The sequence below is a fragment of the Sphingobacterium sp. GVS05A genome, assembly GCF_019969845.1.
Lineage (GTDB): Bacteria > Bacteroidota > Bacteroidia > Sphingobacteriales > Sphingobacteriaceae > Sphingobacterium.
This window is the reverse complement of the sequence record NZ_JAHXYR010000001.1, coordinates 980412-1038082: the sequence shown is the minus strand read 5'-3', so window position 1 is coordinate 1038082 and position 57671 is coordinate 980412. Positions and strand designations below refer to the sequence as shown.

The following is a 57671-nucleotide window of genomic DNA, read 5'->3' as shown; positions in this document are numbered from 1 at the left end:
GGTCAACCTTTCTCCATGCGTGTGTGGTTAGATGCCAACAAATTGGCTAATCTAAGCATGACACCTGCAGATGTTTCCGCAGCTATTGCCGAACAAAACACCCGTATACCAGGAGGTAGTGTCGGAGCACGCCCACAAGAGTCTTCGACCGTATTTGAATATCCTATTATTACGGATAGTGACCTTTCTAATCCCGAGGACTTTGAAAATATTGTCGTCAAAACCAATAAAGATGGATCCATTGTACTTTTAAAGAATGTCGCACGTGTAGAACTGGGACAATTTAGTTATGGAACTTCTTCCAAAGTAAATGGAATGACCTCATCTGCCATGATGATCAACCAGACACCGGGTGGAAACGCCGTTGAATCCGCAGAAGGTATTGTTGCTGCCCTGGAAAAATTAAAGCAATCCTTTCCAACTGACGTTGATTACACCATCAGTTACGAGACCGTTTCTGTAGTAAATGCATCCATTTCTTCGGTAATCCATACCTTGGTAGAAGCATTACTTTTGGTAACCTTTGTGGTATTCTTCTTCCTACAAAGCTGGAGAGCAACATTGATTCCTGTACTGGCAATTCCAGTATCCATAGTTGGTACATTCATCTTTTTCTTGATGTTTGGCTTTTCGGTCAACAACTTGACGATGCTTGCCTTTGTACTGGCTATCGGTATTGTAGTGGATGACGCCATCGTTGTGGTGGAAGCGGTTCAGCACTATATTGACCACTATAAACTGGATGCAAAAGAAGCGACCCGTCGCGCAATGGGTGATATTACTGCGCCGGTTATCGCAATTGCCTTGATCTTGGCCGCGGTATTCGTTCCGGTAGGATTTATTCCGGGGATGGTGGGTAAACTGTATCAACAATTTGCGATTACCATTGCTGTATCGGTTATGTTGTCCGCATTTATTGCCCTTTCCCTGACACCTGCGCTATGTTCAATTTTATTGAAACCAACGGCTGTACACGAAGGTGCAAAAGGCTTGAACAAGTTCTTCTACAAATTCAACGTTTGGTTTGAAAAAGTGACGATCAAGTACTCACGCGGTGTAAAACAAGCCATCAAAAAGGCGCCGCTTGTGTTGATTATCCTTTTATGTATCTTTATCGGTACAGGTTATATGTTTACCACCAAGCCAACAGGATTTATTCCTTCGGAAGACGGTGGTGCATTCTTCGCTGGGGTCACTTTACCTGAGGGTTCATCCTCTGCCCGTACCAATGAAGTATTAAAAGAGATCGAGGACGATTTACACAAGACCTTCCCTGAAATCAAATACGTTACAGCCATCTCGGGTATCAATATTTTGAACCGTGCCTTCAAATCAAATGGTGCAACGCTATTCGTCTCCCTAAAACCTTGGGAAACACGTACACGTACCGCCAACGATATCGCTGGTATGATCATGGGTAAATATATGGGCTATACCAAAGCAAGGGTATTGGCCGTAACGCCACCGGCAATCCCGGGTTTAGGTACTTCCGGCGGTTTCTCCCTACAAATTCAAGATTTACAAACAGTAAATATCAAAGATTTTGAAGCCACTGTAGGTAAATTCCTTATGGCGGCCAACCAACGTCCTGAAATTGGAATGGCCTATACCATGTTTAACACCAATTCGCCAAACTACAAATTGGAAGTCAACCGTGAACAAGCAAAACGTATGGGCGTACCGATCTCAAGTATCTATTCGACAATATCGGCCTATTTAGGAAGTAGCTATGTCAATGACTTTACGAAATATGGCCGTAGCTACCGTGTCGTTACACAAGCCGATATCCCCTACCGGATGAACATTGAAGACATCAACAAGCTGTATGTCAACAATACGATGGGTAATCCAGTGCCAATGGGTACATTGGTGAAGTATGAGCTAATAACGATGCCTTCAATCATCAACCACTACAATATCTTTAGAAGTATTGAGATCAATGGTAGTTCTGCCCCAGGCTATTCTTCTGGAGATGCGTTGAAAGCTTTGCAAGAAGTTGCGGCGCAGACTTTGCCTGAAGGATTTGACTATCAGTTCTCTGGTCTTTCACTACAAGAGATGCAGTCCGGATCAAAGACCGTTCAGATCTTTGCGCTATGTATCTTATTTGTATTCTTGCTTTTGGCAGCGTTGTATGAAAGCTGGTCTGTTCCATTCTCTATCCTCCTATCGGTTCCTTTAGGTGTATTTGGAGCGATCTTGACCCTGACGTTGATACCAACATTGGATAATAATATCTATGCACAAATCGGTCTGGTGACCATCATTGGTCTTGCGGCCAAGAATGCGATCCTGATTGTGGAATTCGCCAAAGAGCGGGTTGATATCGGAATGAATCTCTATGAAGCAACGTTAGACGCTGTAAAATTGCGTTTACGCCCGATTATCATGACCTCTTTTGCCTTCATCCTAGGTATTATTCCATTGATGTTGTCACATGGTGCCGGTGCCATATCCCGCCAAACAATAGGCTGGACGGTATTCGGTGGTATGACTGCGGCAACACTTTTGGCAATCTTTATCGTACCAGTTCTATTCGTTGTGATCACACGAATGGCTTACGGTAAGAAAAAATTGGCTGAATTAGAAGCTAATTTTGATGAAGAAAAAGCGAAGAATTTAAGTGCACACTAAGCAGATAAAATTCGCAGTATGTGCTAAGACCATACCGTAAACGCTAAGACGCCTTTCCTTCTGACGAAGGAAAGGCGTCTTGCTTTTTGCTCTTCCAATTATAATTTTTAATTTTACCACACACTATTAAATAGATATGTCACCTGAATCACAACGTAAATTTGAACAGCTAAATCTTCTTGCCGAATCCTATGACGCTCTACTATTTGACGTCGACGGTACTTTGGCCGACAACATGGATGCCCACAAACAAGCATATAAAGCTGCCGCCGAACAATATGGTGTCACTTTGGATGTCAATCTTATTGATGAAACAGCCGGCTGGCCTACGGTTGCTGTTGCAGAGGAAATCAGTAAACGCTATGGCGTAGACTTCGATTATCAGGAATTCTCAACCTTGAAGTCCACCATATTTCGGGATGAATATGTCTTTAAAACAAAGCCTGTGGATTATGTTGTTGAACATTTAAAATATCAAAAGGGTAAAAAACATATTGCCGCTGTCTCGGGTGGCACAAGAACAACCTTGTCGATGACCCTGACAACCATAGGTGTATGGGATGACCTGGAAACATTGGTCTGTGCCGGTGATACAGCAGAAGGTAAACCCTCACCTCAACCGTTCTTACTTGCTGCTTCACAATTGAATATTGCTCCTGAAAAATGTTTAGTCTATGAAGATGGAGTCCCCGGTGTAGAAGGCGCAAAAGCTGCCGGAATGGGCTGGGTACGTATAGATGAGCTATAATTAATCAATAAAGATGCTACAAAAAGCCCCCGAATTTTCTATTCGAGGGCTTTTCTTTTATTCCTGCACTCCTTCCTTTCAGACTGCTCAATTCTGGGAGGGATTCGCTTCTACTTTCGTATGACTTCTTTCTATACTAGAAGCTGGTGATAATTTTCACACCACCATTACTATAATTCAGATCAGACGATCTTAAGCCGCCGACCGGTATTTTATAATAGGGTTCCACAGAAATGGAAAGTTTTCCTACTTTCTGTTTTCTTCCAACCGAGAAATTAACAAAACCATTCACACCTTTATCATCCACATTCTTTTCGGTGGATTTTTGCTTATATTCCGTATTATTGGTTTCATAAATGGTCGCGCGTTCCTGATCCAGTACACCAACATAAGAAACCCCTACAGAGGTATAAAAATTCTTAGTGATTGCATAACGAACATCAACCGGAATATCCACTGTGAGAATTTTACCAGAGACACGTTCGTTGCTTTTGGCATCTTTCGCATCGGCTAAACCCTTTGCAAAAGCATTACTCAAACCATTGGGTTGCGAAAGATAACTTGGTGCGTTCATTTCAAAAGAATTGGAAGCCATCGCCGGTGTGATGGGCGTATTTCCCGAAACAGCGCCATAGTGTTGGATCGAAGCACCTGAACGAATGCTGATCTTACTTGAAACATTATAGGCCAGGGCAACTCCCCCGCCAAGTGTGATACTTTCAGAAGTGGAAGCCGGAGACACAAATGCACCCATTTCCCATTTTCTATCGAGGTCATTGTTGGATTTCAACATCACACTACCCCTCCGGTTTTCCTGTTGTCCAGCATATAGCGCAGCAAGACGTGCCGCTTCACGCTGGGTCTGTGTAGAAGAAACCACAGTATTTGAGTTCGTTGGTGTCACATTTGATTGCGTTGTTGTGGCAACCTGAGCCCTTGTCGTGATATCCGCCGAAGCAGCAGCAGTAGGATCATCCAAATTGATCTGTGCGGATAATGTACTATTTCGCAGTTGCATGGTCTTCCCTCCCATAGCGGCGAAATTATTTGATACATTGATATTATTTCCACGCACAGCCTTTCCACCAAATAGGACAAACTGTTGTTGCTGACTATTATCCGTAGGCTCACTTTCCACCTTCGAATAGATAAACGGTCTATCCCGCAATAGCTCCTGTGCACTTAGCCCCTGCTCTCCAGTGACAGCAGACAATGAGCGTTGAATAGACTCTTTTAAATCTTTATTATCGGCGAGAACCTCGCTATTTTTATCATTTTGTGTTAAAACTGCAGAAGACGGAGCGACCGAAGAACTATTTTTTAAACCCCAATACCCCACACCAAAACATAAAAGTACAGCGGCTGCCGCACTCCAATATTTCCAAGCGGAAGAAGGCGGTGCTGCTACCCCTTGCTTTGACGCAAACTTTTCCCAGGACCCTTCCCGATACGGGAGCTCATGGTCTTTTAATTGCCCAATGATTTCTTCTATCAATTCTTTTTTCTTATTGCCTTCCATTGTAACAACAATATTTATCTTATTTCTTGAACTACACCTGTATAGTCCAAGTATAATTTTCTCAGTTTTTGTTTTGCCCTTGTCAGATAAGTACGCGAAGTACTATCCGGTATATTTAGCATCTGGGCAATTTCATCATGTGAATACCCTTCTATTTCATAGAGATTAAAAATAGTTTTTTGAATTTCGGGAAGCTGATCCAACAGACTCAGGATTTCATTCACCTCTAACCGGCTGTCCAATTGAACCGACGGCGTGTGCATATCCCCTTCAGCCATATCCTCAACAGAATACATTTGTTTTTTACCCCTCAAAAAATCAATAGAGATATTGGCAGCGATTCGACCGATCCAGGCCCTAAATGACTTTTCGAGGTTCTCCGCATCGATATCCATATTAAAGGATTCCAATTTTCGAAAAATCCGGACAAAGCTCTCATTCACAAGCTCCTCGGCATCCACATCCTGTTTGACATAGCGGATAATGATTGCCATGAGGTAGCCATAATATTTTTTATAGACGAAAGCCTTTCCGTCCTCACGATTTCGCAAGCAACGCTCCAGGGCATCATGTAAAGATGATAGCTTCTTGTTATAAAAATATGACTGAATAATTCCCACTTAAACTATTTAAATATTAAGCTTCAAATAACGAAAATAAAATTATAAAACTTAAAATCAAATAGTCGAATGTCCCCGCTTAATATCACTATTTAACTATTTTTATTCTCCTAACGGTTCCTATTTATATTTCGCTACACTGCTTTCAAAAAAATCAATAAAAAGAATTGAAAAAAATGGCTATTTTTGCATGATTTTCACATTTTAAATATTATTCAGACCGAATGAGTACTGTATTATCCGAACAGGAACAACTTAGAAGACAGGCGATGCAATCGTTGTTGGATATGGGAATCGAGCCTTTTCCAGCAAATGAATTTGTCGTCAACGCACACGCTGCCGATATTTTAGAAAACTACGATAGAGATAAATTGAATTATAAGAACATTACCATTGCCGGACGTATCATGAGTCGTCGTGTCATGGGAAGTGCTTCATTTTTTGAAATTCAAGATTCTACTGGACGTATCCAGGCCTATATCAAGCGTGATGACGTATGTCCTGATGAAAATAAAGATCTCTATAATGTCGTTTTCAAAAAACTATTGGATATTGGCGATATTGTAGGTGTCAAAGGATATGTTTTCACAACACAGACCGAAGCTATCGCAGTCCACGTTGAGGAACTTACCGTACTATCCAAATCTTTGCGCCCACTTCCAATCGTTAAATCTGCCGAAGGCAAAACTTTCGATGCCTTTACAGATCCGGAGCAACGTTACAGAATGCGTTATGTGGACTTGATCGTGAACCCTGCCAATAAAGATATATTTGTAAAACGTACCAAGCTTTTCAATGCCATGCGTCAATTCTTTAATGATGCTGGTTATATGGAAGTGGAGACACCTGTTTTGCAGTCTATCCCCGGTGGTGCCACAGCACGTCCATTTATCACACACCATAATGCACTGGATATCCCATTATACCTTCGTATCGCCAATGAGCTTTATCTAAAAAGATTGATCGTGGGTGGTTTTGACGGTGTGTATGAGTTTTCAAAAAACTTCCGTAACGAAGGAATGGACCGGACCCATAATCCCGAATTTACGGCAATGGAAATCTATGTAGCCTACAAAGACTACAACTGGATGATGAATTTTACAGAGCGCCTGTTGGAATATTGTGCTGTAGCGGTCAATGGTACCACTGAAGCAACTTTTGGTGAGCACAAAATTGATTTCAGAGCGCCATATAAGCGTATTTCCATGACCGATTCCATTAAAGAATTTACTGGATTTGATATCACGGGCAAAACTGAAGACGAAATACGTGTTGCTGCAAAAGGCATGGGAATCGATGTCAACGAGACAATGGGTAAAGGCAAGCTGATCGACGAGATTTTCGGCGCTAAATGTGAAGGAAACTATATCCAACCAACCTTCATCACGGATTATCCAAAAGAAATGTCACCATTGACAAAGAAACATAGAGACAATCCAGATTTAACAGAACGTTTCGAGTTAATGGTCTGTGGAAAAGAGATTGCCAATGCTTACTCGGAATTGAATGACCCTATTGATCAACGCGAACGCTTTGAGGATCAATTACGTCTTTCAGAAAAAGGTGACGATGAAGCGATGTTTATTGACCAGGATTTCTTGCGTTCTTTGGAATATGGTATGCCTCCTACTTCTGGTTTGGGAATAGGTATGGACCGCCTGATCATGTTCCTGACTAATAATGCTTCTATTCAAGAAGTATTGTTCTTCCCGCAAATGCGTCCAGAGAAAGTGGCAAAAGTTGCTGATGTGAAAGACTATGAAGAGCAAGGCATCCCCGCGGAATGGGTCCCAGCTCTCCAAAAAATGGGTTTTACAACCATTGAAGCATTGAAAGAAGCCAATCCGAATAAAGTTTTCAATGACCTGGGTGGTATGCGTAAAAAGCTAAAACTAGAGGTAGCGATGCCGAGCAAAGAAGATGTACTTGCTTGGTTTAACTAACCGACTACAAGTATATAAAAGGCGTGTCTGAAAAAATTGGACACGCTTTTTTTGTTAGTACAATTAGGAATGAGTGGCTATTGCAGTTTAATCCAACCTATTGCCTATACTTTTATTACAAAAACCTTACCTAAGAAAGGGTACGCTAAATTGTAAACATTTTCTATATTTACGTATCTTGAAATAAAAATTGCTTTAGCGTATGAAGAGCATACTTGCCCTTGATGGCGGTGGTATTCGGGGAATTATTCCGGCTATGATACTTGTGGCTTTGGAGGAGAAATTACAAAAAAAAACAATGGATCCCAATGCGCGCATCGCCTCCTATTTTGATTTTATTGCCGGTACAAGCAGTGGTGGGATTCTGACAAGCATTCTACTATTCCCAGAAGAAGGAAATCCCACGCACCCCAAGTTTTCAGCACGCGACGCCCTAAACCTATTTGTCAATCATGGGACAGAAATCTTTCACACCTCTAAATGGCGACGTTTTCTAGGCGGATTTGGTCTGGTCAGTGAATTATATTCCTCAGTTGCCTTATCAAATGTGCTGGACAAATATTTTCAGAATGCACGGTTAAGTCATCTCATCAAGCCTTGTATTATCACGGCCTACAATATCGAGCTCCGTAAAAATCATTTTTTTAGACAGCAAAAAGCCATTACACATGGTGAAGCGCGCGATTTCTATCTAAAGGACGTATGTAAGGCAACCTCAGCGGCTCCAACCTTCTTTCCTGTTGCTGAAATATATTCGATATCAAACACCAGATACCCCCTCATAGATGGTGGTGTATTCGCGCAAAACCCCTCGATCTGTGGTCTGCTGGAAGTTCTAAAAGCTTTCAATAGTACACAGATCAATGATGTATTTATGGTATCCTTGGGTACCGGCGTTTCAAAGACAGCATATAATTACGAACACTTCAAGAAAAAACTTGCGATCCAGATTGGCCCTGCCCTAGTCGATATTATGACAAGTGCTTCTTCTGAAAGTACCGAATTTTTTATTAAACAATTGTTCAGGAACAATGGCAAACAGCAAAATTATATCCGCCTGGAACCGGCAAACCTGTCTAGTATCAATGCTTCCCTAGATGCTGCCTCACCAAATAATATACAGAAACTCATATCCCTATCCGATAAGCTGATCAGCGAACATGAGGATACGCTGGATTATATCATCGAGCACCTCATCAAAGAAAAGAATCAGAATAAGAAGAAAAATCCATGGAGCCAGTTGATGGATAAGTTCTAAAAGGTTACTTTTACGCATATTTAAATCTATTATGGCATTAAACTACGTTTGGGTTGCATTTTTCTTAATCACATTTGCCGTAGCCCTTGTAAAACTTATCTTCTTCGGAGATACCGAAGTCTTCCAACAAATTGTCAACTCCATCTTTGACAGCGCAAAAAACGGAGCCGAAATCTCCTTAGGGCTGATTGGGATGATGAGTTTTGCCTTGGGAATCATGAAAATTGGTGAAAAAGGCGGCATGATCAATATCTTCGCAAAAATCGTAGGCCCTTTTTTCCATAAATTATTTCCCGAAATCCCTAAAAACCACCCTGCTCTTGGATCTATCCTGATGAATTTCTCCGCCAATGCACTTGGTTTGGATAATGCGGCAACGCCTTTGGGGCTTAAAGCGATGAAAGAGCTTCAGGAACTGAATCCCAATAAGGAAACGGCAACGAATGCACAGATTATGTTTATCGTACTCAATGCTTCCAGTTTGACCTTATTACCGATTTCGATCATGGCTTATCGAAAAGAAGCCGGTGCGCCAGATCCTTCCGATGTTTTTCTTCCGATTTTGATTGCAACATTCTTTTCCACTTTGGTCGCTTTAATTCTTGTAGCCATCTATCAGAAAATAAACCTATTCAACCGGGTAGTTTTGGGCTATCTAGGTGCCATGTGTTTATTTATCGGTGGATTGTTGTATTATTTCTCGGGTTTACAGCAAGCTGAAATCGAAATTTTCAGCAAGGTATTTGGTAATGTAATCTTGTTTAGCTTGTTCACTTCGTTTATAGGATTGGCGCTGTTCCGCAAAGTCAACGTTTACGATTCCTTTATCGAGGGTGCCAAAGAAGGTTTTGAAGTTTCTGTCAAGATTATCCCCTATCTAGTAGCTATGTTGGTCGGTATTGCTGTCTTTAGAGCTTCCGGAACGATGGATTATATGGTTGCTGGGATATCCAAAGGTATTGCTCTATGTGGTTTAGATACGTCTTTTGTAGATGCTCTTCCTGTTGCATTTATGAAACCGCTTAGCGGTTCGGGTGCCCGAGGACTAATGGTCGACCTGATGAATGCCAAAGGTCCGATGGATTTTGCTGCTCGCGTTGCCTGTGTGATCCAGGGTTCTACGGAGACAACATTTTATGTACTGGCAGTCTACTTTGGTGCCGTGGGTATAAAACGGACAAGACATGCCCTACCTTGTGCTCTTTTGGCTGAATTGGCTGGTGTAGTAGCGGCGATTATTATCTCTTATATCTTTTTCAAATAGTGTTTATTGTCAGCTATTAGTTGAAAAAACAATAGCTGACAATAAACACTTAAATGAATTAAACCGGGAGACCAGTAAAGTAGATAAATAATGATCTATGTGTATTCAATCAGTTAAGGATCGCTTCAAAGCATTTGAATGCATAGACAAATGAATAAATAATTAGAGACGAATGAAAAAAACAATCGCACTGATCGCCCATGATGGCAAGAAACCAGAAATGGTTGCCTTTGTCAAAGACCATCAAGATTTGTTGGAACATGCTAATATCATCGCAACGGGAACAACGGGTTCCTATGTGCGGCAAACCGGATTACCTGTGGAGCTAAAATTAAGCGGTCCTATGGGCGGTGATGCACAGATCGCTGCATTAGCCGCTGAAGGTAAAGTGGATGGTATTATTTTCTTTCGTGATCCGCTTGGCAAACATGCGCATGAACCTGACATTCAGATGTTAATGCGTGTATGTGACCTGTATAATGTTCCATTGGCAACAAATCCTGCTACTGGAAGCTTAATTATCGAAGGATTATTGGAAGATCTCATTGACTAACGAAAAACTATTTTATTCAAGATGATGGAAAATGAAGTTATTGTCACCATAGGTGAAACTCCCTATACAACTACTGTACAATACGGCAAACACGAGATTATTGTTGATGAGCCGGAAGATTTAGGTGGTCAGGATCAAGGGATAAGCCCCACACCGCTTTTACTTTCTTCTTTAGGCACATGTAAAGCTGTCACGGTAAAAATGTATGCTGACCGAAAAAACTGGCCGCTAGAAGAAGTTATGATCCGTCTTTCACACGAAATCCAGACCAGTGAGCAGCAGCAGACTACCTATATACAATGTCACATTAGCTTCAAGGGCGATTTGGACGACGAACAAAAAAAGAGGTTATTTAAGATTGCTGAAAAATGTCCAGTACATAAAATCTTAACTAATCCTATTGTAATAACTTCAAATCATTTGTAATTGTCTCTTGGGATAACGGACAACACTATTTATATTTGTCCGCACAAAAAATCTTCGTATAAAAATCCATGCTTTTGAGGCAAAAGGATACCGAAGGTTCTAATAGGCCTTTGAATCGAGCGGAAAGCGCTCAGTTTTGAAAGAATAAGCAGGAATCAAGAATACATACACGTTCAATAAAAATAGCAAACCGATGCAATTGGATCCACAAATAGCAATAGACTCTCCTTTTAGATCAATAAAACGGGAAGACTGGAAAAATCTAAATGGAAAAATATTGCACAACTTCAGTACTGAAGATCTTGAAAATCTACATGCACTAAATGAGCCATTGACAAATCAGGAGATCGAAGAAGTTTACGTTCCTTTGAGCCATTTGCTAGAAATCCACATTGACCGTTTCCAAAGCCTTCATCAACGAACAAATCGCTTCTTCAGTAAAGAAGAGAGCAAATTACCCTATATTATCGGCATTGCCGGGTCTGTGGCGGTAGGAAAAAGCACGACAGCAAGAGTATTGCAACGGGTGCTGAGTATGTTGCCCTCCAAACCAAAAGTAGACCTGGTGACAACAGATGGCTTCCTCTACCCCAATCAACAACTGATCGAAAAAGGGATTCTCAACCGCAAAGGTTTTCCTGAAAGCTATGATGCTAAACGGTTAATTCATTTCCTCTCTGCCGTAAAGTCTGGATCCCCTAAGATTACTGTTCCGGTTTATAGCCACTTGGTTTACGATGTCCTGCCAGACGACCAACAGCAAATCATTGAACAACCGGACATCCTGATTGTCGAAGGTATTAACGTATTACAGGTTAACTCACAACGCCCCCGCAAGGGACATAGTGTTTTCGTTTCCGATTTCTTCGATTATTCTATCTATGTACACGCAAGTGAGAAAAACCTCATCGAATGGTATACCAATAGGTTTGAATCCTTGCGCGCGACAGCCTTTCAGAATCCGGCTTCATTTTTCCATAAATATGCGGATATGTCACCTGAGGAGAGTCATGCCATGGCCGTGAACATCTGGAATGAGATCAACAAGCCCAACCTGATCAAGAATATCTTACCGACCCGCTATCGGGCCGATCTTATCCTAGAGAAAGGTAGCCACCACTTTGTCAAGAATGTGAAGGTCAGAAAGATCTAACTGACCCGTCCCTTAAATTGAAGCACTTCATTCAGGATTTTGCTCTGCACCTGCTGGTGAATCCGATTGCTTGAAGATATGGTACTGACTTCGACTTTGTATTTCACATAATCTTTGGCCAGGTCAGCTATTTTCACGGAGAAGCCCTGCCCATGATCCAAATTGGGATTATCCTGAAATAAGGGTTTAAAATACCGCTCCAGCTCCTCCACAGCGACCGCATGATCAACCGGCAACTCGAATTTCACAACTATTTTATTGGATTTCTGTGAGGTCTTGTTGACCAAAGTCGCAGTAAACACCAGGTTATTCGGAATCATTACAGCATCATCATCCTCGTCTCTGACAACCAAGTTGGCCAAGGTAATATCGACAATTTTACCCTGATATTCCCCGATTTTAATGCGGTCACCGACAGAAAACTGATCCGAAAACATAATGATCAGACCCGATATCATATTTGTAATATATTCCCTAAAAATAACGGCAATGGCCATCGCGACGATTGTCATACTGGTGATAAAATCCTTCGGATTGATACCAACAGCAATCATCACACTCACTATAATGAAAAATACATTTCCTACGGTCGCCACACGTGTGATGCCGAGCACGAAATTACCACGCACAACCTGATGTTCATTTCTACTGTTGTACAGTTTGACCAGAATAAAATGACCGATCGAAATCAGTACGCTGGCCGTCAAAAAGGTATTCAGTCCGTATGCAATATTTCGTATGCGATCTTTCTGCTCATAAAAAGCTTCAAACTGCACAAATGAAGCCGTCAGCGCAATAAGTAGTATGATCCGTACAATAAAAGAAATTGAAATAGATTTCGTCATTTTTAAACGTTGATGATTTGCAAATAAAAGCAAATTTATCGTTTTCTCCTCTGTCACCAAAGATTTTTTTGCTGCATGGAGGAACTAAAAATGTTGCATAGCTCTAAACAATTTTACTTTACGTAAAAAGCATTATCAGGAAATACCTATCTTTGCCTAAAGACATTACATGCTATTAAATGAAGGAATCCAATGTGCAAACTGAACTCAACGTCACCGGAATGCATTGTACAAATTGTGCTATTTCAATCCATAAATACCTAGAAGACAACGGTGCTAAGGAGATTTACGTTGATTTCGCTTCAGATGAAGTAAAGTTTTCCGATATCCCTCAGGATCAGGTCCCGCAGCTTGTTAAAGGCATAGAGTCATTGGGATACAAAGTCATCAAGGACAAAGACACCAAAGTAAGCTTCTGGAAATCAGTTGAATTTAAATTTCTGATCTGTCTGCTCTTTACGATTCCACTATGGAGTCACATGTTTGTGGATCTCCCCTTGCTTCATGAGCCCTATATACAACTTGCTTTGTGTACACCTGTCTATCTTGTTGGTTGTCTATACTTTGGCAATAGTGCTTTACGCTCGCTATGGAATAAAATGCCTAACATGGATGTACTTATCTTTGTGGGATCCACTGCAGCATTTGTCTACAGTGCTATTGGCACATACTATATGCTGGGGCACGATTATCAATTTTACGAGACCTGCGCAACCATCATTACCCTGGTTTTTATGGGGAATGTGCTTGAAAAACGTGCTGTTACCAAAACCACATCTGCGATCAAAGATCTGGTTAAATATCAAGACATTAAAGCAATTAAAATCCTCGACGACCAGGAGATTGAAATTACCGCTAAAGAGATTAAATCCGGAGATATCCTCAAAATAAATACGGGAAGCCTGATTCCGGCAGATGGCGACATCCTGGATGGACATGGCTGGATTGACGAATCAATGATCACGGGCGAGAGCATGCCTATCGAAAAAACAAAATATGAGGCTGTCATTGGTGGCACACTGCTGACTGCTGGCAATATCAGAATCACAGCAACCAAAGTAGGTTCAAAAAGCGTGTTGTATCAGATCATTCAGTTGATCAAAGATGCACAGAGCAAAAAACCGCCCATTCAAAAATTTGGTGATAAAGTAGCGGCCTATTTTGTCCCCATTGTTGTCACGATCGCCTTTTTTACCTTTTTTATTGCTTACTTTATCGCCCAATTGCCCTTGCAGCAAGCCTTGATGAATGCCATCGCGACACTTGTCGTGTCCTGTCCCTGTGCAATGGGCCTGGCTACACCAACAGCAGTGATGGTAGGTCTTGGTCGGGCGGCCAAGCAAGGTATCCTCATCAAGGGCGGAAGCACAATTGAAGAGTTATCCGAACTCAAACAGATGGTCTTTGATAAGACAGGGACGTTGACAACGGGCGATTTTAACATCAAGGCTATTCAGACCTTTGGGATCGAGCAGTCTCAGGTTGAATCCATTATCGCACAACTGGAAAGCTACTCCAGTCATCCGATTGCCCAATCTATCCGTAAGCAGTTGAAGGAAATAAAGTCCTATCGTATTATTTTCAAGGAAGTCAATGAAATTAAAGGACAAGGAATATTTGCTACGGACACGAATGGGAACAGCTATTCCATCTGTAATGCCAAAATCGGTAAGAAGGATTATTCCAATCGATACGACCTGACACTGACGATCAATGAAGTCGTCATTGCAGGTATCGTCTTGGAGGATCAGATCAAGCCTTATGCAAAAGAACTTGTTCAATATCTAAAAGATAAAGGGATCAGACCTATTCTATTAAGTGGTGACAGACAGAGTAAATGTGAACGGGCAGCACAAAAGCTTGGCATAGCTGATGTTTACTGGGAAAAATCGCCTGGCGAAAAACTGGCGATCCTATCTGAGCTCAAAAAGGCCGCTCCTACTGCGATGGTTGGTGATGGCATCAACGATGCTCCTGCCCTTACGGCAGCTGATGTCGGTATTTCTCTCGGTGACGCAACACATGTGGCCATTCAATCTGCGAAAGTAATCCTATTAAACAATGATTTAAAATCAATTGAAAAGCTACTGCAGATAGGGCATCACACCCTCCTGACCATCAAACAGAACCTCTTTTGGGCATTTGCGTATAACATCATTGCGATTCCATTAGCAGCTGCGGGGTTTCTGGGCCCCATGCTCGCAGCGTTAAGTATGGCCTTCTCCGATCTTATTGTGATCGGCAACTCGATCCGCCTGCGCTTTAAAAAATTGAAATAAAAACAATACGGCATCAGTACCAAGACAATCCATAAAAGATTGTCTTTTTTATGTATATTAGGCTTCAATTCATTCGCTTTTGAGGTTAAATTTTTGTAACTTCGCATGCGTAGCAAGCCAATTAAAAAGGCTTGCTTACTAGTTTTATTGAAACCAAATTCATATGGCTGAAGAAACAGAAAACGACAACAATCTTGTTCCGGCAAACGACCGGATTATCCCAATCAATATCGAGGATCAGATGAAGTCTGCTTACATTGACTACTCCATGTCTGTCATTGTATCCCGGGCTCTTCCTGATGCACGTGACGGCATGAAGCCTGTACACAGACGTGTACTTTATGGTATGTTGGACTTAGGGGTTACCAGTGGCAAGCCTTATAAAAAGTCTGCCCGTATCGTTGGTGACGTATTAGGTAAATATCACCCACACGGTGATTCTTCCGTTTACGACACCATGGTTCGTATGGCTCAAGATTGGAGTTTACGCTATCCGTTGGTAGACGGTCAAGGTAACTACGGTTCCATTGACGGTGACCCTCCTGCGGCAATGCGTTATACAGAGGCGAGATTAAAAAAGATTGCCGAAGAAATGCTTTCAGATATCAACAAAGATACTGTTGATTTCCAAAATAACTTTGACGACTCCCTACAGGAACCTACTGTATTACCGACCCGTATCCCTAACCTTTTGGTTAATGGAGCTTCGGGTATCGCTGTAGGTATGGCAACGAATATGGCGCCACATAACCTGTCTGAAGTAATTGATGGTACCATTGCTTTCATTGATAACCGCGATATTGAAGTACCTGAATTGATGCAGCATATTAAAGGTCCTGATTTCCCAACTGGGGCATTGATCTATGGTTATGCTGGTGTTCAAGATGCTTGTAATACAGGTCGTGGCCGTATCGTCATGCGTGCAAAAGCAGAAATTGAAACAACCAAGTCTGGAAAAGAACAGATTATTGTAACCGAAATCCCTTATCAGGTGAATAAGGCCAATATGATTGAACGTACTGCTGATTTGGTTAACGAAAAGAAACTGGAAGGTATTTCTGCAATCCGTGACGAGTCTGACCGTACAGGTATGCGTGTCGTTTATGACATTAAACGTGATGCTAACGCCAATGTTGTCTTAAACAACCTGTTTAAATATACAGCGCTACAAACTTCTTTTTCAGTCAATAACATCGCCTTAGTTAAAGGAAGGCCTGTACTGATGAATCTAAAAGATATGATTCGTGAGTTTGTTGAGCATAGACATGATGTCATCGTCAGACGTACACGTTATGAACTGGCAGAAGCTGAAAAACGTGCTCATATCTTAGAAGGATACTTGATCGCGCTGGATCATTTAGATGAAGTCATCAAATTAATCCGTAACTCCGATACACCTGAGGATGCACGTCTTGGATTAATGGAGAAATTTGGTTTATCCGATCTTCAGGCACGTGCGATTCTGGATATGACGTTGCGTCGTCTGACAGGGCTGGAACGTGATAAGATCAAAGAAGAATATGCTGAATTGATGAAAACAATCGACTATTTGAAATCTATATTGGCAGATGAAGATCTCCGTATGAAGATCATCAAAGATGAGTTGATTGAGGTCAAAGAAAAATATGGTGACGAACGTAGATCGCAGATTGTACACTCTGCAGAAGACATGCGTATGGAAGACTTTATTGATGATGAAGAAATCGTGATCACCATCTCCCACAACAGCTATGTAAAACGCACGCCATTATCAGAATATAAACGTCAAGGTCGTGGTGGCCGTGGATCAATCGGAACAAATACACGTGAAGAGGATTTCACAGAGCATATCATTACTGCTTCGGCGCACAACTATATGCTCCTATTTACCGAAGCAGGCCGCTGTTTCTGGTTACGTGCATTTGAGATCCCTGAAGGAAGCCGGACATCAAGAGGTCGTGCACTTCAAAACATCATCAATGTACCGAAGGAAGAGAAAATTAAGGCATTTATCTTAGTGAAGAACCTGAAAGACCAAGAATACTTGGAAAACAACTTCATTATTATGTGTACTAAAAAAGGTACCATCAAGAAAACGTCTTTAGAAGCTTATTCGCGTCCGAGAGCAAATGGTATCAATGCGATCAACATCAACGAAGGTGATCAATTGATCGAAGCTTGTTTAACCACAGGAAGCAGCGAAATTGTGATGGCACTACGCTCAGGAAGAGCAATCCGCTTTAATGAGTCTACCGTTCGTCCAATGGGTCGTACAGCAACAGGAGTTCGCGGTATTACATTGTCTGCCGAAAGTGATGAGGTTATTGGCATGATTAGTGTCAATGATTCAGAAACAACTGTATTGGTGGTTTCGGAGAAAGGCTACGGAAAACGTACCGATATCGAAGACTACCGCGTCACAAATCGTGGTGGTAAGGGAGTCAAAACAATCAATGTAACCGATAAAACAGGTGAATTGGTTGCGATAAAAGGTGTTACAGACGCTGAAGACCTAATGATCATCAATAAGTCTGGTATCGTTATCCGGATTGCTGTAGAAGGATTACGTGTAATGGGCCGTGCAACACAGGGTGTGAGACTCATTAATCTGAAAGACAACGACGAGATTGCTTCCATTACGAAAGTAGATCGTGAAGAAGAATCTGACGAGGAATCTGGGGATATCGAAAATCCAACAGAAGGAGATAACGAAGGATCGGCTTCCGAAGAAAATATAGATTCAAACGAAGAATAAACTGCATGAAAAACTTACTGATATCATTGTTAATATCTGCAAGTAGTTTAACTGTTGCTGCCCAATCAAATTTGAAAGAGGGCAGCAACAGTTTTGCTTTATATACCAAAACTGGTGATTTCAAACATCTCGAAAATGCCAGGAAGTTTGCTGACGCCGCATTTCTAACGAAAAAAGATACATCTGCTGTCAACAATAATCTTTTAAGGGCTTTGGTATATAGCTCATTGGCGGTTGCAGATTCAACTAGAAAACAGCAGTATAAACTAGACCCCATAGATATATCAATCAGATCGCTAAAATTGTTGGATGCAAAAAAGGCGCGTCGGAATTTTCCTGCAGAGATGGACTATGTTCGTCAAAATCTTGCAGGCGCAATCTCCTATCAGGGTGGTATCGCGCTAAAAGACGATAAATTTGATAAAGCATATAAGGCTTACCTTCGAATAGACTCCCTTGGTTTTAAAAATACCGACCTCAAATATAATCTTGCCGTACTTGCCGGAAAAAACAAAGATTATATGAATGCTATTAGTTACTATAACGAGCTTATCAAAGCTGAAAATCCCAAGCCTAACTACTTTTTGGAATTGGCACAAATTTATAGCTTAGGAGGTACTAAACAGGATGTCTTAAACGTTCTAGAGAAAGGACATGCTATATTCCCAGAGAATAAGCAAATCCTTTTTAGATTAATAGACGTGTATTCGGCCAATAATTCGTACGATGCAATATTGAACGTTATTGCTGATGCAATTCGTTTGGAACCTGAAAATGTGGAATTAAATTACATTGCCGGTTATTCTTACGAAAATGCGAATGATCTAAAAAAAGCAAAAGAATACTATAATAATGTGTTACGATTAGATCCAAACAATTATGAATCTAATTTGGCATTGGGCTTAATTAATCTCGAAACGCTATTAAAAGATCCGACAAACCAGGATATCCAGGATTTAACGGTCGAATATCTATTAAAAGCAAACGAAATCAAACCTTACGATGTTAATGCCTTAAAAGCCTTAGCAAAATATTATACGCTTATCGATGATGCGTTACAATTAGACAGGGTGAATTTATTATTGAATCAATTAACAGTTAAATAGATATGAATTTAAAATCTCTATTATTATTAGCGGCAATAGGTACTGTATCTACATCAGTTTCTTTTGCCCAAACGGGTAACGTAAAAAAGGCAAAAACTGGTCTTGCTAAATTTCAGGAATTAAAAGATGCTGGTACTGCACAGTTAGGCTTACCAAATCTTAAATCAGCAAAAGAAGCTATTGACGCTGCTGTGATCAACGAGAAGACAAAAGATAATGCAGAAGCTTGGACAGTATATGCTTTAGTTAACGCAAACTTATCGACTATAGATAAATCCACTGAATTGGCAAAATTAGCAGAAGATGGTATTGCCAAAGCAAAACAATTGGATACAGATGGAGCAAACAAAGCAAACATCACTGTAGCTGAGCAAATCCTTGGACAATACAACTTCAATATTGGTGCTGAAGAATACCAGGCACAAAAATATGCCGATTCCTATAGTTCGTTCACCAAAGCATTGACGTACCTTCCCGGGGATACGCTAGTGACTTACTACAGTGGTGTAGCGGCATTGTCCAACAAGGATTATAAAAATGCGATCGAACGTTACAAAGAATTGATCCCTAGAAAAGACTTCTCTTCACATAAAACAATTATGGTTGATTTACCGAAATTGTATTTATCATTGCAAGACACAACTTCTGCTCTTGAATATGCGAAGAAAGCTGCTGAAGCTTACCCGGATGATAATGCAGCGATGACACAAAATATCGAATTGAATTTGATCACAGGACACGAGAAAGAGACCATTGATGCTATCACGACACAATTGGCTAAAGATCCATCGAATAAAAGCTTAAACTATTATCTAGGTATCGCACAAGCATCAGCAAAAAATGATGAGGCAGCAGTTGCAGCATACAAAAAAGCCTTGGAAATCGATCCTAACTTCTTTGAAGCCAATACAAATTTAGCGATCACGTTGATGAATAAAATTCGTGAAAAACTAAATGTTGTTAACAACAACAGAAAATTGACACAGGCGCAATATAACACAGAGGTGGAAAAGATTAAAGCAGAATTGAAACCTGTATTACCTTACTTGGAGAAGGCTGTTTCTTTGCAACCAAAGAATGTAGATGCTTTAACAAATCTAAAGAACTACTATGTTTTTATGCAAGATGAAGCTAAAACTACTGAAGTCAATGCCAAAATCAAGGAATTAGAATAATTTTAATAAATTTTTCTAAATTAATAAAATAGAAAATCCCCAACAAAAGCTGGGGATTTTCTATTTCCAGTCAGTCTATTATAAAATTGCGATCAGTTCAATCTGAAATACCAAGGTGCACTCCCCTCCTTTTCGAGGCATTAGTTCTTCCTTTCCATAAGCTAAATGCGGTGGAAGGTAAACTTGCCAGATTGATCCAACAGGCATCATACACATGGCCTCCTGCCAACCACGAATAAGTTCATTGATATAAAATGTTTCTGGTCGTTTATGCCTATAGGAACTGTCAAATACCGTTCCGTCCAATAGCTCACCCTTATAATGACAGATTACTTTTGAGGTCTTCACCGGAATTTTACCGGCACCTTCCGTCAATATTTTATATTGTAAACCCGATGGGCAGACTGTTACACCCTCGAGCGTAGCATTCTCTTTTAGAAATGCAATCCCTTCCTCCTTATTCTTTTCCAATAACGCCGTCGCGCTTAGCTTATTCTTCTTTTTCTGTACCAAAGTAATATTCGTTTAAATGCTCTAAAGTGGTGATCAGTGCTGCGCATAGCGCCTTAGTATCTGCGATAGGTTTTATTGCGGAACACAGGGTGCTGACCAAGGTCCAAAGTAACGGCTTTTTATCGTTTTAACGAAAAAATGCAGCTATTTTTAGGGAATCCTAAAACGTCACTGCATTCATCGCGTAGATCTACAGCGATCTACACCAATTTTTATATTCCAAACCGCTATACCAAGGCAGCATGCAATGTTTTTTCAAAGCTAAATGCTTTGCTGACTGGGCAATTCTCCTTTGCTTTCTGAGCAAGCGCTTGAAATTCGGTATCATCAATGGAGGGTACTTTTGCAGTCAATTCGAGCTCAGAACGTACGATTGCACCATTTTCAAATACAATGGTCGATACCGTTTTGAGTTCATCGGGTACAAAACCAGCTTCGGTTAAAAATGCGCTCAGCTGCATCGTAAAACATCCGGCATGGGCCGCGGCCAATAGTTCTTCCGGGTTGGTGCCAATACCATTCTCAAACCGTGTTGAAAACGAATATTGTGCCTGATCCAATACCGTACTATCTGTAGTTAGATTTCCCTTACCTTCTTTTAAACTCCCATTCCATTGGGCTGTTGCTTTTCTTCTCATGATTATTTCTTTGTTGTTATATTTTATTATCCTTCGATACCAGCTTTATTCTCAAAGTTTTGTTGAAAATAACACGCTAGATCCATTTAAGAACGATCTATATATACAACAAACCTGCCTATAAAAAGTTGTATTTAATTGTATAAAATCATGTCGCACTTCTCAAGAAAGTCTCGTTATTTAATACAATAAAACTAAACTCATGAATAAATTAGCGTATCTCCTCATCTTAGTAGCATTCACTTCCTGTAAAACTCGTCAGAACACGCAACAGGCTTTAATTCAAGATTGTCCCGAAGAAAAAATTGTCAATAAGATCCCCGGACCACCAGTAAAAGGAGAATCTGAGAAAATCTACTATATCTATCAGGGCAAAAAAGTATCACCTAAACAATTCGATCAGGAATGGCTTGAAAAAAATTGTGAGATTAAGGAGACAGTCGTCTACTAATTTTATTTCTAAAAACAAGCCTAAACACGTATTTTTGCCTAAAATTTTTTAAAATGACAGTTTCTCTTCGGGAGGTCAATAAAAAGATTTTAGGCTATGTTTCTTTAACTTTCCTCGGTTATTTCACGATTGGCTTATCACTTGCGACCTTACCCATTTTTATTCATCAAATTTTAGGATTTAATACAATTATCGCCGGATTGGTCATCAGTGTCCAATATATTGCAACCTTTTTACTACGGGGTTATGCTGGAAAAATAGTGGATACCAAAGGCCCTAAAGTATCTGTCCTGCGTAGTATGCTCTTTTTTGCACTTTCGGGGATCTTACTTCTATTCGTCTTTTTATTCAAATCGCAGCCCTTCATCAGCCTTGGTTTATTGCTGATCACGAGATTATTCACAGGCATTGGCGAGGGACTGGTCGGCGCCAGCCCGATCAATTGGGCACTATTGGAGCTCGGCGATGAACATGCAGCCAAAGCCATCTCCTTTAATGGTATTGCGAGTTATGGCGCACTTGCCCTCGGAGCACCACTGGGTGTATTGATGGTTGACCATATCAGTTATGAATCATTGGGACTGCTCACCTGTGCCATTGGTATCCTGGGCTATCTTTACAGCAAATCAAAAACTCCCTTTCGGGTGATCGCCAAGAAGACAAGCACCGTGAGTTTCAAGCGTGTGCTTTTGACTGTCGCTCCATTTGGAACCTGTCTGGCCCTGGGCGGCCTTGGTTTTGGAAGTATATCGACCTTTATGACGCTGTATTATGAACATTTTAACTGGCAGAATGGTGCCGCATGTTTGACCATTTTTGGTATTTTCTTTATCCTGACAAGGATTGTGTTCAATAAGGTTATTGATCAATATGGAGGTTTGAAAGTCGCCATGGTCAGTCTTTTTGTAGAATCATTAGGTTTATTGGTTATTGCCCTCGCCCTCCATCCTCTTTGGACACTTGTTGGAGCAGCATTGACAGGCCTTGGCTTTTCACTCGTTTTTCCTGCCCTTGGTGTGGAGGCCATCAAAAAGGTCGATCAAAGCCAACAGGGCTCGGCATTGGCTGCATACGGATTATTTATTGATATTTCTCTGGGGATTACAGGCCCATTGATCGGTTTTGTAGCCAACAATGTTGGTATGACTGGTATCTACCCCTTCAGCGCCATTATCGTGTCTATTGGTTTTGCACTCGTAGGCAATTTATTATATAACCAGAGACCGAAGCTTGCCTAACACCCCGCCCGTGCATGGTAAATTTTCAAAAAGCTACAGGGGATATACAAATAGAAGAAACGAAAAAAGGCTAACCCGATGGTTAGCCCTTTTTATATTACTCGTATCGTTAGCTTATATTAGTTTTCAATGCTCGGTACAGCAACAACCTCATTGGTATCAGCATTGTAATCTATACCATCAAAGTTAAAACCAAATAAGTTGAAAAACTCATTGCGGTAACCTTCGATATCGGAGATCTCAGTCAAATTTTCTGTATTCGCTTTCTCCCATAATGCAGCTACTTCAGCCTGAACATCTGCACGCATCTCAAGGTCGTCAACACGGATTCTTCCTTTATCGTCAAGCAATACTTTGCCATCGGCAGTATAAAGACGCTCTGCAAATAAACGTTGCATTTGTTCAATCGTGCCTTCGTGGATTCCTTTTTCTTTCATCACCTTGTATAATAAGGAAATGTACAAAGGTACCACTGGGATCGCTGAACTAGACTGTGTTACTAAAGCTTTGTTTACAGAAACATAAGCTACCCCATGAAGATCACTTAAGATCGCATTGATTGCAGGTACAGTACCTTCCAAATCATCTTTCGCACGGCCAATCGTTCCATTGCGGTAGATTGGATAAGTCAATTCAGGACCGATATACGAATAAGCAACTGTCTTTGCACCTTCGGCTAAAAGGCCCGCAGCTTTTAGATCTTCGATCCAAAACTTCCAATCTTCCCCACCCATTACAGCAACTGTATTGGCAATATCTTCACTATTTTCTACGGGTTGGATCGTAATATCCGAAACAACGCCCGTATGGAAGTCTACCGTTTTATCGGTAAAAGGTTCCTGTATAGGTTTTAAAACAGAAGCGTGTGCTACACCTGTTTTCGGGTGTGTACGACGCGGAGATGCCAAACTATAAACCACTAAATCTACTTGTCCCAGATCCTTTTTGATTAATTCAATGGTCTGTTTTTTGATATCGTCCGAAAAAGCATCACCATTGATACTTTTGGCATATAATCCAGCTTCGTGGGCTTCTTTTTCAAAAGCTGCAGAATTGTACCAACCAGCGGTACCCGGCTTACCTTCTGCCGCAGGTTTTTCAAAAAATACACCGATTGTAGCAGCTCCAGAACCAAACGCTGCAGAAATCCGGGATGCAATACCAAATCCTGTTGAAGCACCGATCACCAACACTTTCTTTGGACCATTCGCGATCTCACCCTTCGATTTCACGTATTCAATTTGATTTTTAATGTTTTGCGCAGCCCCTTGTGGATGCGAGGTTAAACAAATAAAACCTCTAGTTCTTGGTTGTATAATCATCTTGATGAATTTTCTTACTACTTGTTTTATTGATTAGGCAAAATAAGGAATTTTAAATGAGAAAATCGCCATAAAAATCAATTACTTTTTGTTTCATTTCTGATTAAACGGGCATTTGCTTACTTTCACTGTATTAAATTGACAGCAACATTCATTTTATTTATGCCATTCCAATTTACAATAAAAAACAATAAAAATACGGCACTTTTTTTAGGAATAGTTGCCGCATTATTTTTCGCCAGCACCTTTGTCTTAAACCGCGTTATGGCTGTTTCGGGAGGAAGCTGGCAATGGACGGCATCCTTACGTTTCATCTGGATGCTTCCCATCTTGTTTGTTATCGTATTCATTAGAGGTAATTTAGCTCCGCTCTTTGATGCTATCAAATCCAATCTGCCGCAGTGGTTGCTATGGAGTACAATAGGTTTTGGTGTATTTTATGCCACCCTTACCTTTGGTGCTAGTTTTGGTCCCTCATGGTTGGTCGCCAGTACTTTTGAATTCACCATTATCGCAGGTATGTTTATCGGGCCCTTACTGGAAAAGAAGGAGAATCGAAGTAGGATTTCCAAAGCTTCACTCCTGTTCTCAATCATTATTTTTTTGGGAATCGTCCTGATGCAAATCTCAGAAGCAGTTTCAAGCTCTATGAAATCCATGTTATTGGGAACCATTCCTGTTTTGATCGGTGCTATTGCCTACCCTTTGGGAAACCGCAAGATGATGCAAGTAGCGGGAGATAAATTGGATGCCTTCCAACGAACATTGGGTATGACGCTATGCAGCATGCCCTTCTGGATTCTGCTCAGCATCTTTGGATATATGGACAGTGGACTTCCAACTGAGAGTCAGTTGTTGCAAACCTTCATGGTTGCCATTTTTTCGGGTGTTATCGCCACCCTCCTATTCTTTACAGCAACAGATCTGGTCCGCACCGACCACAAAGCCCTCGCGGCGATTGAGGCAACGCAAGCCATGGAAGTAATCTTTACACTATTGGGCGAAATAATACTATTACAAGCTGCATTTCCAAATAGTTACTCCTGTGTGGGAATTGCCCTCGTTGTGATTGGAATGATACTCCATAGTCGTGCAAATTAAGGGCTGGAAGCGCAAGAGATCAATTTTCATCAGCCTGTAAGGTCTTGCTGATCTTACTTAAATTCAAGCTATTGGCCATGGCTGAAAAAATTTCGTAGTAGGTTCCTTTCTGCATATAAAGTTCCTCATGTTGCCCCTGCTCAACAACATGACCTTTCTCCATGACGACAATTGCACTTGAATCAATAATCTGGGAGATACTGTGCGATACAATAATTACCGTACGATCCTTCTTGATCGCATCAAGGCTGTTTTTAATCTGCTCCGTAGCAATGGCGTCCAGATTTGCTGTGGGTTCATCTAGAAAAATAATAGGTGGATTTTTCAGAAACAACCTTGCAATCGCAATACGCTGTTGCTGTCCACCCGAAAGCAATTGCGCATCAGAATCGTAACCTTTTGGTAACTCCATAATCTGTTGGTGAATATAGGCTTTTTTCGCTGCTTCCACGATTTCTTCCCGTGAACTCCCCATCTTGCCATATTCAATATTTTCAAATATTGTCCCTTTAAAAATATGATTACGCTGCAGCACCATACCGATATGCTGACGGAGGAATGCAGTATCATATTCTGCCAAATCAACACCATCCAATAAGATCTGCCCGCGTGTCGGTTCATAGAATTTATCCAACAAGTTGATAATTGTACTTTTCCCCGCACCACTTAGTCCAACTAAAGCAGTAATTTCATTGGGTTTAATAGCAAAGCTGACATCTTTTAATGCCTGTGTCCCATTGGGATATTCAAAGAAAACCTGGCGCAATTCCAAATGGCCGTGGATTTTTTCCGGCCGATACGTTCCTTTTGATTCAATCTGATCATCCGATTCCAGGATCTCAAAAAATGACTCCGAATAGATCAGGGCATCATTGACCTCATCATAAATGCGGTGCAATTGGCGAATCGGTGCCGAGACATTGTTGAACAGCATAATATGAAACATAATGGCCCCAATTGTAATTTGTCCAGATAGCACCAAATAGGCCGTCAATACAATAATGATAACTACCGCAATCTGTTCCACAAAATTCTTTATGCTATCGTAAAAGAAGCTCGTCTTTCGGGTTTCCATTTGATTTTCGGTCATCTCAAATTGAATCTTCTCATGTCGTTTTGCTTCTTCAGGCTCCCGGACAAAAGATTTGATCACGAGTATTGATTCAATAAGACTGATAATTCGATTATTTTTAGATTCACGGTAATTACGCATTTGTCGCCTAAAACCTGTCAGTTTTGAGGCTTGGGTCTGACTAATGTAGAGGTATAATGGAATCACTGCAACCCCCACTAGGCCGACGTATACATTAGCATAGAACATACAGGCCAACGCGATGATCGCGTTAGCAAATAAGGGTAAAATATCAATAAAGAAGTTTTGCACCAAACGTGTAAGTGAGCTGATTCCAGCATCAATACGTGTGGCTAACTTTCCACTTTCATTATCTGCAGAAGTATAAAAGGCAAGTTTATAAGTCAAAATGCGGCTCACAATAGACTGTGAAAAATCACGCGCAATATAAATCCGGAGTTTTTCCCCATAGAATTTTTGACCAAACTGCACCAGTGCATAGATAATTTCCTTCAGCAACAATACCGCACTGATGATCCCGACGATATACAGCCCCTTAGACAATGGTTCCTTGGCTACCATCATTGCATTAATGGTATCTACTGTATACCGTAGAATAAATGCGTTGATTTGGGCCGCAAATGACCCTACAATAGTCAAAAGCAAAGTATAAACAATCAGCTTGCGATAAGGACGGGCAAAGGGAACAATTTTTTTAAACAGCTGTGGAATAGTCATGGAGAAGATTATAATAAGCATGGAACAAGTAAGCAGTAGACTTTGTTTAAAAGTAAATAGAAAATCGTATAATCCTATACGGCAAAACTGAAATACCAAGGCAAAAAAAAGTCGTACCATAAAGATGATACGACTTCAGTATATTTTGCTTTAAATTAGCTTATCCAAAAATCCGGTTCAGTACCTTAGCCAGGCGCAGACCGCCTTTCAGTAAACATTGCTCCATGGTATCTTTATTTTGATAAACGTAGGAGTAAGACAGGTTTGCATTATTGGCTACATCAGCGTAAATCTTTTCTGCGAGCTGATTTGATTCATACAACCAATTGGACAATTCACCAGCGGCCAATTGTTCGTTTTCCTTTTTACCATTGATATCCAATACCGTCGCGTACTCTGTATAACTATATTTCTCATTATCCACCAAATCACTGTCCCAAACGCGGTGAATATTCGATTTTTTTCCAAACCAGCTCACTTCAATCTTATTTCCACCCTGATCTTCTGCACGGCTAACATGCATAGGTTGATGCGCATCCCCCAAGATATGGATCAAGAAATAAAGATTCTGTTTCTGTTGATCCAGCGAAATGTTTTTATCTGCAAAAGATTGCTCGATACGGATTGCTGTTTTGTATAAATTTTCATCAGCAGAATTTTCAAGTCCAAGTTGAAATTCTGCCCATGGTAAATTTGAATTTAAATTTATAAAATGAGAATTACCTAATTTCTTAAATTCTGGGTTAGGATCCGACTTGATAAAGTCCCCCCAATTAGCCCAATATGCCAACTTTTGCTGTCCAATGATTTTTCCAATATTCTTTTTTGCTTTCTTGTTCAAATGACGCTCAGCGATCTCAGCGACGACACGATGCCCAATGGTTCCCCAGGCAAATACCGATGAAAGTTGAAAACACAAAGCTACAGCCAGCAAACCCTTAATCATTTTTTTCATTGTTGTATTTATTTAATTGTAATTATTTAAAAATATCGAACGCATATTTCGCCGAAGACCAAAACTCGTCGAGTGCGATCATCCGTGGTTTAAAGAACGTGATCAGCTCCCCCCACTCCGTTTCCTTAAAAATACTATGGCCTTCCAGTGTCTTGTAGATCTGACAGATCGGCTTGTCATATTCGTCATAACCATCCATATCCCATTCCCATTCTTCTCCCAGAATATCATGAAGCAGATTTTTGTACTGCAGAAATTGCTCGGCCATCAACGCACGGATTCCGGCATCAGTATGTGACCAGGTTATCGCAATTTTGGCAGCTTTCTTGTCGGCATCCATTTTAAAATACAGCTGTTTGATCCCTGTTTTATAGTTAACCCAATTTACTTTTTCACCATCAGCGGATGCATGCAGGGACATGAATTGCCCAAACTTGATCCAGAACAGCTGTTTTAATTGTTTTACCTCTTCTCTAGAATACACAAATAAAATTTTTAAGTCAACAAAATTAAGAAAATAGCTCAGTATGCCTAAACCTTATTGGTATTAAAATTGTTGTTTTATCAACAAACAAATTCAAAAGATGAATATAGACAAGAAAAAATCGCTCTTACTGCTGGCCGCTGTGGCTTTGGGAACTGTTGCATACAATGCATTAAAGCCGGTGATATCGCGCCCCGATGTAGTGGACCCTTTTGACTTAGATAAATACCTTGGAAAATGGTTTGAAATCGCTCGACTCGATTTCCGTTGGGAAAGAGGGCTGAGTCAGGTTTCAGCAGAATACAGCAAAAATAACAATGGAACGATCCGGGTAAATAATCAAGGCTATTCGGAGGAAAAAGAACAATGGAAACAATCCATAGGAAGAGCCAAATTTGTCAATGGCCCACATGAAGGCGCATTGAAAGTCTCCTTCTTCGGCCCCTTCTACAATGGATATAACATTGTAAAAATAACGCCAGATTATAAATATGCACTCATATTTGGCGACAATCTCGATTATATGTGGATTTTGGGCAGGGATACAGCGATTCCAGAAAAGATCCGAAATGAGTTTCTAACCTATGCATTACAATGTGGATATGAAACCGGTAATCTTGTCTGGACAAAACATTAGCCGAAAATCGGTGCAATTACTTGGTAATTGAGGGTCGGATCCTGTGCTAAAACATCAGCAATCTCCTGAAGATCTTGTTGATCGATGGCATTTTTGATTCCAGCATTATATAGATTCGCAAGAAATAGCGCGGCATCACGCTTTTCAGCTAGTGCTAAAATAGAACTTCCAACATAGAAATTGAGAACAGATGAGGCATAATCGCCAAATATATTAAAACTAAAATCCCCATTTTTCTGTAAGGAATAGCGCATCATTTTCTCAAAATCCGAACGTAAAGTATCTTTTGTAGTATCTTTCATAGCATAAAATCAATTATTCCAGCGTATTCAACCATTGGCAAAGGTGCAAAAAAAATCCCAAACAATGCTGTAAGGAAAAGCATTGTTTGGGATGATCAATTTATTCCGGTCTAACGGATTAAAGAGCCTCAGCGTGCTGAGAAACGTCCAGACCAAGTTCTTCATCTGTTTCTTCCACACGTAAAGGAGAAATCAGATCCGTTACTTTTAATAGCACCAAAGAGCCGACAAAGGCAAAGAAAGATACCGCGAACAGGGCAACGGTATGCACGAAAAACAACTTCGTTTCTCCAAAGAACAAACCATTATCAACGACCAAAGGATTGACATTATGGTGGGCAAATACACCGGTCAGCACCATCCCTACCATACCACCTACACCATGACAAGGAAATACATCCAAGGTATCATCAATACTTGTTTTACTTCTCAAATAGACAACCAGATTACTGATCAATGCGGCTACTAATCCAATGACCATAGCGTGTGGAATACTGACAAAACCCGCTGCTGGTGTAATCGCAACCAAGCCCACGACAGCACCAATACATGCGCCCATCGCTGACGGCTTTTTACCACGGATAATATCGACAAATATCCATGCCATCGCTGCCATCGCCGAAGCCGTTGTTGTTGTTGCAAACGCATAAGCTGCTATTGTATTGGCACCACCAGCTGAGCCTGCATTAAATCCAAACCATCCGAACCACAGTAAGGCTGTTCCCAAGATCACATAGCTTATACGGGCTGGATTATGTGTCTGTGATTTACGGCCTTTTAAATAAATGGCTGCCGCCAACGCAGCCCAACCTGCTGACATGTGCACGACAGTACCGCCGGCAAAATCAAGGACACCAAATTTCGCCAAAATCCCTTCAGGATGCCAGGTCGCATGCGCCAATGGCATATAAATAAAGATACCGAATAGGATAATAAACAACATATAAGAGTTGAATCGGATACGCTCAGCGAATGCACCGGTGATAAGTGCGGGCGTAATAATCGCAAATTTCAGTTGGAACATAGCGAACAAAACCAATGGAATAGTTGGCAATGCACCCCAAGCGATATTTCCTAACGTCCCCTTCATCATAAAGAATGTGCGCGGATCACCTATAATTCCACCGATATCTTCGCCAAAGGCCAAACTAAATCCGACGATTACCCAAAGGATTGTCATCAGACACATACAGATAAAACTCTGCATCATCGTTGAGATCACATTCTTTTTACTGACCATCCCGCCGTAAAAAAATGCCAGACCGGGCGTCATAATCAACACTAGCGCTGAGGAAGTCAATAACCAGGCTGTATCCCCTGTATCGAATTCAGCTTTGTCCAGTGCAGACAAATCTATAGATGGAAATACAAGTCCCAATACGCCCAAAAGTACCAGAACTAAGAGTGGAATAATTTTTTTCATTTGTTTAAACTGATTAGTCTTTATTAATACATCAATAAATTATTATTTAAAATACAAAAACAAAACAAAAACCTATTTTTACTTATTGTTTTGACAAATATAAAGTGTTTTTATTGAAAAATTACTATCAAATATTATTTTTTGTAATATTTTTTACATAATTTCACATCAACAAACACAAAAACAACAAAAACCTATAAAAAACCAATTAAAAATCAACCGAAAACTCAAAACAAATCAAACTTAAAACCTCTTAGACATGAAAAAAATCTTAACAATCATTATCTTTTCAATAATTTTCATCAAAACATCAAAATCACAAGAAGAAAATAAGGAAAAACCAGTGGAAATATCAGGATCAGTAGACACCTATTGGAAATATGACTTCCAAAACAAACCAAATATCAATACTTACTTTACTGAAGACAATAATTCAGTTTCCATTGGCATGGTTGATCTGGCTTTAAAGAAGAATTTTAAAAAAGCATCTTTTGTAGGAGAGTTATCTTTTGGACCTCGCGGGCAATATCGATCTATCGTAAATGGAGACGGCCAACCCGGAGACGACAAAAATAGCTTCCACATTCAAAATCTGTATGTAGGCTATAATCTAACGGACAAGCTCAATCTGACGGCAGGATTTATGGGAACATTCGTCGGATTTGAAGTTATCTCACCTACCTACAATTTTCATTACTCCACTTCTTATTTATTTGGTGCCGGCCCTTTTCAAGATGCCGGACTGAAAGCAACCTATAGTTTCTCCAACAAGTTTGCGCTGATGGTAGGTATATTTAATGATTGGAATGTATACCAAGATATAAACGGCGTATCACATGTCGGTTCGCAATTAGCTTACAGACCTAACGATAAAGGAAGCTTTTACCTTAACTTCTTAACAGGATCGTCTGCGGGTGGAAAAGAAAACTACAGCTCAGGCACACTCGTAGATTTCGTCGGAAATTATGATTTCACACCAAAATTCTTTCTCGGCGTAAATGCCACACATTATAAGAGAAGAGCCGAAGGCGGTTACACTGGGATAGCGCTCTATCCAAGGGTTCATCTCTCCGAACATTTTGGAATAGGATTACGTGAGGAGTTCTTCCAGACCCACAAAGAGGAAACCAATGGTGTCCCAAGTTCAAATATGCTAGCAACTACCTTGACAGCCGAATACAACTATCACGGCTTCAAATTCATTCCCGAAATTAGATTTGACAAAAGCAATACTGAGAAATTCATCAAGAATGACCTATCTCCAACAAAATCGGCCGGACAATTTTTGTTAGCATGTGTATATAGTTTCTAAATGAAATATTCTCCACACTCTTCTTTACCTATTAAATGCTTACAAGATTGATTTCATATCCTCACGAAATCAATTAGATATCCATTAAATAAATCGCTGCAAATAGAAAAAGCGGATCTTTTGGATCCGCTTTTTTATCTCTCTTCTCAAATCTATAATCTCGCCTATCACCTTACACTAACCGCAACATGTCGGTCTAAAATCCGGTCCGTCTCTGGTGCGTCTGCTGGGTATTTTGCAAATTGCGAGCCATAGCCCTCCGCTCCGATCACCTGCTTAGACAACCCCACCTTGTCCAGGTAATCCTTCACCGCATTTGCCCGATCCAACGATAATTTTTTATTATATTCTTCATTTCCGGTTTTATCTGTATATCCACCAATTTTCACATTAGCAGTGGGGAAAGCTTTTAGAATCTCGGCCAGATTGCTGAGCTGAGCCTGGCTCTCAGGTAATACTTTCGCTGTACCGGTTTCAAAATTCAGGTTATCAAAATCAAACCAAGTATTTTTCAATGAATCTTCTCCCAAAGATTTATAGTCGGATTTTAAAAATTGTACCAACCGATCTTCTATACCACTTTTAAATGCCCCCAGCTTCCCTCCATTCGGCAACATCACATCCAAATGCTCACGATCGACCGGACTGGTCGTACCATTTCCCATTGTATTTCCTGAATCCACCTGTCCCTGATTGACACTGGTATCTGTAGTACCACCATTTTTATTGCCACTACAGCCTTTTCCAAACAAAAACCAGAGCAATGCAATAACGATCAATGCAACCAAAATCTTCCACCAGCCTCCGCCAGATGAACCGGTCGCTGCCGCTGCCGCTCTGGCACCATCTGCTCTAGGCAATGCCAACGGCTCCTTATGTGCTTCCAACTCAGTAGCTGGATTAATGACTGTTGCTCCGTGACGGTTTTCAATATGTTCTACAGGCTCTTCTACAGGAGTATCCGGTATGACCTCTTCAGGTTTTACTTCCTCAGGTGCAGAAAAATGGCCACCATCAAATAATTTCCCAAAAGCGCCCAAACCCAACCCCGCCGGAATAGCGGCAGCAAAAGCTGTTTTATTATCCTGTAAAGTTTGATTTATGGTATTCGCATCCCACTGTTGACCTTTATTGGTCAAAGTGGAAAATATAGCTGGCAGGGACAAGCCCATCAATTTTTGTACCGACTCAGCGCTGAATCCCAGATAACCTGCCACTGTACCCAATACGGTCTCTAGACCACCACCAAATATTGAAGTTAGTATATTGCTACCTCCAGATTCTCCCGACTGCCCCTCAGCATCTTCACGAGCTTTCTGTCCGCCCAGAAGTTGATTCACATCAAAATTCGAAAAACGCTGTTTCGCCTGCTCCAGAATTGTAGAAATCCCACCCCCGCCTTCCGCCTGCTGACTCAATCCCAAAAACAAAGAGGGAACAACAACATTTAAGCCCTGTTTTACCTGTTCATTATCCTGGTTTAGACTTTGTCCGATCCGAGTAAGAACCTCATCATCAAAAAAGTCTTTCGCTGATTTTAAAAGCTGATTTTCCATAATCTTTGTTTATTAATTGTTTATATATAAAACATTAACAAACAAAGCCTTAATTTGTTCACATCATGCTATCCAACATCAAAACTCTCCTGACAGCCACTTTGGAATGACGAACTCTTCGGCTAGATGTGCAAACCGATAATCTTGCCAATTGCACTTATTGATCCATTGCACTTCTTCCAGTTCGGCCTGTGGTTGAAAATCAAATTTCATAGCGAGTTTGATCAAATAAATATATCCTTCTACCAGCGTATCACGCTCATTCACCGCCTGCGTCACATGCCGACCAATAAACTGCAATGTCGCAGGCACTGTATCAAACTGCAACTCTTCCCGGAGTTCCCGAACCAAGGCTTCCGAATCGCTTTCTCCCGCAACAATCTTACCGCCGGGCAATTGAAAATATTTTGAGCCCTTTTTCCTAACCATCAATAGTTCCCCTTCAGGGTTCAGCATCATAGCCGAACAAATTACAATCCTATGCATACTTTTTACTTGAAATTACAAAACTAACTTTTTGTCAATCATTTAAAAAATGTGTTTTATTCTTATATTTAAAGAACAAAACAATAATTTACATAATCCATATATGCATCAAGGATTAACATGTCTCGTATTTAGCCTATTGTTTCTATCGTTGGGCTGCCAGCAGGAAAAGAAAAGTACAGTAGAAAAAGAGAAAACAATTAAGCATCAAGACACTGTCACTGCCAAAAAACAGGAAGAAAAGCCTAAAGTAGTGACAGCAGCAGATATTATGATCAAAAAAGATCTGCTTTACAAAAAATACACACTTGAAGATACCTATCCCTATAAGGATACCACGCGTAGCTTTCAATGGGACAAAATAAAGGAACGTCTAGCTTATGTTGAAAATTTTCAACAGACACCCTCATTGTACGCCGTCCTTCAAAATTATCAAAATGAAAAAGGTGAGGCTCCTACGATTAAAGATTTCAAACGGGATTCTTACAAACGTGTGTCAGACAGTTTCAATGTCGAGCGTTATCAGGCAGCACCATTGTATGACCCAACAACAGACAAACCGGTACGTTATGGACGCGACGGATGGTTGGTCCGTGTAAAAGGATCAGACACCTTAGCACGGGTACCTATTGCGGGTGTATCATTTGAAGGGGATTATACCGTCCCCAAACGCTATCTGCGCCTGATAAGTGATAGTGTACAATTTAACATTATTAATGTTGTTGATGTCAAAAACCAAAACATCTGCACATTGGAAAAAGTTGGCAAAGAATGGCTCGTGCGCAGCATGAACCCTGTGACCAGTGGCCGGCACAAACCGCCACATGCCCAAGAAACACCCACGGGATTGTTTGTCGTCCAAGAGCACAAATCAAAGATGTTCTATTTTGAAGATGGCACGCGGACCTATGGCGGATTTGCTCCCTATGCGACGCGGTTCACCGCTGGAGCCTATATTCATGGTGTACCGGTCAATAATCCAAATGGTAGCATCATCGAATACAGTGAAAGTTTGGGCACAACACCTAAGTCACATATGTGTGTCAGAAATGCGTCATCTCACGCTCAATTTGTCTATAAACGGTCAAAAGACCTTTCCTCCTTGATCATTGTTATTGATTAACAATATTTAACATTCTGTAAATCAAATATGTATTAACTTTAATAATTATTTTTGTAAACATCTACACAGAAAAGGGAGGAGAATGGGAAATACGATTATGTTTCTTTTAATGGCACTTAATACAGCATTGTCATCAAAAGAAGAATTAAAAACAACAGATCAACAAACCAATACCCATCATATAAATGTAGAACGTCAACGGACAGCCGTTGATTCTTTATATGATGAAATGAATCTAGGCCCAGTATTAAAATACGAGGCATTTCGACAAGCAATGGAAGGTAGAAAAGAGCTTTCCATCCACAACAAAGATATTATGACAGTCATCGACTTTTCCATGCCATCCACGGAAAAAAGACTTGTTGTACTTGATCTGGAACACAAAAAAGTGCTTTTTAACACCTTGGTATCACACGGAAAAAATAGTGGTGAAAATTATGCTACAGATTTTTCGAATCAGCAGGAGTCATTAAAAAGCTCCTTGGGATTTTTTGTTACCGAAAACACCTATAACGGTGAAAATGGCTACTCCTTGGTATTGGATGGCCTTGAAGAAGGTATAAATGACAATGCCAAAGCACGATATGTAGTTATGCATGGCGCAGATTACTGCAGCACAGGCACTATCTCAAGCTTGGGAAGGTTAGGCAAAAGCTACGGATGCCCTGCGGTTCCCCGCGAATATGCCGGACCGATCATCAACACAATAAAGGATGGAACACTCCTGTTTATCTATGCGGACAATCAGGACTACCTTGCGAAAACGCACCTGATCCATCAACCAAATGTACTGATGGCGCAATTCAATCGAAAACAACGGCTTGAAAACACGGATGAAGGTTAACATAAAGAAAATTTAAAATGTAAAAACGAACCCGAGCATTGACTATTTAAAATTAGATTCCAACGGGTTACGAACAAAATTCAATAAAAATGGGATGTTCAGGTTATTACTGAACATCCCATTTTCATTATATTATTAAGAAGCCAAAAGGCCACACATAAAATAGCTATACCATACAGCCTAGGATTTATGCTTTTTCTTAAATTTTAACATCCAGTCATAGATCGCATCATCGTGGAATAAGCGTTCCACACTACCATGTGTCCCTCCTTTTATTACATTTAAGCTCACATCAGCTTCAGGGTCCACCTTTTTTATGGCTTTCATAATTTTTCTGGATTCTGAAATGGGTACGGCACGATCAGCTGTTCCATGATGTAGCCAAATTGGAACCTGCGTCAGGTTGGAAGCATATTGGCTCGATCCGCCGCCACAAATCGCCACTGCTGCAGCTATCCTCTCTGGATATTTTCCGGCAACATCCATGGTACCATAACCGCCCATACTCATACCACATACGTAGATACGATCAGGATCAGCATTGTAATGCGCGATAACATAATCAACGATCTCTATCACTTTATCCGGATCCCAGCCACCGCGGGATTGGGGAGCAACAATAATCCCTGGAACATCCTGCCCTTTGTTGATCGCATACAGTACACCATAACGTTTTACCCGATCCAAATTAGTACCTGATAGACTTCTGCCATGCAGAAACACAAAGACAGGTTGTTTTTCCGAGGCTTCACCATCGGTATCAGCTTCTTTTAATAGAAAAGGATAAGCTGTCTCCCCTTTGATCGCTTCTATTTCCTGCGCATTTATCTTCATCAAAAACAGAAAGAAAACACACAAAGACAGGTGAATTTTACGCATAAATTTATTTTATCTACGATTACTTAGCTTAATTTTGGAGGACTAAAAATACAATTAAACTATTTTCACCTAATGCATTTAACAACTTTTAACATTTTCAATGCATCAAACTATGCTCTTCAAACCTGTGTTCTTATAAATTTGGTCTGATATGCAATTATAATTGCATATCAGACCAAATTTATCTTAGTTTGTACTATTACGTAAAAAATAAGGGCTCATCATGAAAATACTGCATACTGCCGATTGGCATTTAGGGAAACGACTGGATAGCTTCTCTCGGGTGGACGAACAGCTTTTGGTCATGGAGGAGATTATTCAGCTCGCGGACCAGCAAGAGGTCGACCTGGTTCTTATTGCAGGAGACCTTTTTGATACGTTCAATCCTGGTGTAGAGGCTATCGAGTTATTTTACAAAACGATCAAACGATTGGCAAAAAATGGTACCCGACCTGTTATCGCCATCGCCGGAAACCACGATTCACCCAATTTGATTGATGCACCAGATCCTTTAGCCCGGGCATCTGGCATTATTCTCATTGGTCACCCAAATGCAGTTGTAACACCATTTACGGCCGAAGGTTTTTCGGTCCTACGCTCAGACAATGGCTTTATCGAGTTGAACCTGGAAGGCTATAACTATCCTATCCGTATACTCCATACCGCTTATGCCAATGAAATCCGACTGAAACAATATCTTGGTGAAGACAAGGAAGTTCAATTAAATAAAGCATTGGCCGAAAATTGGCAAAAATTGGCAGAGACCTACTGTGACGAAAAGGGTGTCAATATACTGACAGCACACCTTTATATGAATAAAATTGGATCCCCATTAATCGACGAGCCTGATGGGGAAAAGCCAATTAAAATTGGAAATGCTGACCTGATCTATTCAGAATCCATCCCGGTTCAGATTCAATATACGGCGCTCGGCCATATTCATGGATTCAAAAATATCGGTTCTCCGGAAAAACCTGTTGTATACGCCTCATCTCCCCTTTGTTATAGTTTCGCCGAAGCTGGCCAGACCAAATATGTAAGCATTGTCAATGCTGTACCCGATGCACATGTCACATTTGATCGCATTGCACTCCAACAAGGAAAACCCTTAGTCCGAAAATCTTTTGATGATATCGACCAATGTATTACATGGCTCTCCGAGCATCCAGAAACATTAGTGGAATTAACGCTCAAATCCGAAACCTTCCTAAAAGCTGAAGACCGTAAGCTGATTTATCAGACACATCCGGGTATCGTCTATTTAATTCCTGTTGTACAGCACGACAAACAAAACCCACTTGATACAAAAGAAATTAATCTAACCCACGATATATCCGCACTTTTTCAGGATTATTTCAAATCCAAAAATGCCAACCAGGCGCCCAATGACGATATACTCAACCTTTTTCTCGAAATACTAAATTCTTAAACCCATGATCCCTTTAAAGTTAACTGTAGAAGGTATATATTCCTATCAAGAACGTCAGACAATAGATTTCACAGCGTTGACAGATGCCGGGCTTTTTGGGATATTTGGTGCTGTTGGATCTGGTAAGTCATCTATTTTGGAAGCGATTACCTATGCCCTATATGGTGAAACCGAACGGTTAAATGCACGCGACAAACGCGCTTACAATATGATGAATTTGAAATCAAACCGTTCGTATATCGAATTGGATTTCATTAATTTCGAAAACCGCACATTCAAAGTAACAAGGGAATTTAAACGCAATTCCAAAAATTTTGAAGATGTCAAATCTCCTACGGTTGTATTATATGAAAATATCAATGAACAATGGGTTCCATTGGAAAGCAGTAACACACAATCAATCATTGGATTAAGTTACGAAAATTTCAAAAGAACGATCATCATTCCCCAGGGGCAATTTAAGGAGTTCATTGAGCTGGGTGCAAAGGAACGAACTGATATGATGAAAGAAATCTTTCAGCTCCATCGTTTCGATTTGCAGGACAAAGTTGCTGCCCTTTATAAAAAAAATCAATCCGAACTAGATCAGCTCAATGGTCAGTTGATGGGTTTCGAAGAGATCAGTAGCGAGCGTATCATAGCGACACGTGACAAACTGAATGAAGAGCGAGAATCTTTCAGCAAGGCGCAGCATACAAACAAGCTCCTTCAGGAGAAATTTCAGACATTGAAAAATGTGAAAGAAGATTTCTTGGAATTGAGCAAAATGAAGTCTCTATTTCAGCAATTGACTGATCAGCATGCCGAAAAGGAAACTTTGCGCCAACGTATGATACGCTTTGAAGAAGCGCATTCAAGCTTTTTTCACATCCTCCAGACACAGGAGAAATTGAAACACGAAAATACGCAGGAACAAAGCAAGTTGCAGTTAGAGCAAACAAAATCTGTGGAACTTCAACAAGCTACCCAACAGATATCGCAGCAACTGCAACAGGTAAAACCGCAATATGAGCGATTGCCTGAACGAAGGATAAGTGAATTAGATCTGGAACTTATTCTACAGCTGATCAATTTTTCAACTGAGATAAAAGGTTTAAAAGAAAGTGCACAGAAAGGACGGGATTTTGTCCAGAAGGCTAAGGAGCAACAGGTGCAATGTAAAAACAACATACAGCAAACGGAAACCATACTCCATGGTCTGAAGCGATCGAAACCATCGGCTAATGAACTGATGGAGCTGGGACAATGGTACACCAAACAGCAGGCCATCCAGCAACAGGAGACCGAACTCAACCATCAACTCCTGGAGCTTACAGCTTCCATAACTGATCTGCAAGGTGATTTGCAACGCCAGAACTTCGATCCTGCCGAGTTTGAATCAGCGTATACAGCCGAATTGCTGGAACTTGAAACCCGACTCAACGCGCTAAACGACGAGAAAGCACACCTTCTATTGCAGCAGAAGCTCACACACTTCGCGGAGAACCTAAGAGCGGGATCTCCCTGCCCCTTATGTGGGGCCCTCGAACACCCTGCTATCGCGGAAGGAATGGATATCACACAAGAGCTGACAGAAAACCAACGAGCGACAGTAGAAATCAATGCACGCATAAAATCCAAGGTTGATCAAAAATTTGAGATTGAAAAGCTCCTACTCCGCCTACAATCCCTACAGGTACAACAAAGTGATCTCACAAACAAGATCCAGGCAAACAAATCTCAGAAGTCCGCTCACCTACTTCAATTTACCTGGGCAGGGTACAGCAGCACGGATGAGTCAATGTATACACAGAAAAAACAGGAACTCGCCAACATCGAAGCCCAGATCATAGCAACAGAGCAGATCGCCACGATCCATCAGACTACCTTGGCAGATATAGAGAGCAAGCTGGAAAGAGCGAATGTAAAATTAAGTGGTCTTGAAATTGAGGAAGCGCAAAAACAAACCCAGATTAATCAAAATATAGGCCATCTAAAACACTTGAACTGGGCAGATTATCAATCCCGGGAGAAACCTACGGTCGAAAACGAATATCACACATTAAAAGCTGAAAATCTTCGTATAGAACAGGACTATAATACATTGACAGATCGCTTGAACAAGCTAAACAGTCAGTCTGCTGCACAAAATAGCCTGGTTCAATCCATTCAGGAACGGATTATCAAAATAAAGTCTGAGATCTTACATATTGACACGACGATCGAACAGCTCCTCCAGGCTTCCGTATTCAACACGATAGATCAAGTAAAAGAGACATTAGCGGAGAACCTACCTGTACAGAATATCCGTGCCGAACTGGAACAGTTTCAAATTGAATTTGAAACCCTGAAAGCACAGATCATGCAGTTAGAAAAAAAGTTAGCAGATAAAGTCTACGATGAGGCAGTCTTTATACAGGAAGAAGCTGCTTTGGAAGAAAGCTTCCATCACCTTAAAATCCTGACAGAGAACGTTGCTAAATGCGAACAGGAGTTGAATCAGTTGGAGTCAGCCAACGAAAAAAAGGAAACTTTACTGCAACAACAAGCACAATTAAACCTTCGTAATGATAATCTGAAACAGCTATTTAACCTATTTAAGGGAGCGGGATTTGTGCAGTATGTTTCATCAATCTATCTGCGCCAGCTTTGTGACCATGCCAATATCCGTTTTCACCGAATGACACGCAACCAGCTAAGTTTACAGATTAATGAAAACAATGAATTTGAAATCATTGATTATTTGAATGAAGGCAAAAGCCGGAGCGTAAAAACACTCTCCGGCGGTCAAGCTTTCCAGGTATCCCTGAGTCTTGCGCTGGCCCTAGCTGAAAGTGTACAGTCCAATACCAAGGCCGCTAAAAACTTCTTTTTTATCGATGAAGGCTTTGGTACCCAAGATATCGCTTCTGTCAATATTGTCTTCGAAACCTTACTCGACCTGCACAAAGAAAATCGAATAGTCGGTATTATCTCGCATGTTGAAGAATTAAAAGAACGGATTCCAATATCACTTTCCATCGAAAAGGATGAAGAACATGGTAGTCAAATTTTCATTAATTAGTTGTAAATCCCAAAGCAATTTTGTAGATTAGTTATAGCGACAGAAGCCAAAAAACTGTCGCTATAACCAAAAAACAAAAGATTATGGGCTTATTTTCAAATAACCGAAAAGGAAAAAGGTCTCATCCTTTTTTTCATAAAACAGCTAAATCGACAATTTATTTAGCGACAGAAGACAACAATCAATCCACTGAACATCGGACGACTTCATCAATGCTTTTTGTCAAGCAATATGATATCATGCGTATCTTAAAGGATATTTTAATGCCGCAGAACCAGAATTAGTTTTTGGTGAAAAATTTATATGGTTCAGGTGGCAAGGAAATTTCTTGCCCTATCTCTACTATGACCTGTATCTGGTCGATGCTGTTATACTTCATCTATCGCTATTCTTCAAGAGGAAAAGAGACCATTTTCCAGATAAACATTTCTATCCATTCGGGTGATCTTCAAGGCCCTACTCTCTCGCTTTACTGTCCTTAAAAAGAAATTAAAAAAATCATTGAAATTCTAAAAAAGTAAGTTTAATTTAACGATATAAAACATTTATAAAAAAATATTGTCATACGTAAAATAGAAATTAAAGCGGTACTTATTCCAGACACATGAAATACAAACAGATAAACAACAACTCCATTAACCAGATTATGCTTATCATCATTATTTTGCTGATATGCATTTTGATATTTACGAGTCTATTCTACTATCTTCCCGGCTTTTTGGGCGCGATAACATTATATGTCCTCTTCCGAAAAATCAATTTCAAATTAACAGAAGAGAAAAAATGGAACAAATCCGTCGCGAGTATATTGTTAATCTTGCTTACGATTATATTTCTAGTCGGACCATTGTATCTCTTGATCAACTATATGGTGCCGCAAGTGACTGATGCAATCAGCAATAAAAATGAGATTATGGAAAAATTTGATTCCATTAAAACCTATTTCAAAGATAGCCCATATCTCAGCAACATCGATCTATCGGACACGGCATTGATGGGTGCTCTTCAACGAGCGGCCAAGTTTATCCCCAACATCCTAAATTCCGTAGCTGAGGTAGGCGTAAATGTTTTAGTCGCATTATTTGTACTTTACTTTATGTTGGTCAGCAGCAAAAAATTAGAACAGGGTATATACAATGCTATTCCATTTTCCGAAGCGAGTAAAGCTGAATTGTGGAAAGAATTTGATATGATGGTTAAATCAAATGCCATTGGTATTCCAATCCTCGCGATCTGCCAAGGTATTGTCGCGGGCTTAGGCTACTGGTTTTTTGGCTTGGAAAGCCCCATTTTTTTAGGTATTCTAACAGCTGTTGCCACTATAATCCCTATTTTGGGCACGATGGTCGTTTATCTCCCCGCGGCCGTATTCTTGTTAGCAAATGGACAATCCGGTAACGCGATAGGGTTAGCACTTTATGGTATCATTATTATTGGAAGTATTGATAATATTCTTCGCTTTACAATTTTGAAAAAACTTGGAGATGTCCATCCCTTAATAACCGTTTTTGGTGTATTATTGGGATTAAATCTCTTTGGTATGTTAGGATTGATATTTGGTCCACTTATTCTATCCTGTGTAGGAGTCTTACTCAAGGTGTATAGCAATGAATTTGGTCGAAGTACACCGGAAATTATACAATCTACGACTTTGATAGAGCCCAATAGTCCCAGCAACACCACAGATACAACGGAATAGCATAAAATTAGGAGACATATTGCAGTGGGAAGCATCAAAGATGATAACCAGTAAACTGTCATAACTTGAGTTTGGACACTGCATAATCCCATTTTTTTTATAGTTTTGGTTCTTCGATGGCGTCATTGTGGAATGATCTATCTTCAGCTCAAGCTGAACGGTATAAATATATTCTGCTAGCGCGCCTGAAAAAGAATAACAAATCACTAAAACTGGTTTAAAATCAAAGGTAGTCTATGAACAAAAAAATAATCTTAGGAGTAACTGCTGTACTCGCGGCGGGCATGCTTTATTCATGTAACAACAAGGGCAATCAAAAGACAGCTGGTATAGAAAGTAGTACCGCAGAAAATCATGACCATGCGGTTCACGACCACACCGGTCATGATCATGCGCAAGCTGCCCCTACCCAGTCTTCTGGTCCGGCTGCAATTCTTCCTAATTTCACTTTTTACCAACTTCGATCCGGCATACGTGTCAGCAATGAGAATCTTGCTAAAGATAAGAATACAGTCTTCATCTTATTCGATCCGGGATGTAGCCATTGTCAGCATGAAGCAACTGAACTCGAAAAAAATATTGATCGCATAAAAGATGTCAATATTTTCTATATTTCCATGAATGATCCAGCATTGGTATTAGGATTCTTCGATAGCTTCGCACCAAAGCTATCCAAATCATCCAATGTGGAAGTCTTAATTGACAAAGATCAAACCTTTATCCAAAACATACATGTTCCTTCACAGTTCCCAGCAAATTATGTCTACGGTGCTGATGGAAAACTAAAAGCACATTGGGAAGGTGAGAAAAATATCAATGAGGCGATAAGCCAATTTCATAAATAAGCTGAAATGCTCAATATAGCGATAAACGGATTTGGACGTATCGGGAGAAATACATTACGTAATATTTTTCTTCGCGATGCTTTTGATCAATTGCAGGTGGTCGCCATCAATGATTTGGCTGATACCAAGACTTTGGCCCATTTATTCAAGTATGATTCGGTACATGGACCATTCTCTGGCACGGTCACACACGATGAACATCATATTATCGTGAATGGCCATTCTATTTTGGTGACCAATGAAAGAGATCCGGCCCTACTACCCTGGAAATCCTTGCATATTGATGTTGTTGTCGAATCTACAGGGCATTTTACGAACCGTGAAAAAGCAACGCTTCATCTAGCAGCAGGTGCGAAAAAAGTTATTATCTCAGCTCCGCCAACAGATAAGGATATTGCAACAGTCGTATTGGGGATCAACGATAATGCTGTCGATCTCTCGGCTTCGATCCTGTCCAATGCCTCCTGTACAACCAACAACGTCGCCCCAATGGTTAAAATATTGGATGACAATTGGGGGATAAAAGACGGATATATCACCACAGTGCACTCCATGACAGGAGATCAAAACCTACATGATGCACCACACAAAGATCTGCGACGGGCGCGTGCGGCCTCTTCGGCTATCATACCGACAACGACAGGTGCCGCCAAAGCAATTACCAATGTCTTTCCACATCTACAGAATAAGTTGGGTGGAGCGGGTATACGTGTTCCTGTGCTGAATGGTTCGTTAACAGATTTTACCTGTACGTTAGAAAAAGAAACAACGGTAGAAGAAATCAACAAAGCTTTTAAAGCTGCAGCGGAAAACGAATTAAAGCAGGTATTGTTTTATACAGAAGACCCAATCGTGTCTGTTGATATTATAAATAATCCCTATTCTTGTGTTTTCGATGCGCAATTGACTTCGGTTGTGGGTAGATTAGTGAAAGTTGTGGGTTGGTATGACAATGAATTTGGCTATTCCAATCGTTTGGTGGACCTCCTGATTAAGATTGACCAGCTTGTTTAATCCAACCAGTTGAAAATAAAGAAAGCCCGTATCCTAAAAATACGGGCTTTTTCTTTAAAACTTTTACAGACCTATTTGCAACGTATCAGCGCTATAGACCAAGTACAGATAAAGTAAGAGAAAAGCACCTTTCGCTTTGTTTAATATCAATCAATAGTTACTATCCCACACATGATTATTTCGATTATTCAGTATGCTAAGTGTACCGGTTTGTCACTTAGAGTACCCGTTGATTATATGCCCCTACAATTCCCGTTCTACCCCCAAGCCGAAAAGCGCAAAATCATATTTTACCGGATCATTGGGATCCAATAGACGAAGATTGCCCGTTAACTCTTGTGCGGTCTTCCAGTTGACTTTTTCCAAGGTAATCAGTCCAAATTTTCGCGCTACACGTTCAACATGGACATCACAGGGACAGATGAGATCTTTTGGTGACAAGCGGTTCCAAATTCCAAAATCAACCCCTTTATTATCCTTTCTGACCATCCAGCGTAAAAACATATTGATACGCTTGACAGTAGATTTTTGGGCCGGGCTACTGATATGTTTACGCGTCCGGTGCGGATAGTCCGGCAGCGAAAAGAAATAGGTTTTAAATGCATTCAGCGCCTGTTCCAAATCCACCTCTTTTACGGTCTCCTGCCCTACCAAAAAAGCATCTTCTAAAGACGCAAAGTGGCTATAGTGGTACCGAAAAAAAGCAACGAAATAAAGAATGTCCGTATCATTGAATGTACGATGCTTAAAACCAAGGAGACTCTTGAGGTCCTGATCGCTATGGTTCATGATATAATCATAAGGCGCGCCGTCCATTCTTTCAATCAGCTCATTACACTTATTGATAATAGTTTTACGTTGTCCCCAAGCCATTATAGACGCTAGGAACCCAGTAATCTCAATATTATTCTTGCTTGAAAATTGATGTGGAATGGATATGGGATCATTGGGAATAAAATTAGGTTGATTATATTCATCAACCTTTTTATCCAAAAAATCTTTTAAATTAAAATCTACTGCCATGGTCTTTGATTATCGTCCTGTCTGTAGTATACCTTTACAGATATTTGCGATCAATCCCGGACCTTCATAAATAAATCCGGTATAGACCTGAATAAGACTGGCACCGGCATCAAGTTTTTCAATAGCATCTTTGGCTGAATGAATACCACCAACACCAATGATCGGAAATGCTTTGTTGGATTTTTCGCTGAGGTAGCGGATCACTTCAGTTGAACGCTTGGTCAGCGGACGTCCACTCACCCCTCCGGCCTCTTGTATCAATTCCTGCTGGCTCTTTAAGCCTTCTCTTGAAATCGTGGTATTGGTCGCGATAACTCCCGCTATCTGTGTCTCCATGACGATCTCAACGATATCATCCAGTTGACTATCTGTTAGATCAGGTGCAATCTTAAGCAGAATTGGCTTGGGAGTCGGTTTTGCTTTATTCAGATCCTGTAGTGTGTTTAATATATTTTTTAAGGGCTCCTTTTCCTGCAAATCCCTTAAGCCCGGAGTATTTGGCGAACTGACATTGACAACAAAGTAATCTACATCATCAAAGAGTGCATTGAAGCAATAAATATAGTCGTTTACCGCTTCTTCGTTTGGTGTCACTTTATTCTTTCCGATGTTACCACCGATCAAAAGTCCTTTTCGGTCTTTTAGGTTCTTCAATCGGGTTGCAGCGACGTCCGCGCCCTGATTATTGAACCCCATGCGGTTGATTAGCGCTTCATCTGGTACGAGACGAAACATACGTGGTTTATCATTCCCCGGTTGTGGTTTTGGAGTGACGGTTCCAATTTCAATAAAACCAAAACCTAAATTAGTCATGTCGGAGATATATTCGGCATTTTTATCGAAGCCTGCCGCAAGGCCTACTGGATTTTTAAACTTCAGTCCAAATACCTCACGTTCCAAGCGAGGATCTTCTACTGTAAAAATAGTATTCAATAATTGCTTGGCACCCCAAATTTTTGAGAAGACATTCAATCCGCTGGTCACTTTATGGTGAGCCATCTCCGGATTCATTGTAAAGAATATAGGTTTGACTAATTTATACATAATTGCAAAGTTAGTCAAACAAGAAGAAATATTCATTACTTTTGTACTTTTGCATTTGAAATGATATCAATAAATAATTTAACATTTGAAATAGGATCCCGTGCGTTGTATGATGAGGCAAACTGGCACATCAAACCAGGTGATAAAGTAGGTTTAATTGGCGCCAATGGGGCCGGGAAATCTACCTTATTGCGTTTGATCGTTGGACAATATGCCCCAACTTCGGGAACAATTTCCATGGCAAAAGATTTAAAGATCGGTTACCTAAACCAGGACTTATTATCTTACCATTCGGATAAAAGCATTCTATATGTCGCTATGGAAGCGTTTGAACGCCAAAATCAACTACATGCCGAAATCGAAGACTTACTTGCGAAATTAGAAACAGATTATTCGGACGATATTCTCAATAGATTAAGCGATAGGCAACTGGAATTTGAAGCGCTGGATGGCTATAATCTTGAATTCAAAGCGCATGAAATCCTTGCGGGTCTAGGTTTTTCGGAAGAAGAACAAAAAAGGCCACTGGCTACATTTTCCGGGGGCTGGCGTATGCGTGTGATGCTTGCGAAAATTTTATTGCAGACACCGGATATTCTACTATTGGATGAGCCGACCAACCACATGGACTTACCTTCCATCAAGTGGCTTGAGAACTACCTACAGGCATTTGATGGGGCAATCGTCATTGTATCACACGATAGGTATTTTCTGGACCGCATCATCAAAAAGACGGTGGAGTCGCGTAAAGGAAAATTAACACTTTATGCAGGTAACTACAGCTTTTACTTGGAAGAAAAGGAGTTGAGAAACGAGCTACAGGCCAACCAGTTCAAAAATCAACAGGCTAAGATCAAACAGGAAGAACGACTTATCGAGCGTTTCCGCGCCAAAGCATCCAAAGCGAAAATGGCACAATCCCGGATTAAAGCTTTGGATAGAATGGAGAGAGTTGAAGATGTGGATGACGATAATCCAACGGTCAACTTTAGCTTTAAGTTTTCAAAACCTTCGGGTCGTCATGTGGTGACATTAGACAATATCTCTAAATCTTATCCGAACCTGGAGATCTTAAAAAATACCTCTGCGATTATTGAAAAAGGTGATAAGATTGCTTTGATCGGAGCAAACGGAAAAGGTAAGTCTACCCTACTCCGTATTGTGGCAGGCGCAGATAACGAGTTTGAGGGGAAATCGGAACATGGGCACAATGTGTCGCAAACGTTCTTTGCACAGCATCAGCTGGAGGCACTTCACCTCGAAAACTCGATCTTGGCTGAACTGCAGGCTTTTGCACCAAAACATACCGAGACCGAATTGCGTTCGATACTGGGTTGTTTCCTATTTACAGGCGACGATGCCTTTAAAAAAATCAAAGTATTGTCTGGGGGTGAAAAATCCCGTGTAGCCCTTGCTAAGGCATTGACCGCAGACGCCAACTTCCTAGCGCTCGATGAGCCTACCAATCACTTGGATATGCAGTCGGTCAATATTTTGATTCAGGCCCTACAACAGTTCGAAGGAACTTTTATCGTTGTTTCCCACGACCGCTATTTCTTGGATCACGTGGCTAATAAAATTTGGTATATCGAGGACAAGGAAATCAAAGAATATCCGGGTACCTATCAGGAATATGAAGAATGGGTTGCTAAGCGTGTTGTAAAAACAGAGGTAAAACCGGAGAAAAAAGTCAAAGAAGAGCCAAAGGTCAAAAAAGAAAAACAAGCGCCATCTGAAGACCGGACACGATTACTGAGCAAAAAGAATAAAGAGCTTGCTGCATTGGAGAAAAAAGTCGAAGAACAGGAAATATTGGTCAAAGATTTAGAATTGAAACTGGCTGATGAAGCTGTATATTCGGATGCGACTAAGCTACAGGAAACTACTCGCACGTACAATTCAGCTAAGGCCCAATTAACCCAGTATCAAGAGCAATGGGAGCAATTAGCTGAGGAAATTATGGAATTAGAAAATGATTAATTTTTTTGGCTTAAAATCAGCTTTTTAAGCAGACAGCTATGATTTTAAGCCAAAAAAATTTGCAAGAATAGGATTAAAGCCCTACTTTTGCATCACTTCAAACAAGGAACGATAGTTCAAAAAAGAAGTAGGATTCCGTAGCTCAGCTGGTAGAGCAATACACTTTTAATGTATGGGTCCTGGGTTCGAATCCCAGCGGGATCACAAAGAGAAAAGCTAATCGCAAGATTAGCTTTTCTTGTTTAACGGTATCAGGATTCGAAAGAAGGACTTTTAGCTAAGCTAATTTCATCATAGGGGACTTATGAAGGATTCATATTTTCAGTATATTTACCTTTAAGTTCGATAAAATAATAACTAATGTACAACACTTTAATCGAATATATCAATTCGCGGGTCTCAAGACCTTTGGCAGCGAGTGAAATTAACATTCTCAAAAACAATTTTGTACCGCATAAACTCAGAAAGCGACAGATCTTTTTACAGGAAGGTGATGTAAGTAACCATATTGGATTTCTTGTCAAAGGCTCCATGAAAAAATACAGTACAGATACCAAGGGTACCGAACACATAATGAGCCTCTATATTGAAGACTGGTGGGTCGTCGATCGCGAGAGTTTTGCAAAACTCACTCCTTCTTCCTTCAATATTGAGGCTTGTGAAGCTACTGATTTACTGATCTTAACAAAGAAAGCCGCAGAAGAAGTATTCTCCCTTCCGATAATGAGTGAACTCATACGCCAGTTGGATGAAAATTATTCTTTTGCCAGCCAAAAAAGAATCAATGCCGCCATAAGTATGACAGCTGAAGAACGATATAATATGCTTATTGATAACTATCCTGAATTTGTGCAGCGATTTCCACAACGCATGATTGCATCGTATTTAGGTATTACGCAAGAAACCATTAGCAGAATCCGTTCTAGAGCAGTCAAAAAATAATCAGGATTGATTTACCATAGGAATTACCTTTGTCCCGATTAATTCAATGGCTTTGAATATATCTTCTTTACTAAGTCCTGGATTGTCCATCTGAAACGTAAATCTTGATATACCACCCAATGCCTCACTATGTCGTAAAATCTTTTCGGCGACTTCTTCGGGATTACCAATAACGTACGCACCTGTGGGGTCGGCCTGGGCCTCAAACATTTCTCGTGTAGGAGTAGACCATCCTCTCTCTTTGCCGATCTTACCCATCATTTTCTGGTATCCTGGAAAGTAAATATTCTTCGCTTTCATTGTTGTATCCGCTACAAAGCCTAATGAATGTAGTCCTACTTTAAGTTTCTCCCTAGCATGTCCAGCTTTTTCTCCGGCCTCGTAATATAAGTCTATCAGCGGGCGGAAACGGTGGGTTTCACCTCCAATAACGGCCACCATCAATGGAAGCCCCAGTGCTCCAGCGCGTATAAAAGATTGCGGAGTTCCTCCTACTCCTATCCAAACGGGCAGCTGTTCCTGCACTGGTCTTGGATAAATGGCTTGTTGCTTTAGCTCTGGGCGGAATTTCCCCTTCCAGGTTATAGTTTCATTATCACGGATTTCAAGAAGCAATTTAATCTTCTCTTCGAAAAGTGCATCATAATCTTGGGTATTGAACCCAAATAAAGGAAATGAATCAATAAATGACCCTCTTCCGGCTACAATCTCAGCCCGGCCTTTGGAAATAATATCCAATGTTGCATATTCCTGAAATACCCTAACAGGATCTGCCGCACTTAGTACGGTAACCGCACTCGTTAGACGAATATGCTGAGTCCTTGCTGCCGCTGCTGCCAATATTACTGCAGGAGACTCATCCAAAAATTCCTTTCGATGATGCTCTCCCAGCCCAAAAATATGTAATCCGGCCTGATCCGCAAACGCTATCTTTGACAACAAAGCTTCCATAGCCATCATATTTTCCTCAGGACGCAACCCGTCATCATATGCGCCAGTGGCAATAAAACTATCTATTCCTATTTCCATGATTATTAATTTAGTCTTGTAGACTTTCCATTATTGAAAAGCTAACCAAATTTCTATTTTTTTGATGGTTCATAAAGATGATCTATGTCAAAAAGAATGCCGACAAATCTTAAAAAAATCTTCCATCGCAGTAAAAGAGACACAGACTCATAATCCACATCCTATTCCTAGTTTAGCATTCAACTAAAACAATGACCTCAGGCGGCTTCGATTCCTATTGGATTAACCCGTAAAGTGTTTTTATAGTCTTGCTGCCTCCGTGTACACGAAGGGTCGTCAATTTGGGTAGTAGGGCGCAAAAGAAGATTTGACGGAACTCGATCCAATTATTTCATTTTTGTATATTTAGAAGTAATTTAAAAAGCAATCATCATTTGGAAAATATAATAAACCATTTTGAAAAGTATCTTCCTCTTAATGATGAGGAGAAGCAGGCTTTGATGAGTCGTGTTACGGAAAGGAAAATAAAACGCAGACAGTTCCTGTTGCAAGAAGGAGACGTATGTAAGTACTTTACTTATGTGCAAAGTGGCTGTTTTAAAATGTATGGTGTGGATGATAAGGGTGTGGAACACAATCTTGTTTTTGCAGCAGAAGATGACTGGATTTCAGATATTGGTAGCCTTCACAAGGAACTTCCTTCTAAATTGTTCATAGAAGCAATCGAACCGTCTATCGTATTACAAATATCTAAAGGGGATCTGTGGTACTTATACAGCAACCATCCAAAGTTTGACCGCAACTTCCGTGTCATCATGGAAGATAAATATATCGAACTTCAAAATCGATTATTGCAGGCATTTAGCTCCACCGCACTCGATAGGTATGATCGTTTCATTACCCAATATCCACATTTAGCCAATAGGTTACCAAATACCCAAATTGCCTCTTATCTAGGCGTAACCCCCGAATTTCTGAGTAAAATAAAGAATGACAGATTTAAAAAATAGCTTTACCCTTAAACTATATTAAGGATATTTCTTAACTTATCTTATAAGCTTAGCTGAAATGTTTACCACAACTTTGTATTGTCAATAAAGGCAAATAACATTTAGAACATACAGCAATGAACACAACAAGTCAAAAAACAAAAGTCGCCATTATCGGTTTGGGAAACATTGGTAGAGCAATTGCCTATAATCTTGTAAAAGGCAACCATCCCGTTATTATTTCATCCCGCGAAATCAGTAAAGCGCAAAGTTTTGCTTCTGAGTTAGGCATTCTAGCGACAGCCGAACAAACAGCTAAAGCAATAGAAGATGCCGATGTAATCATTCCGGCCATCTACTTTGACAAAATCAAGGATTTTTTAAGTCAATACGCATCAAAATTAAAAGGAAAAATAATTATTGATGTTTCCAATCCCATTGCTCCTGACGGTAATGGAGGTTTCAAAAAAATTATTGACAAAGACATTTCTGCCGGTCAAGTCTTGTTGGATCTGATTCCAAAAGAAACACATTTTGTAAAAACATTCGGTACATTGGGAGCAAGTTCTTTGTCAGAAGCTGCGTTTACTGAACCTAAAAGAAAGGTTCTTTTCTATGCATCAGACAGCACAAACAGCCATAAACAAATAGAGGAACTCATTACAGATAGCGGTTTTGAACCATTACACATTGGTGGTATCAATCAGTCTATCCGTATCGAAGTATTCGGCGATCTACATGAATTTGGTGCATTGGGTAAAACCGTAACACTTGAAGAAGCCAAGAAGGCCCTCAACACACAAAATAGCTAAAACAGCTCCTTTATCCGCCTAAAAACGTTTCGTCACCGGTATCAATAGCCGCTACATAAGAAAAGCTAATCGTAATATTAGCTTTTCTTAACGGGTAATTCACCCGGTTTCTTTTGCACGTTATAGTCAATGGGTGGTTCGCTGTGTAGAGCGATACTGCAACAGATCTATATACAGGATTATTTTAAACTACATTCCAATTTTTATTTACAGTTATCTGGGGATTGCTTTGCAGGGCTTCGTCTACTAAATTTAGTACTTTAAGAACATTTCCGCTCAAACGAAAACGATATGTTTCTTGTGCGGTTTGAATTTTCACTGTAGCATTATACCCTTTGTAATGTGTTTGTGATACATGAATGCTTATTATATTCTTGAAAGCAATGGTCGTTTGCTGCAGGTTTGTAAAAAAACGAACCGCATCTTCTTTTACAATATAAGGTGGCATAAATTTCTCATAAAAAGGAGCTTTGTCGTTGTTTTTTATTAGCTTTTCCATGTCTTTTTCAGAAAGTGTCTTGATAAACTGTCGATAATTATCGGTATATTTTCTAATGAAAAGAATAGCTGGAATTACCATCAAGAGCAAACAGCAAAAAAATCCCAGGGCGTAAAGATAACTGTCAATTACCCTTGCATTATAACGATCTTCACCCAAAAGTGTCCTGCCATAAGATTCCGTTTCCATCATAGTACCAATAAAAAAAATGATGGGAAGAATTATGATTATTGACAACATAATGCCGATAATTATCCGACCACGGCGTTGTAGTTCATTTATGAAAAAATTATTCATTGCCTTTTCGATTATAATTCAAAGTTTTCATTATACCGCAAACGTAGTTTCTATTTGAATATTCACTATTTTTTAAACGGAGTGTCCAAACCAAAAAATCCATACGGACTTCCCTCCTGGTCTAGCGACAATCAAATTCTGCTTAAATGTATGTTATTTCTTATTACTGATAATTAAAATTTAATATTCGAATGCCCCAGTTTACAATTCGCATTAATGGAATATTTATTTGCACTGTTTACTTCTATTGGAAGCCGACAACAAGAGTACGACGGAAATAGTTAAAAAAACACGAAAACTAGTGATCGTATTTTATAAAATCCTTTTTATTTTATAAATTAAAAACCACCAAACAGCTAATTTTTAACAGAATAAATATTTTCATATGGATTTTTTATCACTTGAACCCTTTATCCCTTCTGGCAAGGATTTTCAAAAATCAAAGCTATTGTTCCAAGAGCTTGGTTTTTCAATAGCATGGGAAGAGGACAATCTTATCGGTTTTCAAAATGGAAATTGCAAATTCATATTGCAGCAATATGATAATGAAACATTCGCTCAAAATTTAATGCTAGTGGTTAAGATTGAAAATATGAATACCTTTTGGAGTGAGATAACCCAAAAAAAACTTTCAGAGAAGTTTGGCATCCCAGAAATTGGACTACCAATAAAACAACCATATGGTATAGAGGTCAACATTATTGACATTGCTGGAGTTTGCTGGCATTTTATTGAAGAGCAAATTTAAAATAAAGAAGAAAGATCGACTAGAAAGGTAAAAAAGATCGGACATAAGACAGATACCTGTTACAATTGCATTGCATAAGCCATTTTTCACTAAAATGAAAGCGATTTTTATTAAATTTGAACTTATACGTTAACGATGATGTTGAGCCAGTCGGAAATATTAAAACATTTGGAATCCCTTCAGCAGCTGAATGATGATGAACGCCTCGAATTGTCCAAAATATGCAAACCGCTATTTTTGTCCAAAAAGACCAAACTTGTGGAAACGGATGACCGGTTTGATTCCGTCTTTGTGCTCACGGCGGGTCTATTACGTTGGTATTTCTATTCGGATGATGGTACCGAAAATAATGTTTTCTTCTCCTCGGAAGCAGATCATGCCTTTATTGCCAGTATTCCTGAGTATTATGCTGACCAACGGGAAACAAAATACACCATCGAAGCTGTTGTGGATACACAGTTACTGCTATTTCCGAAAGAGCTATTTGAAGATTTAGCTTTTCAACATAGAGGGATTTTCCAGTTCTATGTCAAATCCTTAAAAATTATTATTGATACCTTACGTATCCGTACAGAGCAGCTGTGTAGTGATTCTCCGAGTGCCCGCTATGAGGTTTTCCTAGAAAACCGTTCGTACATCACAAGGAACACAAATCGTAAGCATATCGCTAATTTCTTGGGTATTACACCAAATTCTTTGTCCAGATTAACAGCCCGTATACAAAAAAAACGGCCACCAAAAAACTAACTTAAGAATACTTTTTTAGCCTATATTCGTTCTAATTTTGCTTCGTCAAAAAAGCTGTAAAACAGCCATTTATACAGATAGTATGATTTAAAACGAAAACAAAATGAACAAATTTATTTTAAGAATAGGTGTCTTAACCTTATTCGCACTTTTAGAAATTAATGCGGCAGATGCCCAATCTCAGAAGGCAAAAACGTTTGACCTGTATGGCAATGCGAAAAATAGCAAAGTCTTAAGCCCGCAGCAAACTACGATTTACCATGAAAATGTTGATCTTTTGCGAAATGTACTTCGCGAAGAATATGGAACTAAAGACTCGTTTTAAATCATGTTTTCATGATGCTCGGCTTTATCTTAATTGATATTGCCGAGATTTTATCACCAAATTTATTTTATCATGCAAAAATTATTCGCAACAATTTGCTTGTTACTGTTGTGCAGCGTTTCGCATGCCGCTACTGGCGGTGCCGAAGACACGATCGCAGATGTAGCATCATGGCTTATCATATTTATCTTACCTATTGCCGGAGTTTTTCTGTTTTGGAAAGTACATATTTATCCTGAAAAAATAGCGGAGAAGAAAAATCATCCACAGCTAAGTGCCATAAAAAGTATGTGTTTACTTTCATTGATATTCGGCGGTCTTCTCTGGCCCGTTGCCTTGATATGGGCAAACTACGACTATAAAAAAGATAAAATGCCTGCTCCAAATTTAGGCGAATCGGACTCTTCTTCAGGTGAAGAAAGCTTACCTATTGAAGAAAAGAAATAAGTTCTATAAGAAATACAGAATCATCTAGAAAAAAAATTATGTTAGAATTACTAATAGGAATATATGCTGGTATTTGCTGGCTTCTCATCAAAAAACTAAAACTAATCCCTTGGAATTTCAATACGCAAGTTGTTGTATACTCGTTACCTATTTTTGGGTCTATTGCACTGATATTGAGTCTCAACTATTTTTGCCCCATTACATCGGACGTAAAAGTGGGTAACCGCAGTGTGGATATTACAACGCAAACCCTAGGGAAGGTCAAAAAAGTATATGTAAAAACAAACCAGGAGGTGAAAAAAGGAGATACACTATTTACGATAGATCCGGTACCCTACGAGCAAGAGATAAAATCGTTGGAAGCCCAACTTAGCAATATGAAATCTACTGTCTCTTCTTACACTTCGGATATCGATGCTTCTCGCAAAAATATACTGAGTTTACAATCTCAGCTTGATCTGAGTAATAAAAGAATAAAGCAATATCGGGAACTTGTAGCCGCTGGTGCTGCCAACAAATTTGACCTAGAACAAGCTGTCGCTACTTCGCAGGATCTGCAATCGCGAATTAGTGCTGCTCAGGCACAAAAAGCGTCGTTGGAAGCCAAATATCATTCAACTCATAACGGCGAAAATGCGTCTATTGCAGAACTGAGAGCTAAATTGGATCAGGCGAAATGGAATCTTTCCCAAACAGTAGTTTTAGCGCCTACCGATGGTCTAATCCCAAATGTACAGCTAAATGAAGGAGCCATGATGGCGCCTTTTAAATCTGCTTTCGTCCTGATTCAAAAACAACAATCTATTATCGCCTTCTTCTCTCAAAATGAGTTGGAAACGGTAAAAAATGGTAATGAAGTAGAACTTGCTTTAAAAACAGCTCCAGGGAAAGTGGTCAAAGCCAAATTGGAATACGTGGTTGATGCAACCAGTCAGGGTATTATGAACAATGCCGGTGGAATGCTTGGTGGTAATGCCACAACCTCAGGAATTCCGGAAACAGCGCGACAAATGCCTGAAACGGATGGAAAGCTCATCGCAAAATTTGTATTGGATGAAAACGAGCAACCGCTAACTGTCGGTGCAAGAGGAACGGCTGTCATTTATTCCGACCACATCAAACCCCTGCATCTTATCCGGAAAGTAATGGTACGTGTGAGTAGCAAAATCAATTACTTAATTCCAAAACTGCATTAACATGATAAAGAAAATAAGTATGGGGGCTCTCCTCCTATTCAACTTGACTTCTTGTATCGGCTACAAAAATGCAACACCTGAGAAGATTGAAGAATTAAAAAACACAAGCGCGATAAAGGCGAATATTGAAATATCTGATAAATGGATTCAGGAACAAGGTCAGAACCAACCGGCTTTTTCCTATGCGTGGATGAACGAACTACTCACTCCGGAACTGGAAGCATTAATCAAAGAAGGGCTTGCCCATAATGCGGATATCATCATCTCCAAAGAAAAACTGAATCAAATTGAA

At 40.1% G+C, this 57671-nt stretch carries 53 protein-coding genes and 1 tRNA gene (2 of these 54 cut by a window edge); 36 read left to right on the top strand and 18 right to left on the bottom strand.

From position 1 onward, the window contains the following. A protein-coding gene (locus tag LC454_RS04465) for an efflux RND transporter permease subunit (RefSeq protein ID WP_223580037.1) crosses the window boundary here: on the top strand, positions 1-2634 show its 3' portion. It extends 537 nt beyond the left edge of the window; the window shows 2634 of its 3171 coding nt (coding positions 538-3171); its start codon lies beyond the left edge, outside the window; it ends in the stop codon at positions 2632-2634. 136 nt (positions 2635-2770) lie between these two features. Further along, the gene (locus LC454_RS04460) at positions 2771-3382 is read left to right on the top strand and encodes an HAD family hydrolase (protein WP_223580035.1); all 612 of its coding nucleotides are present in this window, start codon (positions 2771-2773) and stop codon (positions 3380-3382) included. A gap of 136 nt (positions 3383-3518) precedes the next feature. On the opposite strand, the gene LC454_RS04455 is transcribed toward LC454_RS04460, so the two are convergent. Together LC454_RS04455 and LC454_RS04450 are read right to left on the bottom strand one after the other, a co-directional pair. Continuing rightward, on the bottom strand, positions 3519-4901 hold the full coding sequence (locus LC454_RS04455) for a hypothetical protein (protein ID WP_223580033.1): 1383 nt from the start codon (positions 4899-4901) through the stop codon (positions 3519-3521). A 14-nt stretch (positions 4902-4915) separates the two neighbouring features. After that, positions 4916-5521 carry an RNA polymerase sigma factor gene (locus LC454_RS04450; RefSeq protein WP_223580031.1) on the bottom strand — a complete coding sequence of 202 codons (606 nt, stop codon included), beginning with the start codon at positions 5519-5521 and terminating at the stop codon, positions 4916-4918. A gap of 224 nt (positions 5522-5745) precedes the next feature. Between LC454_RS04450 and lysS the strand changes: the two genes are divergently transcribed. The 6 genes from lysS (at position 5746) to coaA (ending at position 12118) form a co-directional block, all read left to right on the top strand. Next, a complete protein-coding gene (gene lysS, locus LC454_RS04445; protein WP_223580029.1) occupies positions 5746-7464 on the top strand; it encodes a lysine--tRNA ligase in 1719 nt (572 codons plus the stop codon). 202 nt (positions 7465-7666) lie between these two features. Then, on the top strand, positions 7667-8722 hold the full coding sequence (locus LC454_RS04440) for a patatin-like phospholipase family protein (RefSeq protein WP_223580027.1): 1056 nt from the start codon (positions 7667-7669) through the stop codon (positions 8720-8722). A 31-nt stretch (positions 8723-8753) separates the two neighbouring features. Next, on the top strand, positions 8754-9986 hold the full coding sequence (locus LC454_RS04435) for a nucleoside recognition domain-containing protein (RefSeq protein WP_223580025.1): 1233 nt from the start codon (positions 8754-8756) through the stop codon (positions 9984-9986). Positions 9987-10158: 172 nt separating this feature from the next. Continuing rightward, positions 10159-10539 carry a methylglyoxal synthase gene (locus tag LC454_RS04430; RefSeq protein WP_172394264.1) on the top strand — a complete coding sequence of 127 codons (381 nt, stop codon included), beginning with the start codon at positions 10159-10161 and terminating at the stop codon, positions 10537-10539. 21 nt (positions 10540-10560) lie between these two features. Then, the gene (locus LC454_RS04425) at positions 10561-10965 is read left to right on the top strand and encodes an OsmC family protein (protein ID WP_223580023.1); all 405 of its coding nucleotides are present in this window, start codon (positions 10561-10563) and stop codon (positions 10963-10965) included. 193 nt (positions 10966-11158) lie between these two features. Continuing rightward, positions 11159-12118 carry a type I pantothenate kinase gene (coaA, locus tag LC454_RS04420; RefSeq protein ID WP_223580021.1) on the top strand — a complete coding sequence of 320 codons (960 nt, stop codon included), beginning with the start codon at positions 11159-11161 and terminating at the stop codon, positions 12116-12118. Here coaA and LC454_RS04415 read toward each other — a convergent pair. Next, positions 12115-12963: a mechanosensitive ion channel family protein gene (locus LC454_RS04415; protein WP_223580019.1), complete on the bottom strand. Its 849-nt coding sequence runs from the start codon at positions 12961-12963 to the stop codon at positions 12115-12117. The two genes, coaA and LC454_RS04415, sit on opposite strands and share 4 nt — an antisense overlap. A gap of 179 nt (positions 12964-13142) precedes the next feature. Here LC454_RS04415 and LC454_RS04410 point away from each other — a divergent pair, with 179 nt between their 5' ends. The 4 genes from LC454_RS04410 to LC454_RS04395 all read left to right on the top strand — a co-directional run bounded on the left by LC454_RS04410 (position 13143) and on the right by LC454_RS04395 (position 20257). After that, complete coding sequence (locus LC454_RS04410) at positions 13143-15242, top strand: heavy metal translocating P-type ATPase (RefSeq protein WP_223580018.1); 2100 nt, start codon at positions 13143-13145, stop codon at positions 15240-15242. Positions 15243-15405: 163 nt separating this feature from the next. After that, on the top strand, positions 15406-17976 hold the full coding sequence (gene gyrA, locus LC454_RS04405) for a DNA gyrase subunit A (RefSeq protein ID WP_223580014.1): 2571 nt from the start codon (positions 15406-15408) through the stop codon (positions 17974-17976). 5 nt (positions 17977-17981) lie between these two features. Next, positions 17982-19082 (top strand): tetratricopeptide repeat protein, encoded by a 1101-nt coding sequence (locus LC454_RS04400; RefSeq protein ID WP_223580012.1) that lies wholly within the window; start codon positions 17982-17984, stop codon positions 19080-19082. A 2-nt stretch (positions 19083-19084) separates the two neighbouring features. Next, the gene (locus LC454_RS04395; RefSeq protein WP_223580010.1) at positions 19085-20257 is read left to right on the top strand and encodes a tetratricopeptide repeat protein; all 1173 of its coding nucleotides are present in this window, start codon (positions 19085-19087) and stop codon (positions 20255-20257) included. A 78-nt stretch (positions 20258-20335) separates the two neighbouring features. Here the strand turns inward: LC454_RS04395 and LC454_RS04390 are convergent, their stop codons facing one another. Next, the gene (locus LC454_RS04390) at positions 20336-20770 is read right to left on the bottom strand and encodes an FKBP-type peptidyl-prolyl cis-trans isomerase (protein ID WP_223580009.1); all 435 of its coding nucleotides are present in this window, start codon (positions 20768-20770) and stop codon (positions 20336-20338) included. A gap of 227 nt (positions 20771-20997) precedes the next feature. Beyond that, positions 20998-21408 (bottom strand): OsmC family protein, encoded by a 411-nt coding sequence (locus LC454_RS04385; RefSeq protein ID WP_120257961.1) that lies wholly within the window; start codon positions 21406-21408, stop codon positions 20998-21000. Positions 21409-21610: 202 nt separating this feature from the next. Between LC454_RS04385 and LC454_RS04380 the strand changes: the two genes are divergently transcribed. Together LC454_RS04380 and LC454_RS04375 are read left to right on the top strand one after the other, a co-directional pair. Next, on the top strand, positions 21611-21859 hold the full coding sequence (locus LC454_RS04380) for a hypothetical protein (protein ID WP_120257962.1): 249 nt from the start codon (positions 21611-21613) through the stop codon (positions 21857-21859). A gap of 53 nt (positions 21860-21912) precedes the next feature. Further along, positions 21913-23097 carry an MFS transporter gene (locus tag LC454_RS04375; RefSeq protein ID WP_223580008.1) on the top strand — a complete coding sequence of 395 codons (1185 nt, stop codon included), beginning with the start codon at positions 21913-21915 and terminating at the stop codon, positions 23095-23097. Between the two features lie 119 nt (positions 23098-23216). On the opposite strand, the gene fabV is transcribed toward LC454_RS04375, so the two are convergent. Further along, positions 23217-24419 carry an enoyl-ACP reductase FabV gene (fabV, locus tag LC454_RS04370; RefSeq protein ID WP_223580007.1) on the bottom strand — a complete coding sequence of 401 codons (1203 nt, stop codon included), beginning with the start codon at positions 24417-24419 and terminating at the stop codon, positions 23217-23219. Positions 24420-24581: 162 nt separating this feature from the next. Between fabV and LC454_RS04365 the strand changes: the two genes are divergently transcribed. Continuing rightward, the gene (locus LC454_RS04365) at positions 24582-25520 is read left to right on the top strand and encodes a multidrug resistance efflux transporter family protein (protein ID WP_223580006.1); all 939 of its coding nucleotides are present in this window, start codon (positions 24582-24584) and stop codon (positions 25518-25520) included. Positions 25521-25539: 19 nt separating this feature from the next. Here LC454_RS04365 and LC454_RS04360 read toward each other — a convergent pair whose 3' ends face one another. The 3 genes from LC454_RS04360 to LC454_RS04350 form a co-directional block, all read right to left on the bottom strand. Next, positions 25540-27330, bottom strand: coding sequence for an ABC transporter ATP-binding protein (locus LC454_RS04360; protein WP_223580004.1), 1791 nt, complete (start codon positions 27328-27330; stop codon positions 25540-25542). A gap of 160 nt (positions 27331-27490) precedes the next feature. Next, positions 27491-28285 carry a S1/P1 nuclease gene (locus LC454_RS04355; protein ID WP_223580002.1) on the bottom strand — a complete coding sequence of 265 codons (795 nt, stop codon included), beginning with the start codon at positions 28283-28285 and terminating at the stop codon, positions 27491-27493. A 22-nt stretch (positions 28286-28307) separates the two neighbouring features. Then, on the bottom strand, positions 28308-28769 hold the full coding sequence (locus tag LC454_RS04350) for a DUF4268 domain-containing protein (RefSeq protein WP_223580001.1): 462 nt from the start codon (positions 28767-28769) through the stop codon (positions 28308-28310). A gap of 100 nt (positions 28770-28869) precedes the next feature. Here LC454_RS04350 and LC454_RS04345 point away from each other — a divergent pair, with 100 nt between their 5' ends. Continuing rightward, positions 28870-29406, top strand: coding sequence for a lipocalin family protein (locus LC454_RS04345; protein ID WP_223579998.1), 537 nt, complete (start codon positions 28870-28872; stop codon positions 29404-29406). On the opposite strand, the gene LC454_RS04340 is transcribed toward LC454_RS04345, so the two are convergent. Together LC454_RS04340 and LC454_RS04335 are read right to left on the bottom strand one after the other, a co-directional pair. After that, positions 29403-29708, bottom strand: a complete 306-nt coding sequence (locus tag LC454_RS04340; RefSeq protein WP_223579983.1) for a hypothetical protein — start codon at positions 29706-29708, stop codon at positions 29403-29405. The genes LC454_RS04345 and LC454_RS04340 overlap by 4 nt on opposite strands. 118 nt (positions 29709-29826) lie before the next feature. Continuing rightward, on the bottom strand, positions 29827-31131 hold the full coding sequence (locus tag LC454_RS04335) for an ammonium transporter (protein WP_223579980.1): 1305 nt from the start codon (positions 31129-31131) through the stop codon (positions 29827-29829). A 259-nt stretch (positions 31132-31390) separates the two neighbouring features. Between LC454_RS04335 and LC454_RS04330 the strand changes: the two genes are divergently transcribed. Continuing rightward, positions 31391-32443, top strand: a complete 1053-nt coding sequence (locus tag LC454_RS04330; protein WP_223579977.1) for an outer membrane beta-barrel protein — start codon at positions 31391-31393, stop codon at positions 32441-32443. A gap of 167 nt (positions 32444-32610) precedes the next feature. Here the strand turns inward: LC454_RS04330 and LC454_RS04325 are convergent, their stop codons facing one another. Both LC454_RS04325 and LC454_RS04320 read right to left on the bottom strand, forming a co-directional pair. Then, the gene (locus LC454_RS04325) at positions 32611-33999 is read right to left on the bottom strand and encodes an OmpA family protein (protein ID WP_223579975.1); all 1389 of its coding nucleotides are present in this window, start codon (positions 33997-33999) and stop codon (positions 32611-32613) included. A 78-nt stretch (positions 34000-34077) separates the two neighbouring features. Further along, complete coding sequence (locus LC454_RS04320) at positions 34078-34485, bottom strand: NUDIX hydrolase (RefSeq protein ID WP_223579972.1); 408 nt, start codon at positions 34483-34485, stop codon at positions 34078-34080. Between the two features lie 103 nt (positions 34486-34588). Here LC454_RS04320 and LC454_RS04315 point away from each other — a divergent pair, with 103 nt between their 5' ends. Both LC454_RS04315 and LC454_RS04310 read left to right on the top strand, forming a co-directional pair. Further along, positions 34589-35608 carry a L,D-transpeptidase gene (locus LC454_RS04315; protein ID WP_223579969.1) on the top strand — a complete coding sequence of 340 codons (1020 nt, stop codon included), beginning with the start codon at positions 34589-34591 and terminating at the stop codon, positions 35606-35608. A gap of 82 nt (positions 35609-35690) precedes the next feature. After that, complete coding sequence (locus tag LC454_RS04310; RefSeq protein ID WP_223579966.1) at positions 35691-36452, top strand: murein L,D-transpeptidase catalytic domain family protein; 762 nt, start codon at positions 35691-35693, stop codon at positions 36450-36452. Between the two features lie 180 nt (positions 36453-36632). Here LC454_RS04310 and LC454_RS04305 read toward each other — a convergent pair whose 3' ends face one another. After that, complete coding sequence (locus LC454_RS04305) at positions 36633-37331, bottom strand: prolyl oligopeptidase family serine peptidase (protein WP_223579963.1); 699 nt, start codon at positions 37329-37331, stop codon at positions 36633-36635. A 223-nt stretch (positions 37332-37554) separates the two neighbouring features. Between LC454_RS04305 and LC454_RS04300 the strand changes: the two genes are divergently transcribed. The 6 genes from LC454_RS04300 to gap all read left to right on the top strand — a co-directional run bounded on the left by LC454_RS04300 (position 37555) and on the right by gap (position 45361). Continuing rightward, positions 37555-38760 carry an exonuclease SbcCD subunit D gene (locus LC454_RS04300; protein ID WP_223579953.1) on the top strand — a complete coding sequence of 402 codons (1206 nt, stop codon included), beginning with the start codon at positions 37555-37557 and terminating at the stop codon, positions 38758-38760. A 4-nt stretch (positions 38761-38764) separates the two neighbouring features. Continuing rightward, the gene (locus LC454_RS04295; protein ID WP_223579950.1) at positions 38765-41803 is read left to right on the top strand and encodes an AAA family ATPase; all 3039 of its coding nucleotides are present in this window, start codon (positions 38765-38767) and stop codon (positions 41801-41803) included. An 83-nt stretch (positions 41804-41886) separates the two neighbouring features. Further along, complete coding sequence (locus LC454_RS04290; RefSeq protein WP_223579947.1) at positions 41887-42087, top strand: hypothetical protein; 201 nt, start codon at positions 41887-41889, stop codon at positions 42085-42087. A gap of 320 nt (positions 42088-42407) precedes the next feature. Beyond that, positions 42408-43502, top strand: a complete 1095-nt coding sequence (locus LC454_RS04285) for an AI-2E family transporter (RefSeq protein WP_223579944.1) — start codon at positions 42408-42410, stop codon at positions 43500-43502. Between the two features lie 236 nt (positions 43503-43738). Further along, entirely contained in the window at positions 43739-44347 is a 609-nt protein-coding gene (locus tag LC454_RS04280) for a TlpA family protein disulfide reductase (protein WP_223579940.1), read from the top strand. A gap of 6 nt (positions 44348-44353) precedes the next feature. Beyond that, positions 44354-45361, top strand: a complete 1008-nt coding sequence (gene gap, locus LC454_RS04275; RefSeq protein ID WP_223579937.1) for a type I glyceraldehyde-3-phosphate dehydrogenase — start codon at positions 44354-44356, stop codon at positions 45359-45361. Between the two features lie 243 nt (positions 45362-45604). Here the strand turns inward: gap and LC454_RS04270 are convergent, their stop codons facing one another. Continuing rightward, on the bottom strand, positions 45605-46384 hold the full coding sequence (locus LC454_RS04270) for a TIGR02757 family protein (protein WP_223579934.1): 780 nt from the start codon (positions 46382-46384) through the stop codon (positions 45605-45607). Between the two features lie 9 nt (positions 46385-46393). Continuing rightward, complete coding sequence (locus tag LC454_RS04265; protein ID WP_223579930.1) at positions 46394-47428, bottom strand: quinone-dependent dihydroorotate dehydrogenase; 1035 nt, start codon at positions 47426-47428, stop codon at positions 46394-46396. Between the two features lie 60 nt (positions 47429-47488). On the opposite strand from LC454_RS04265, the gene LC454_RS04260 reads away from it, so the two are divergent. From LC454_RS04260 to LC454_RS04250, 3 genes are all read left to right on the top strand, one after another. Beyond that, the gene (locus LC454_RS04260) at positions 47489-49408 is read left to right on the top strand and encodes an ABC-F family ATP-binding cassette domain-containing protein (RefSeq protein ID WP_223579928.1); all 1920 of its coding nucleotides are present in this window, start codon (positions 47489-47491) and stop codon (positions 49406-49408) included. Positions 49409-49539: 131 nt separating this feature from the next. Further along, a tRNA-Lys gene (locus LC454_RS04255) sits at positions 49540-49612 on the top strand. A gap of 156 nt (positions 49613-49768) precedes the next feature. Beyond that, a complete protein-coding gene (locus tag LC454_RS04250) occupies positions 49769-50350 on the top strand; it encodes a Crp/Fnr family transcriptional regulator (RefSeq protein ID WP_223579924.1) in 582 nt (193 codons plus the stop codon). On the opposite strand, the gene LC454_RS04245 is transcribed toward LC454_RS04250, so the two are convergent. Beyond that, positions 50351-51379 carry an LLM class flavin-dependent oxidoreductase gene (locus tag LC454_RS04245; RefSeq protein WP_223579921.1) on the bottom strand — a complete coding sequence of 343 codons (1029 nt, stop codon included), beginning with the start codon at positions 51377-51379 and terminating at the stop codon, positions 50351-50353. Positions 51380-51753: 374 nt separating this feature from the next. Here LC454_RS04245 and LC454_RS04240 point away from each other — a divergent pair, with 374 nt between their 5' ends. Together LC454_RS04240 and LC454_RS04235 are read left to right on the top strand one after the other, a co-directional pair. After that, complete coding sequence (locus LC454_RS04240) at positions 51754-52329, top strand: Crp/Fnr family transcriptional regulator (protein WP_223579918.1); 576 nt, start codon at positions 51754-51756, stop codon at positions 52327-52329. Positions 52330-52445: 116 nt separating this feature from the next. Further along, entirely contained in the window at positions 52446-53120 is a 675-nt protein-coding gene (locus LC454_RS04235; RefSeq protein WP_223579915.1) for an NADPH-dependent F420 reductase, read from the top strand. Between the two features lie 184 nt (positions 53121-53304). Here LC454_RS04235 and LC454_RS04230 read toward each other — a convergent pair whose 3' ends face one another. Then, a complete protein-coding gene (locus LC454_RS04230) occupies positions 53305-53916 on the bottom strand; it encodes a hypothetical protein (protein WP_223579912.1) in 612 nt (203 codons plus the stop codon). A 385-nt stretch (positions 53917-54301) separates the two neighbouring features. Here LC454_RS04230 and LC454_RS04225 point away from each other — a divergent pair, with 385 nt between their 5' ends. The 6 genes from LC454_RS04225 to LC454_RS04200 form a co-directional block, all read left to right on the top strand. Further along, on the top strand, positions 54302-54664 hold the full coding sequence (locus LC454_RS04225; RefSeq protein ID WP_223579909.1) for a hypothetical protein: 363 nt from the start codon (positions 54302-54304) through the stop codon (positions 54662-54664). Positions 54665-54799: 135 nt separating this feature from the next. After that, complete coding sequence (locus LC454_RS04220; protein WP_223579907.1) at positions 54800-55411, top strand: Crp/Fnr family transcriptional regulator; 612 nt, start codon at positions 54800-54802, stop codon at positions 55409-55411. 103 nt (positions 55412-55514) lie between these two features. Further along, entirely contained in the window at positions 55515-55736 is a 222-nt protein-coding gene (locus tag LC454_RS04215; RefSeq protein WP_223579904.1) for a hypothetical protein, read from the top strand. A gap of 72 nt (positions 55737-55808) precedes the next feature. After that, the gene (locus LC454_RS04210) at positions 55809-56183 is read left to right on the top strand and encodes a DUF3302 domain-containing protein (protein WP_223579901.1); all 375 of its coding nucleotides are present in this window, start codon (positions 55809-55811) and stop codon (positions 56181-56183) included. Between the two features lie 38 nt (positions 56184-56221). Next, complete coding sequence (locus tag LC454_RS04205) at positions 56222-57379, top strand: HlyD family secretion protein (protein WP_223579898.1); 1158 nt, start codon at positions 56222-56224, stop codon at positions 57377-57379. A gap of 1 nt (position 57380) precedes the next feature. Continuing rightward, positions 57381-57671: the 5' portion of a TolC family protein gene (locus LC454_RS04200; RefSeq protein WP_223579895.1), read on the top strand. Its footprint extends 1110 nt past the window's final position; only the first 291 of its 1401 coding nucleotides appear in the window; its start codon is at positions 57381-57383; its stop codon lies off the right edge, out of view.

What these genes read in the sequence shown, in the direction of transcription:
- LC454_RS04460 (WP_223580035.1), top strand. Translation starts at nt 2,771, where the DNA reads ATGTCACCTGAATCACAACGTAAATTTGAACAGCTAAATCTTCTTGCC.
- LC454_RS04455 (WP_223580033.1), bottom strand. Translation starts at nt 4,901, where the DNA reads ATGGAAGGCAATAAGAAAAAAGAATTGATAGAAGAAATCATTGGGCAA.
- lysS (WP_223580029.1), top strand. Translation starts at nt 5,746, where the DNA reads ATGAGTACTGTATTATCCGAACAGGAACAACTTAGAAGACAGGCGATG.
- LC454_RS04440 (WP_223580027.1), top strand. Translation starts at nt 7,667, where the DNA reads ATGAAGAGCATACTTGCCCTTGATGGCGGTGGTATTCGGGGAATTATT.
- LC454_RS04435 (WP_223580025.1), top strand. Translation starts at nt 8,754, where the DNA reads ATGGCATTAAACTACGTTTGGGTTGCATTTTTCTTAATCACATTTGCC.
- LC454_RS04430 (WP_172394264.1), top strand. Translation starts at nt 10,159, where the DNA reads ATGAAAAAAACAATCGCACTGATCGCCCATGATGGCAAGAAACCAGAA.
- LC454_RS04425 (WP_223580023.1), top strand. Translation starts at nt 10,561, where the DNA reads ATGATGGAAAATGAAGTTATTGTCACCATAGGTGAAACTCCCTATACA.
- coaA (WP_223580021.1), top strand. Translation starts at nt 11,159, where the DNA reads ATGCAATTGGATCCACAAATAGCAATAGACTCTCCTTTTAGATCAATA.
- LC454_RS04415 (WP_223580019.1), bottom strand. Translation starts at nt 12,963, where the DNA reads ATGACGAAATCTATTTCAATTTCTTTTATTGTACGGATCATACTACTT.
- LC454_RS04410 (WP_223580018.1), top strand. Translation starts at nt 13,143, where the DNA reads ATGAAGGAATCCAATGTGCAAACTGAACTCAACGTCACCGGAATGCAT.
- gyrA (WP_223580014.1), top strand. Translation starts at nt 15,406, where the DNA reads ATGGCTGAAGAAACAGAAAACGACAACAATCTTGTTCCGGCAAACGAC.
- LC454_RS04400 (WP_223580012.1), top strand. Translation starts at nt 17,982, where the DNA reads ATGAAAAACTTACTGATATCATTGTTAATATCTGCAAGTAGTTTAACT.
- LC454_RS04395 (WP_223580010.1), top strand. Translation starts at nt 19,085, where the DNA reads ATGAATTTAAAATCTCTATTATTATTAGCGGCAATAGGTACTGTATCT.
- LC454_RS04385 (WP_120257961.1), bottom strand. Translation starts at nt 21,408, where the DNA reads ATGAGAAGAAAAGCAACAGCCCAATGGAATGGGAGTTTAAAAGAAGGT.
- LC454_RS04380 (WP_120257962.1), top strand. Translation starts at nt 21,611, where the DNA reads ATGAATAAATTAGCGTATCTCCTCATCTTAGTAGCATTCACTTCCTGT.
- LC454_RS04375 (WP_223580008.1), top strand. Translation starts at nt 21,913, where the DNA reads ATGACAGTTTCTCTTCGGGAGGTCAATAAAAAGATTTTAGGCTATGTT.
- fabV (WP_223580007.1), bottom strand. Translation starts at nt 24,419, where the DNA reads ATGATTATACAACCAAGAACTAGAGGTTTTATTTGTTTAACCTCGCAT.
- LC454_RS04365 (WP_223580006.1), top strand. Translation starts at nt 24,582, where the DNA reads ATGCCATTCCAATTTACAATAAAAAACAATAAAAATACGGCACTTTTT.
- LC454_RS04360 (WP_223580004.1), bottom strand. Translation starts at nt 27,330, where the DNA reads ATGACTATTCCACAGCTGTTTAAAAAAATTGTTCCCTTTGCCCGTCCT.
- LC454_RS04355 (WP_223580002.1), bottom strand. Translation starts at nt 28,285, where the DNA reads ATGAAAAAAATGATTAAGGGTTTGCTGGCTGTAGCTTTGTGTTTTCAA.
- LC454_RS04345 (WP_223579998.1), top strand. Translation starts at nt 28,870, where the DNA reads ATGAATATAGACAAGAAAAAATCGCTCTTACTGCTGGCCGCTGTGGCT.
- LC454_RS04340 (WP_223579983.1), bottom strand. Translation starts at nt 29,708, where the DNA reads ATGAAAGATACTACAAAAGATACTTTACGTTCGGATTTTGAGAAAATG.
- LC454_RS04335 (WP_223579980.1), bottom strand. Translation starts at nt 31,131, where the DNA reads ATGAAAAAAATTATTCCACTCTTAGTTCTGGTACTTTTGGGCGTATTG.
- LC454_RS04330 (WP_223579977.1), top strand. Translation starts at nt 31,391, where the DNA reads ATGAAAAAAATCTTAACAATCATTATCTTTTCAATAATTTTCATCAAA.
- LC454_RS04325 (WP_223579975.1), bottom strand. Translation starts at nt 33,999, where the DNA reads ATGGAAAATCAGCTTTTAAAATCAGCGAAAGACTTTTTTGATGATGAG.
- LC454_RS04320 (WP_223579972.1), bottom strand. Translation starts at nt 34,485, where the DNA reads ATGCATAGGATTGTAATTTGTTCGGCTATGATGCTGAACCCTGAAGGG.
- LC454_RS04315 (WP_223579969.1), top strand. Translation starts at nt 34,589, where the DNA reads ATGCATCAAGGATTAACATGTCTCGTATTTAGCCTATTGTTTCTATCG.
- LC454_RS04310 (WP_223579966.1), top strand. Translation starts at nt 35,691, where the DNA reads ATGGGAAATACGATTATGTTTCTTTTAATGGCACTTAATACAGCATTG.
- LC454_RS04305 (WP_223579963.1), bottom strand. Translation starts at nt 37,331, where the DNA reads ATGCGTAAAATTCACCTGTCTTTGTGTGTTTTCTTTCTGTTTTTGATG.
- LC454_RS04300 (WP_223579953.1), top strand. Translation starts at nt 37,555, where the DNA reads ATGAAAATACTGCATACTGCCGATTGGCATTTAGGGAAACGACTGGAT.
- LC454_RS04295 (WP_223579950.1), top strand. Translation starts at nt 38,765, where the DNA reads ATGATCCCTTTAAAGTTAACTGTAGAAGGTATATATTCCTATCAAGAA.
- LC454_RS04290 (WP_223579947.1), top strand. Translation starts at nt 41,887, where the DNA reads ATGGGCTTATTTTCAAATAACCGAAAAGGAAAAAGGTCTCATCCTTTT.
- LC454_RS04285 (WP_223579944.1), top strand. Translation starts at nt 42,408, where the DNA reads ATGAAATACAAACAGATAAACAACAACTCCATTAACCAGATTATGCTT.
- LC454_RS04280 (WP_223579940.1), top strand. Translation starts at nt 43,739, where the DNA reads ATGAACAAAAAAATAATCTTAGGAGTAACTGCTGTACTCGCGGCGGGC.
- gap (WP_223579937.1), top strand. Translation starts at nt 44,354, where the DNA reads ATGCTCAATATAGCGATAAACGGATTTGGACGTATCGGGAGAAATACA.
- LC454_RS04270 (WP_223579934.1), bottom strand. Translation starts at nt 46,384, where the DNA reads ATGGCAGTAGATTTTAATTTAAAAGATTTTTTGGATAAAAAGGTTGAT.
- LC454_RS04265 (WP_223579930.1), bottom strand. Translation starts at nt 47,428, where the DNA reads ATGTATAAATTAGTCAAACCTATATTCTTTACAATGAATCCGGAGATG.
- LC454_RS04260 (WP_223579928.1), top strand. Translation starts at nt 47,489, where the DNA reads ATGATATCAATAAATAATTTAACATTTGAAATAGGATCCCGTGCGTTG.
- LC454_RS04250 (WP_223579924.1), top strand. Translation starts at nt 49,769, where the DNA reads ATGTACAACACTTTAATCGAATATATCAATTCGCGGGTCTCAAGACCT.
- LC454_RS04245 (WP_223579921.1), bottom strand. Translation starts at nt 51,379, where the DNA reads ATGGAAATAGGAATAGATAGTTTTATTGCCACTGGCGCATATGATGAC.
- LC454_RS04235 (WP_223579915.1), top strand. Translation starts at nt 52,446, where the DNA reads ATGAACACAACAAGTCAAAAAACAAAAGTCGCCATTATCGGTTTGGGA.
- LC454_RS04230 (WP_223579912.1), bottom strand. Translation starts at nt 53,916, where the DNA reads ATGAATAATTTTTTCATAAATGAACTACAACGCCGTGGTCGGATAATT.
- LC454_RS04225 (WP_223579909.1), top strand. Translation starts at nt 54,302, where the DNA reads ATGGATTTTTTATCACTTGAACCCTTTATCCCTTCTGGCAAGGATTTT.
- LC454_RS04220 (WP_223579907.1), top strand. Translation starts at nt 54,800, where the DNA reads ATGATGTTGAGCCAGTCGGAAATATTAAAACATTTGGAATCCCTTCAG.
- LC454_RS04215 (WP_223579904.1), top strand. Translation starts at nt 55,515, where the DNA reads ATGAACAAATTTATTTTAAGAATAGGTGTCTTAACCTTATTCGCACTT.
- LC454_RS04210 (WP_223579901.1), top strand. Translation starts at nt 55,809, where the DNA reads ATGCAAAAATTATTCGCAACAATTTGCTTGTTACTGTTGTGCAGCGTT.
- LC454_RS04205 (WP_223579898.1), top strand. Translation starts at nt 56,222, where the DNA reads ATGTTAGAATTACTAATAGGAATATATGCTGGTATTTGCTGGCTTCTC.